Here is a 57,671-nt window from a genome sequence, read left to right on the forward strand (position 1 = left end):
TGTCTCGCGATGGGAAGCCAGCGAAGTTTGCGGACCTGAAACAGACCCGGCAGACGCTGGACTTGTGGGGCGGCACGCTGCGGAGCCGCTTCGAATTCGAAGGTCAGCCGATCAAAGTTGAGACCAGCGTGCATCCGCGACTCGATCTTCTTCTGGTTCGAATCGATGCGCCGACGATTGAGGGCTCGCGGCTCGGCATCGATCTCAAATTCCCTGGCGTTGCCGCGCAGCTCAATCCCAATCCGGCGGACTGGCAGCACCCGGAGCGGCACGTCACGCAGGTGCTCGCAAGGTCCACGCGGCAGCTGTCTCTCGAACGACGGCTCGATGACACTCGCTATTTCGTCGAAGCTGCCAGCGACGAGGATGTGACGTTCGATTCCATCGCGCCTCACACGATTCGTGTTCTGCCGAAAGACGGTGATGGCGCCTTCACGTTCAGTGTGCTGTTTTCGCCGGAGCGGCATCCGCAGGCGCTTCCATTAGCGGCCACTACGCGCACGGCCGTTGCTACTCAGTGGGACTCGCATTGGAACAATGGCGGCGTCATAGACTTCTCAGGCAGCACTGATCCGCGCGCGAAGGAGCTTGAGCGCCGGGTCGTGCTCTCCCAATATCTGATGGCGCTCAACGCCGCGGGGACGTTGCCGCCGCAGGAAGAAGGCTTGTTCTCCAATAGCTGGAACGGCAAGTTCCATCTGGAAATGCATCCGTGGCACGCGGCGCACTTCGCGTTGTGGGGTCGGACGGAGTTACTCGAACGCAGCATGCCTTGGTATCAGCAGCATCTCCCGCAGGCCAAGGCACGTGCCGCTTCACATGGAGTGACGGGTGCGTGGTGGCCGAAGATGGTCGGGCCCGACGGTCGGGAGAGTCCGAGTACGATTACGCCGTTTCTAATGTGGCAACAGCCGCATCCCATTTTTCTGGCCGAGCTGATTTATCGCGACCGACCGAATCCTGTCACGCTGGCGCAGTATCGAGAGCTGGTGTTCGAGACGGCTGAGCTGCTCGCATCCTTCGCTCATTACGATGAGAAGGGCGACAGGTACGTGCTGGGGCCGCCACTCATCCCGGCGCAGGAAGTGTTTCCGCCGCTGAGCACGTTCAATCCCACGTTCGAGCTCGAGTATTTTCGCTTCGGCCTTGCGACGGCGCAGGCGTGGCGCGAGCGGTTGAAGATGCCGCGTAAGACGGAGTGGGATCGGGTGTTACAAAAGCTCTCGCCGCTGCCGCAAAGAGAGGGTTTGTATCTCGCGGTCGAATCGTTTCCGCAGCAGTGGGAACAGGCGCGCAGTCCGGTGTGCTCGAATGGGAAGACGGCTGAGCAATGCTGGAATCGTGATCATCCGTCGTTCGTCGGCGCGCTCGGGCTGCTGCCGGGTGCGGGCGTCGATCGCGAGACCATGCGCCGAACGTTACGCGCCGTGGAATCGCACTGGGATATGCGCCAGACGTGGGGTTGGGATTTTCCTCTGCTCGCGATGACCGCGGCGCGACTGCACGAGCCGGATAAGGCCGTCGATTACTTGCTGCACGCGTCGAGGAATTTTCAGTTCGGCGTCAGCGGGATGACGCCGCGCGTGCATCTGAATGAGCACGCCGCGGATCTCGTGCCATCCAACGCCACAAATGGAAATGCCGATGCCGGGTATCGCCGCCTCGCCGAGACCTACTTCCCCTCCAACGGCGGCCTGCTGCTCGCCATCGGCCTGATGGCCGCAGGCTGGGATGGCGAGCTCGCGCACTTGCCGGGCTTTCCAAAGGAAGGCTGGAAAGTGCGCGCCGAAGGATTGCGACCATTGCCATAATGAAGCGAGCTCCGCGTTTCCGCAGAAACACGGAGATCTCGCCCAAGCAGACCGTCCTTCCTGCTCGGAAATGCACGGCTGAGTACAGCACGTTTCCGCGGAAACGTTTCGGCCGGCGCGAGCGAACCTTGCGGCTTAGCGAGCGTTTCTGTACGCAACGACGCCAGCTTCTTTTTGGATCCCGGCGTTTTCCATGACACGCTTGGCTTCGCTGGGCCAGCGGTTGCCCTTCACCACCTGATTTCCCTCCATGAGATTGTTGTTATAGGCATCCCACAGCCCGCCGACCTTGCCTTCGGTGTGCCAATTGCCGACGGCCTTGTTGTCCGTCGATGTGCGCAAGGGTTGATAGCTACCCACCGTGTTGATGTTCAACCAGGTGCCCGCGCCGTCGACCACGTTGTTACGCATGGTGATGTAACGCGACCCTTCGTCCAGATAGAGCGCGATCCGATCTGGGATTCCGTAGATGTAGTTCTCCGAGATGAACGTGTCCGGGCTGGCGGACAAGTTGTAGATCGCGCCCCCATCGTGGAATAGCGTCTTGATATCGTAGATCCGGTTGTAGGCCACAACCACGCGACGGTGCATCGTGGGCGTGTCGTAAGTGAGGTTCTCCGCGTGGTCGTAGTGCCCGCGCTCGGCGACCCGGTACACCGCGTTGCCGCCGACATCGTTGATGCCCCAGCCCCAACCGATGTCGATGCCGTCATACGGCGCGTCCGAAATGTCGTTGTGCAGGATCAGCGCGCTGTCGACATACGTGCTCAGGATGGCGCTGTTGTCCATGTACACCTGACTCACCGTCTTGATCCGGTTGTTGGTGATCACAATGTTCCGATTCGCCATGCGCGGAGTCGAAGGATGATGCGCGTCGCGGCTGATCCCGCCCGCCAGAATCGCGCCACCCGCCAGATCGTTGAACACACTGCGCTTCACTTCGACGCCACGAGCACCGAGACCGACGCCCGTGGCATGAGCGTTGTCATTGTTGCCTATTCCCAGACCAATCTGGCCGAGGTGCGCGAACACGACTTGATCGAACACGATGCGCTCGGCCGCCGAGACCTGCACGGCCGCCGGGATCTGCAACCAGTCGTTACGCCGCGTCTCGAACACGCGACAGCCCCAGACGCAGCTCTTGTATGCGTCCTTCGGGCGACCCGGCGTCACCCCGGTGAGATATGCGCCGCTTTGCTGATCGGCATAGCCTTCAGGCGAAGATGGCCCCATCCAACTGCTGTAAGAAAATCGAATGCCTTTGAACGTGAGGTCGCGAATGGGACGCTCATACGTGCCGCCGATCGAGACGAGATAAGGCAGGCGCGGCAGTTCGGCGCTCATCTGCTCCGGCTTCACACCCTCGGCCGGACGGTAATAGAGCTTGCCCGCGTCCGGATCGACATAGAACTGATTCGGCTGAGTCAGAAACGCCAGCGAATTATTCAGAAGCAAATGCGCCGATTCCGAGCCGACGGGCGCATTGAGCGTGTCATAGCCCCACGTGTTGTTGTCCCACGCGGGCTGCTGCATGAGCAGCTTGCGGCCAGAGATGCTCTTCACCGGTGACAGCCGATTGGTGAAGTAGCCCGTCGCCTGCACTTCGATGCGGTGTTGCGCGGGAAGCTTCGCTAGATAGTCGTACTGCGGATCATTGATCGTCATTCCCTCAGCGTCGAACTCGAGTACCGAGCGAGGAATCTCGATGGATGCGGGTTTGGCGAGCCGATTGTCGACCCACAGCTGCCGCGTATCCGTGCCGGCTGGCACCTCGGCAACGTAAATCTGTTTCGTGGCATCCGATACCTTCCATCCCGTGACAGGCACGGAGCCCGCCACGACCGGCGATGCGTTCGCCGCCGCCTGCCAGGTCACGTTGTTGCCGTCCTGCCCGCCGTCGGCGGCAGTGAAATGCAAAGGTTCAGCGAGGCGGTAGATGCCATCGGCGAGAACAACGACCACATTGGCGTTCGAGTTGACCGAACGCACTGCCTGCTGTGCGCGCGTCAGCGTCTTGAACGGACGACTCGCCGAGCCATCACCCGCGTCGTCGCCCTGCGGGGAGACATTGAAGGTGACAGTTTCGACATCGCGTTCGTTCTCCGGTATGAAGGCGCTAGAACCGATGGCAGGCCACAGAAGTACCGCGCATGCGATGCCCCGACTCAAAGTTGATGTCATCAAATCCCCCGTACTTCGGCGCCACCCGCAGCGTCGAGGCTGGAGCGGCAAACTGTTGAAGCGGCGATGCGCTCACCGCCGCTGAAACACCGGCGCGCGTTTCTCTTTGAACGCCGCGCGGCCTTCGGCGGCGTCGGCGGTGGCGAAACAAATGGTTTGCAGGTCGCGCTCATATTCCATCGCTTTTTCGAGCGGCATCGAACAGGCGGCGCGCAGGTTCAGCTTGGCGGTTTCGGCGGCAACGGGCGCGCGGCTGGCGATGGTTTCGGCGATGGCTCGCGCGCGCGGCATCAGCTCTTCCTGCTCGACCAGCTCGCTGATCAAGCCCCAAGCCAACGCCTTCTCCGCATCGATCGGATCGCCGGTCATCAGCATGAGCGCGGTGTTAGATAAGCCGATGCTCTTGGAAAGAAACGCCGCCATCCCGCCGCCGCCAATCCAACCCAATTTGATCTCCGGCGCCGCGAAGCGCGCATTCCGGGAGGCGATGCGGATATCGCAGGAAAGCGCTGTTTCCAGCCCACCGCCAAAGGCGTAACCGTTCACCGCCGCGATACTCGGCTTCAACAGCCGATGAATGGCGTCGCAGTAGTCGGCGCGATTGCGAAAATCCCACGGCGTGGCGTACGTATCCAACTCGGCGATATCGGATCCCGCGCAAAAGGATTTCGGGCCCGCGCCCGTCACGATCACGCAGCGGATCTGGTCGTTGCGATTACATTCCTCGGCCGCGGCTACAATGGCCTTGGACATCTCCGGCGTCGCGGCGTTGAGCTTCTCGGGGCGATTCAAGGTGATGGTGGCGACGTGACCCTGCACGTCGAACAGCACTTTGTCGGTCATGAATGAGCTCCAGCTCGCGAGAACGCATGCTGGATGTCATCCAACACGGCACGGTGCGGCCGGCCTTCGGCCAAACCATCGCGAATCAATTGTGAGCAGCGCGTCTGAAAAGCAATCGCGCCGTTGAATCTAGGCCGGACGTAAGCCTTCTCGAGCGTCTCGGCCGTCTGCTGATAGAAGCCGTTCCACTGCTCGTTGACCGCGCCGTTGTGCCACGACGAACGCCGGCTCGGCTGACCCTCGTGCGACGGGATGAAACAACTCTGCGCGCCCTCGGACATCAACCAGCGCAAGTGATTCAACAACTCGGGCGAGGGCTTGCAGCGGGTAGAAATCCCGATGCCCGTTCCACCGAGCGTCGATCCTGGTCGCCCACCAACCGTCTGCCTCGGCGCGTTGGCGAACGAAATCGCCGCCACCTCTGAATGAGCCGGCCGCGCATAGTTCACGTATCCGTAGATCAGCGGGCACAACGCCACGGTACGCGATCGCGCCATGTGCCCCAGCATCCCAATCGGATTCAGCGTCCACACGATCGACGGGCTGCGACTGGCAATGCGAGCCATCACGTCGAGCACGGCCGCGCCAGTGTCGTGCGATACAAACACCTGAGGATCGCCATGTGCAGGCGGCTCGCCAAACGCCGTCGCAATCGACTGGAACGTCAACGCAGCGTGCGGGCCAGCGAGGGACAACGCCACAGGCAAGCGCTTCGACAACGCAATTACCTCGTCCCAAGTGGACGGCGCTGCACCCTCGATGAGGTCCGCTCGATAGGCCATGACTTGCGTAGCCGCGTCCAAGGGCAGCGCCCAGTGCTGGCCGTCATATCGATAGCTGCTCAAACACGGCCCGATGGTGTCGCGCTCCAACGCCGCAATCTCGTCGGCACTGAACAGCCACTCCAACGGCTGCAAACATCCCGCCGCCACTGCCTCGCCGACATGCGGATGATCCAGCACGACCAGGTCGTAACGAGCGCACAGATCCGCAATGGGATGTGCTTCGAATCCTTCCAGCGGCTGCTTTTGCCACGACAGCGCAAACCCGTCGCGGCTTGGATCGAGCCGAGCCGCGGCGGCAGCGAGCGCGTTGTACCCGCGAGGATGATCCCAAGTCAGTCCAAGATACTGCATCACGAGCTCGCGTCAGTCCTGCTTCACCACGCCGCTGCCGATGAGGCTGTCGATCTTCTCCGGCGAAAGGCCGGCCTCCTGCAACACGGCTCGCGTGTGCTCGCCCGTTTGAGGAGCGCCACGATGGATGGTCGAAGGCGTCTTGCTGAAACGAATCGGGAAACCCGGCACCTTCACGCGGCCTTCGCTGGGATGGTCGTACTCGACGAATGTGCCGTTGTGCGCGATCTGCGGGTCCTTCACCACGTCCTCGTATCCGTACACCGGTCCCGCCCAGATGTCGTTCTTCAGGAACAGCTCGATCCATTCCTGAGATTTCCTGGTGTGGAGGCGCTCGCGAGTACGAGCAAAGATCTGGTCGCGATACGTCCAGCTGTCTTTCTCTTCGTCGACCATCTCGGCAAAGCTGGGCTCGCCGATCAACTCGCCGAGCTTCCGCAGATTGGCGAAAGCCATCACGATGTAACCATCTGCCGTCGGAAACACACCATAGGGCGCGCGAATGTAACTGTGAGCATGCGGCTCGGCCGAACGCACCTGGGGCTTCTTGCCCACGGTGAACACAGACAGTTCCTGCATCTGAATGGCGACGATCGCATCGAGCATATTCACCTGCACGAGCTGACCTTCTCCGGTGCGCTCGCGATGTAGCAGAGCAGCCAGCGCTCCCTCGAACGCGGTGTAAGCCGTGACAGCATCGGCAAGATACTGCCCCGCCGGTGTTGGCGGCTCGCCCGCGCGACCAGCGGACAACATCGCGCCGGACATGCCTTGCAGCAGCAGATCCTGTCCCGGCCGATCGACGTAGGGTCCGGTCTCGCCGTAGCCAGAAATCGATACGTAGACGAGACGCGGGTTGATCTTGCTCAGCGTCTCGTAGTCCACACCGAGGCGTTTGGCGACGCCGGGGCGATAGTTCTGGATGAACACGTCCGCCGTCTTCACCAACTCGAGCAGCACCTGCTTACCCTCGGCGGCTTTCAAGTCCACCGCGAGCGAGCGCTTGTTACGATTCAACGAAAGAAACGAAACATTGATGCGATTGCCCGTCGCGCCGCCGGCGGCGCGAAACCGCTGCCACTCGCCCGCGACCGGCTCGACCTTGATGACGTCGGCCCCGAGATCGCCCAGGCGTTGCGCCGCGAACGGCCCCGCCATGGCGATCGAACAATCCAGCACCCGATAACCTTTCAACACACTCATCTGAAGTTCCTTAATGCATCACCCAGCCGCCATCGACATTGAGCGTCTGGCCGGTGATGAAGCCCGCCTCGTCGGAGGCGAGGAAAGCCAATGCATTCGCGATGTCCAGCGGCGTACCGCGGCGTTTGACTGCCTGACGCTCCAGCACGAAACGCGTGTAGCCTTCCGGGTCCGGATGGATCTTTTCGGCGTCGGTCGGGAACGCTCCCGGCGCGATGGCATTCACAGTGATGCCGTGCTCGCCAAACTCACGCGCCCACGCGCGAGTCAAACCGACGAGCGCCGCCTTGGATGCGACGTAGGGAGAAAGCAATGCCCATCCGCCATAGAACGTCACACTGCTGACATTGACGATCCGACCCCATTGCTTGGCGCGCATGCCCGGAAGTGCGACCTGGACTGCGACGATGCCGGCGTCGACGTTCACACGTTGCACAGCCTGGTGCTCTTCGACGGTGAACTGCTCGAACGGCTTGGCGGGATAAATGGCCGCGTTGTTGATCACAACATCGTAACCGCCAACGCTCTTAGCCATCGCTTCGATGTCGGCGCGGAAGCGCGCGAGGTCATCGAGATTCGACTGCAACACTTTCAGGCGCGAGCGTGATGAAGGCGGCACCGCAGCTTCGAGCGCGGCGATCTTCTCTGGATTGTTGTCCACCGCGACCACGCGAGCGCCTCTTTCGAGAAAGGCCACCGTCGTCGCCAATCCAAGCCCGCCGGCCGCGCCGGTATAAAGAATGGTCTTGCCCGCGATGCTCACGCGACCTTCTCCTTCGAGCGGCCGCGAATGCGCGGGAAGTTTCCAGAGGGCTGCGGGAAATCGTCCTTCGGCTGCTCGGCGATGGCGCGAATCCGCTTTTCCACCGCGGCGATGTCGGATGCGCCATCGAGCACCTTGAACACCGTGTCATAGCGACGCTCATCGCCATGCTCCAGCCAGATCATTTCTTCGCGCTGGCGCGCGAACTGTTTGCCGAACACGTGGTGGGTCGAAGGCTCGATGCCCAGCGCATACTGCCCGGACTGCAGGTTCTGCCATTCATACTGGCAAGGGAACTGATCCTTGCGCGTCTCCACCAGGAATCCGAAACCGATGGCGTCGTTCACCAGCGCCACGGGAACTATGCCACCCGTATCAGCGCCCATTTCGTGCTGCCACACCTGCTCGTGAAATCCCAGCTGCGGCTTGGGCAATTCCCGATAGCCGACGCCCTGGATGCGATATTTCTCGGCTGCATGCGCAGCCCAGACGACGTCGCGAATGGGCGCGAGATAGCGCGAACCCTCGGCAAGCACCGGATGGCCGACATTGATGTGATAGCAGTACATGTGCGGCGTGCGATAGAAGCCGTGATTCACGACTCGATCGACCATGCGAATCTCGTCGGAGCCGACCTTGGCTTCAATGCGGCGGATCAAGTGCAAGTCTTCGCCGAACACAGCGGACTGTTGCACGACGCCCTCACACCACAGCGTGCACTCATCGCCCTCCCAACGCTCGCCATAGCCCGTGAGCCGAGCTGGAATGGTTCCGATGCGACCGTGCAGCGATGACTGAACCGATTTGCGTGGTCCATACACGTACTGACTCGCATCGTCGTCATCCATGAACAGGATGTGATCGAGACCGCACGTCACGACCAAGCCGGAGAAGGAGCGCAGCCAAGACAAGCCACCCTCGCCTTCATATTCGTGCAGACCGGGGTGACGAAAACCTGTCGGCGAATGCCAGCCAATGGCTCGTCCCTTGTGTTCGCACTCCGCGATATCGAGCGCGCGATCCACGAGCACCGTGAAGCGCAAACCAGTGCCGGTTCGAAACTCCAGCATGCGAATGCCGCGTTCGACGCCGTCCGACAGTTCCATCAGACGTACGCCGGCGAACTGCGAGAGCATGCCGGCGTGAGCGGACACGTCGCGCCGTGAATTCAATTGGCCGTAGAGCTTAGCCATGGCTGTTCCTCGCTACGGCCCGAGTCTCGAGGCCATAAATCCGAGCGGCGGTGTTGCCCCATATCCATTCGCGATCCGACGCGGACAGCTGGGCGGACCAACGCTCGACGATGTCCGCCGTTTCGGCATAGGAAGCGACGAGCAGACACACCGGCCAGTCGGAACCAAACATCAACCGGTCCGCACCGAACATCTCCAATGCGACATCGAGGTAGTCGCGCAGATGATTCGCGTCGAACTTGCCGCTGGCATCATTGGCTTCTGTGACGAGGCCGGAGAGCTTGCAAACGACGTGAGGCAACGCCGCGATCGGCGCGAGATCGCGACGCCATGACGCGATCTGGCGATTCCGAATGTCCGGCTTGCCCAGATGATCGAGCACCAGCCAGTGCGCATCGCTTTTGCGGCTGAACTCGGTCACCGTCGGCAGCTGATCGGCCGACACCAGCAACTCATAGATCATCGAACGGCTTTGAATCAGAGCAACGCCGCGCCGAAACGCGGCGCTGTCCACCAAAGTGCCGGCCTTGGGATCGTTTTGCAGGACGTGCCGAAAGCCGATGAGCTTGTCGCTGCCTGCCCAACGCTCGAGCCGCTGCGAGAGCTGCTCGTCACACAGATCGACCCAGCCAATGACGGCCGCGATCCAGGGATACTTCGCGGCGAGGTCCAGCAGGAAATCCGTTTCCTGCTCGCTCATGCGCGCTTGAACCGCCACGCAGCTGTCGATACCCGCTGCACTCAGCAGCGGGCGCACATCATCAGGCAGGCGATCGCGCTTGAGCACCTGCATGTCGGCGCTCATCCACCCATATTCCTGGGGATCGAAGCGCCAAAAATGGATGTGCGAATCGATGCGCATCAAGCGCCGTACCACTTATGGAGGTGCGAATCGATCCGCATCAAGCGCCGTACTCCTGATGAAGGTGCGAATCGATGCGCATCAGGCGCCGTACTCCTTGACGGTCTGGCGCTGCTCGCCGAGCTTGTCGATGCCAAGACGCACGACATTGCCAGGACGCAAATAAACAGGCGGCTTCTGCCCCAGGCCCACGCCCGCGGGGGTGCCGGTCGAAATCACATCGCCGGGCTGCAGGCTCATCATGCCGCTCAGATAGCTGATGAGAAACGGAATACGGAAAATCATGTTCGCGCTGCTGCCGTCCTGATAGCGCTTGCCATCGACTTCGAGCCACATGCGCAGTGCATGCGGGTCCGGCACTTCATCTTTGGTGACCAACCACGGACCCGTCGGACCGAACGTGTCGCAGCCTTTGCCCTTGTCCCACGTGCCACCACGCTCCAGCTGATACTCGCGCTCGGACACGTCGTTGATCACGCAGTAACCGGCGACGTGCGACAACGCATTCGCCTCGTCGATGTAGCGACCGGCTTTGCCGATGACCACGCCGAGCTCCACTTCCCAATCGGTCTTGCGCGAGCCGCGAGGAATCTCGATGGCGTCGTTCGGCCCGACCACCGCGCTGGTCCATTTGCCGAACACCACCGGCTCGGCGGGAATCGGCAGATTCGATTCCGCCGCGTGATCGGAGAAATTCAGACCGATGCAGATGAACTTGCCGATGCGGCCCACGCATGCGCCGAGGCGCACGCCGTCGGCGACCAGCGGCAGCTGGGATGTATCGATCGAGGCAAGCTTGTCGAGCCCGGCGGGCGTCAACGCGTCGCCGGCAATGTCAGGCACGACGCCGCTGAGATCGCGAATCTTTCCAGAGGCGTCCAGCAGTCCTGGCTTTTCCTGTCCCGGCGGGCCGAAGCGAAGTAGTTTCATGGGTTCTCTCGGTGGAAGTTGGAGGGTTGCAGACCTTCAAGGCTGCGCAGCCAAAGTATAGATGCACTCCATCTGCTGCCATTTGCCGGCGTTGACCCCCGGCTTCGCAAAAGGCAGGGCTTGCTGCAACGTATCCATGAGCTGACTCCACGCCTGCACGTCCGCATTGTTTGCATCGGCGCTCGCCTTGGCTTCCGCCGAATACCACGGCTCGACGTCCATGATCATGAACAGTCGGTTACCGATCAGGTAAATCTCCAGCACGGCGATGCCTGCGTCCCGAAGCGAGCGAGTCACCCCGGACGGCGGGCCGCCGGGCGCGTGCCAGCGTTTGTAACTGGCGATGGCTTCGGGATCGTCCCGAAGATCGACCGCGAAGCACATCCGCCGCGTCATGGTCACATCGTCCAGCCGCCGTCGATGGTGTGCGTCTGGCCGGTGACGAACTTCGAATCGTCGCTGGCCAGATACAACGCGAGCAGCGCGATTTCTTCCGCCGTGCCGAGACGTCCCATGGGCTGGCGAGCGATGAATGCTTTGCGAGCACCTTCGTAGTCGCCGGTCGCCGCCATGCGCTGATGCAACGACGGGGTATCGACCGTGCCCGGACAGATGGCGTTACAACGAATGCCGCGGCCGATGAAATCCATCGCCACCGATTTGGTGAGGCCGACGATGGCGGCCTTGGTCGCGCAGTAGGCGAACCGATTTGGCACCGCCTTGAAGCCTGCGATCGAGGACATATTGACGATCGAGCCGCCGCCGGCTTCGATCATCTTCGGCAGGAACGAGCGGATGATGCGAAACATCGGTGTCACATTCAGATCCACCGACGTGTTCCACGCGTTGTCATCGCACTCGAGAATGGTGCCGGCGTGAACGTACCCGGCGCAGTTGAAGATCACATCCACGGCGCCAAGGTCGGCCGCCAGCGCATTGATGGCCGCACCATCGCGCACGTCCAGCCGACGCGTTTCGCAGCCTTGCAGCTCGGACAGCTTGCCCGCATCGATATCAGTGGCAATGACGCGCGCACCTTCGCGAGCGAACAGCTCGGCGGTAGCACGACCGATGCCCTGCGCGGCAGCGGTCACCAATGCGGTTTTGTTGGCCAACCTCGACATGAAATTCTCCAAGGAGTCAGCAGCGCTCAGCGCACCGATTTGATAGGCAGCACGAAAAACGAGCCGGCAAACACGAACACCATCGCCGAGACGAACAGCCACTGATAGTCGTTGCCCGACAGGTTCAGCAGCCAGGCGCACCACACCGGGCTCAGGATCTGCGGCACGTTGACGGCGCTGGTGAGAATGCCCAGGTCTTTGCCGGTGGACTCGCTGCCCGCGCCGGTCAGCGACTTCGGCAGCACCTGGGTCATCAGCGCCATGTCCACGCTCATGAACGCGCCGTAGCCGATGCCCATCAACGCCGCGTACCAGAGCATGCCGGGCACGGTATCGAAGATCAGCGGCACCGTGAGCGCGATGCCCATGACGATGCTGGAAAGAAAAACCAGCGGCTTGCGACGGCCGATGGCGTCGGACAACAACCCGGAGCCCAATCCCGCGATCACCAGCGCGATGAACGTGACCGTCGACAAGGTCGCAATCATGCGATTCGCGTTGTCGAGGGACAGCCCGATGTAGTCCTGCAAGATATATAAGAGATAAGTGACGATGCCCTGGTAGCCCATGTAGATGGCGAACCGGCCACAGAAGGCCCAGGCGAAATCCGGGTGCTGGCGCGGGCTGATCCAGAAGCTCTTGAAGAACGCGCCGAGCTGCATCGGCCCCGGCGCTGCGCCGTTGAAGCGCGGCTCGGGATTGAGCATCACGAACGCAACGCAGACGACCGCGATTGCGACAGCAAACAACAGATACGCGATCGTGAGTGTCGAGGCCATGTAGCCCGCGACCACGATGCCGATCGTTCCGCCCGCAGTCATGCCCGCGCCGACAAAGCCTGAAACGGTGCCGCGCTCGTGCTCGGGAAAGCGATCGGCCACGATGGTGGTCAAGGCCGCCTGCATCGAATTCAACGCAACGGTGGCGCCGACCCAGAAGAACGTGATCGACCACAGATTGCGCATCTGTGAGGCCGCGAACAAACACAGGGCGCCGGTGACGGCGCCGATGGCGATCCACGGCGTGCGGCGTCCCCAGCGACTGCGCGTGCGATCGGAAAGCGCGCCGGCAATCGGCGTCGTCAGCGTGCTGAAGATCGAGGTGATCGCGAACACGATGGCGAGATCGCGCGCCTTGTTGGCGGGATCGATGGCCTGGATCTGATTCGGCAGCAGCACCGACAGCACCGCGCAATACAGCGCGAGCAGTACGAAGAACACCGTGGTGAGCGACCCCAGCAGCAACCAGCGGTGCGCTCCACTGACGTGCGCGCCCGTTGCCGTGACGGCATTGGCGTCCGCCGGTACGGAAGCATCGGGTCCTGACAACACGGAGCTCATCTTACGCAGTTACGACAAAAGGTTCAGTCCTCAACCCACCTGCTGCAAACGCTGTTGAGGTGGCACATGTCCCAGCTCGGCGCGGGTCAGCACCTCCGGCCGACGCCAGGTCCGCCGCGCCAACTCACTCAGCACCAGGCCGTGGCCCGGCTGTTCCGAGCCCCAGATGCGACCGTCACGAATCTCGTACGGTTGCTCGACCAGATGCTCGAAGTTCTGGAACGAATACTCCACCCACTCCACGCCCGGCAATGCCAACGCCATGTTCACGCCGAGCTCGAGGAACGTGTTGCCCATGGTGATGCGCGCACCCATGTCGGCCGCGAGCCAGCCGATGCGCATTACGTCCGTGACATGGCCATGCACGTTGAGCAGATCGGAGACTCGCGCCTCAAGCAGCTTGCGCTTGCCGGACACGTCGAGATATTCGCCGGCATTCACCAGCGTCGGCCCGCACTGATCCTGGATCAACTTCAGACCGGAGAAGTCATCGCGCAGGATCGGATCCTCGACCCAATAGATGTCATGACCGGCCTTCTGCATCAAGCTCAGATTGCGAATCGCCTGCTTCGGCGTCCACGCCTCGTTCGCGTCCACCATGATCAAGGCGTCACGACGCACCACCTTCTTGAGAATCGCCAGCCGATGCAGATCGCGCTCGATCTCGGAGTGACCGACTTTGATCTTGAACGCTTTGAAGCCTTGCGCATCCGCCTGCGCGAACAGCTGCTGGAACTCGTCATCGGACAAGTGAAAGTCGAGACCGCTGGCGTACGCCTGAACATCGCGTCGTTCCGCGCCGAGCAGTTCCCACAACGGCAGCTTCACCGACTTGGCAAACAAGTCCCACACCGCGTGCTGAAGCGCTTCCTCGAACGGCAGCGTCAACTTGCGAATGTTGCCGCCGCGCGGCCGGCGCACCGCGTGCGCCACCGCTTCGACTTTGCGTCCCTGCAGCTTCGGCCAGACTTCTTCGCGAAACACCCGCTCGATCTCGGCTTCGGCCGGCAGCGGATGAAACAGCGACTGCACGAAGCCGAGGCCGGTCTCACCGCGCTCGCCGATCAGCTCCAGCGTCGCCAGGTGCACGTCGTCGGCGCGCACCTGACTGTCGCCGATGACGCGATCGCGGGCGAACTGAAAGCGAGTGATACGGAAGTCGACAATGTTCATCAAAAGGTCCTATCTATGATCGAAAGCGGCCGAGGCCCTTCCGATGGCTCGTCAAAACGTCATGCGCACGCCCGCCACATAGCGACGGCCGGTGGTGCGGTATTCCTTGGTGCGATCCGGGCTGGTCGAGTAGATGAACTCTTTCTCGTCGCCCAGATTGATGCCTTCCAAAGACAGGGTGACGCTATCCGTGAGCTTGAAGCCGAAGCTGGCGTCGAGCTGACCGTAGTCGTCGAAATATTCCGGATCGCCGTTGCGACCGCTCGCCACCTGCAGGAAGTTCTCGCGGAAGGTGTAAGCGAGACGCGTCTGGATGCGATCCTTTTCGTAGAACGCGACCAGGTTATAAGAATTGCGCGACAGGCCCTGCAGACCGAACGACGCACCCGACACGGCGTTCGTGTACGAGGCATCGCTCTCCACATACGTGTAGTTCGCCTGCACGCCCAGGCCATCGAACGGCGCGGGCAGATTGTCGAACACCTGCTGATAGCCGAACTCGAGGCCCTTCACGGTCGCGCCTTCGCCGTTCTCCGGCTGCGTGATCTGGAACTCGACCTGATCCACCAGCTGCGGCGTGGTCGCATCGGCGACGAACGAGTCGATGTTCTTATAGAACGCCGCGCCCGACAGCACGCTCAGATCGGCGAAGTACCACTCCAGGCCGACTTCGACCTGCGAGGCGCGGAACGGCTCGAGGTCCGGGTTGCCGCGATTGATCGTTTCATTACCCGGGTTGCTGAGAATGGTCTGCGCAGGCGACAGATCCGACAGCGTCGGACGCGTCATCACGCGCGATGCCGAGAAGCGCGCGACCAGGTCGTCAGTCACGTCCAGCTTGACGTTCAACGAAGGCAGGATGTCGGTGTAGTCGCCGCTGAAGCTGATGGGCACCACCGGCGACAGCACGATGATGTTCTGACCCAGGCCGTTCGGCGCAGCGCTCACCACCGTTTGTGCCGCACCGGACGATGTGAACTTGGTGTTCTCGAAGCGAATGCCGGTGTTCACGGAGAATGGCATCGTGCCAACCTCGCCTTTGAACTCGACCATGAAGTACGCGAGGTTCACGTCTTCGGTCACGACGGAGCTCTGCGCCGGATCGAATGTTGGATCGACGTAGCCTACGCCGTTTGTCGGCGTATTGGCGCGCAGCACTTCGACGAACGCGCGCGGATCGTAGTCGACCCAGTCGCGGATGATGTTGCCGTTGTGCGAAGAGAAGAAATTCATGTTCGTCGGCCGGAACAGGCTCGACGGCATGGGCACGAACACGCTGCCGCCGCAGAACGCACACTGCGAAGAGAATGGCATGCTGATCGTATCGATGGTCTTCTCACGCTCGGCACGGCCGATACCGGCGAACAGCGCGATGCCGGTGCCTGCATCCCAAGAACCGTCCAGACGGAACTCACGCGTCTCGTCCTTGAAGTCCGAGCCGCCGTCGTTCTCGTAGTGCGCGCCGATGTTGTTCAGATCGGTCGCGGCGTTGGCGTAGTTCGGGCTGAAGAACGAGTAATCGTAGATCTGGCTGCCATTGCGGCGATCGAACTCCAGCGTCATGCCGGTGCGGCGGATGGTGGAGAAATAATTGTCCTCCTTGCCCTCGCGCGTCGCTTCGGAGGCCGAGGCGTCGAAGGCGAGGCGGAAGTCGCCCGGCGTCCATTCGACGTTGTAGCCGATGAGCTTGGTCTCGGTGAGACGCGGCGAGCGCGTCACGATCTGATCGACGAAGCCGTTCTCGATGCGCTGATACACGGCCGAGTTGCCTTCGACCACCTGCTCCACCAGCGTGCCGCCGCTGAAGTCATAGGCGAGGCCGGTGCTGTGATCGACCTGGTCGAGCTTGGAATAAAAACCTTCCAGGCTCATGGTCACTTCGTCAGCCGGCTTGTACTGAATCGTGAGATCCGCGGCGGTGCGCTCGCGCTCGCTCAGCACGAAGAACGGCGACAGATTCGACGGCATGTCGACGTTGCTGAAGTCCGCGACGTTCGGACCTGTGCGGTTATAGAAGTAATCGGTCGGAGCAACATTGCCGCGCTTCACGTGGCCAGCGCCGATGGTGAACTCGTCATCGCGCAGCTCGCGCTTCTGATAAGTGCCCACCAACGACACGCCGAAGTCGCCGGCATCGTTGCGGAAGCTCACCAGACCGGACGCGGATGGGCCATAGTCGTCGGCGAGATCGTTATAGATCGTACGCAGCTGACCGCTGGCCATGAACGGATCGCCTTCGAGCGGCTTGACGGTCTTGATGTCCACCGTCGCGCCAATGCTCGCGCCCATCAGATTCGCCTGCGGGCTCTTGTAAACATTCGCGCCCGAGATCAATTCCGAAGGCAGCACGTCGAAGCTGAACTCGCGGCCGACGTTCTCCGTCGCCAGCGTGCGGCCGTTCAACGTCACGACGTTGAATTGCGGACCGAGACCGCGCACCGAAATGAACTGACCGTCGCCGCGGTTACGCTCGATGGTCACACCGTTGATACGTTGCAGAGACTCGGCGACGTTCTGGTCCGGCAACTTGCCCAGGTCTTCGGTCGCGATGGCGTCGACCGCGCCGATCGACGAGCGCTTGATCTCGACCGCCTGCTGCAAGCTGCTGCGCAGACCGGTGACGACCACCTCTTCGAGACCACCTTCGGCGGCAGCGCCCGTGTTCTGCGCGGCGGGCTCCGGAGCGGGCGCGGCTTCTTGAGCCAACGCGCCCTGAGCCAGGACCAGCGAGGCCGCCGGCAATAGATAAGAGAAGTAAGGACCCAACCTTCTTTTGAGCGCGTATGTCATTGCCATCCCCCAGACTGCGATACGGTTGTCGCGTATTAATATCGAGAATCGACTGACTGATATATTACAACCGTTCTATAAGATTTCAATAGGTCGCTGTGGGATGATCACGAAAGGCGCATCAACGCCTGCAAGCCTCGGAGCGCACAGGGAATTTTTCACGCGGGGGCGCGACCGCCAGCGCACGCGAAAAGCTTCAGCTCACTGATATATCATGCAGCCCATGTCCAGCCGACGAACCCAGCAAGCGGAACTGCGCCAAGCTCCGACCTCTCCCGACGCGGAAGCCACCTCCGACGGTCGTCGTCTGAGCGATGTGGCCTATCAGGCCATTCTCGAAGGCCTGTTCACGCGCAAAGTGCCCACCGGGGCGTTTCTCTCACAGAGCGATCTGGTCCGAATGCTCGGCGTGCCGGTCCAGCCGTTGCGCGATGCCTTGCGCATTCTCGAGGCCGAAGGCGTGTTGACCATTCATCCTCGCGCCGGCATCGAGTTCCTCAAGCCCGACCTGGAGCTGGCGCGCAGTACTTATCAATTCCGCTCTATCATCGAGCGCGCGGCGGCACGCAGCTACGCGGAAACTGGCGACGCCGCAGCGATCGGGCAATTGATCCAGGATCATCAGGCGTTGATCGATGAGGTCGGCAGCAAAGGACTGCTGCCCGAACATCTCGCACCGCTACAGTCATTGGAAGATCGGCTGCACGGAGAGATGGTCGCCAGCCTGCGCAATCCGCTGATCGAGACCACGGCGCGGCGACTGAAGAACTATCTGATTCTGATCAAGCTGGATCGGCGCATCACCGCGCCGCTGGCGTTGCGCACGCTGCGCGAACACATGGAGATTCTCGAAGCCTGTCAGCGACGCAATGCCGATCAGGCCGAAGCGGCGCTGGGTCGCCACTTCCAGGCGGCGCTACAGCGGATTCTCGGGATGGTTTGAACGGCGGCCGCTGTTTAAGCTGTAACGGAACGATCGGCGCCGAGTCGAATCACCAGATCGGCGCGCCCCGGCATCTCGATCAAGATATGCCGCGTCAGCCGCTCGTAATGCTGGACGAAGCGCGCCAGCGCCGCATCCGTCATCACTCCTGAGCTCACACCGGCGGTCTGCGCGCGCAGCTCGTGTTCTTGTTGAGTGCGCCACTTGAGCACGACATCGAACGACGGCGCAGCGAGCAGCACGAGCATATCGATCTTCGCAAACAGGCGTTGATACTCGCCGCCCAGCGCATCGTTGACGTAGCGGCGCCAGCGCCCATCGACGTCCTCATTGGCTTCGAGCTGGTTGACAGGCTGATCCAGCGCTTCAAGTCCCTGCGGCCGAGCCCCGACACACCATCCTTCGAACAACACCAGCTGCGCCGGCCCCTGCAGCGAATCCCAATCTGCCTGCGGGCGACGATCGTCGATGGCTTTATCGAAGCGCGGCAGGAGCACTCGCCCGCTGTGAGCCAGAGCATTCAATGTGTGGACGCCGAGCTTCGTATCGTGCGTGCCCGGCACACCACGCGTACGAAGCAGTGGATGCACGTGCTGCGCGAGCGTGACTCGATCCGCGAGCGATAAATACAAATCGTCGAGAGAAAGATTCGCGACGGTGAGACCGGTCTGAGTGAAATGCGCCGTCAGCGTCTTACAGACCGTGCTCTTGCCGCTGCCCTGACTGCCGCAGATGCCGACAACCAGCGGCCGTCGGCCACGGCTCGGCAGGCGAGCCTGGATGGCGCGCTCGATCAACGTCGCGGCGGACAATGTTTCAGGCGACACGGTTTGGGGGCGTTCGGCCGGCGAAAAAGCTGTCCAGATTATCGGCCATTTGCATGCCCATGGCAGTACGCGCTTCCAGCGTTGCGCTCCCCAGGTGCGGCAGCAGGACTACGTTTTCGAGCTCCATCAGCGCGGGCGATACGGCGGGCTCGCGCTCGTACACGTCGAGGCCAGCCGCCGCAATCTGTCGGTGCGCGAGCGCATTCGCCAACGCCTCTTCGTCCACGACACTGCCGCGCGCCGTGTTGATGAGAATCGCCGACGATTTCATGCGGGACAGAGATTGCGCGTTGATCAAGTGACGCGTGGCCGCGCCACCTGGGCAATGTAACGACACGACATCGGATGCGGCCAACAAACTTTCCAGCGTCGGATGATGCTCGGCTGCCAGCGCGCTCTCTTCCTCCGCGCTGGCGCGGCTGCGTGAGTGATATGCGATGCGCATGCCGAGCGCGGCCCGCGCACGGCGCGCAGTTTCCTTGGCAATGCGGCCGAAACCGATCAGGCCCAAGGTCTTTCCTTTCACATCCATGCCGAGCAACTGCGTCGGCGCCCACCCCGTCCATTTGCCCATGCGTAACAGGCGCTCGCCCTCGCCCGCGCGCCGGCTCGCCATCAGTATCAATAGGATGGAGAGCTCCGCCGTGGCCTCCGTCAGCGCATCCGGCGTATTGGTCACAACCAAATTGGCGCTCTTGGCCGCGACGATATCGATGTGCTCGAAGCCCGCGCCGAAGTTGGCAATGATGCGGGTCTTCAATCCGGGGCTGGCCAACAGCCCCGCGTCCAGCTTGTCAGTGATGGTCGGAGACAAAGCGTCATAACTTCGCAGCGCCATCAACAACGCTTCCCGACCGAGCGGTCGATCGTCGGGATTCACGGTCACTTCATAGCTGGCGCGCAATCGCTCCAGCACCGCAGCGGGCAATCGACGTGTGATGAGCAGGCTTGGACGGGACATAGTTGTTCCTTGTCGACTGGGCCTTCGGCCCTGTCGACTTTATGAGCATTTAGGCGAGGATCGACCGATCGATCTCCCTCACGTTGCATACGCTGGTTAGCGCCATCGCCACGCGCATTTCCTTGGCAAAAATATCCAGCATCTGGCTGACGCCCGCGCCGCCGTTCGCGGCGAGCGCAAACGCCCAGGCACGACCCAACAACACGCCTTCGGCGCCGAGCGCCAGCAAACGTACCGCGTCGAGGCCGGATCTGACACCCGAGTCCGCGAGAATCGTGAGCTTGCCCTTCACTGCATCGGCAATCGCCGGCAACGCCCGCGCCGATGAGAGAACGCCGTCGAGCTGACGACCGCCGTGATTGGAAACAACGATGCCGTCTGCGCCGAGCTGCGCGGCCGATTTCGCGTCATCCGGATCGAGAATGCCTTTGATGATCAGCGGCCCATCCCACGCTTGTCGCAGCCAATCGAGATCTTCCCAGCGAATCGACGGATCGAAGTTCGCACCCAACCAGCCCATGTAGTCGCCCAAGCCGCTCTTTTTGCCGAGCACGGAGGCTAGATTGCCGAGCGAATGCGGCCGACCGTGCAAGCCCACGTCCCAAGACCAGCCTGGCTTGCCCATGGCCTGCAACACTCGGCGCACCGGCGCAAAGCGACCAGACATGCCGGAATGCGCATCACGATAGCGCGCGCCAGGAATGGGCATGTCGACCGTGAACACCAGGGCCTGCGCGCCAACCGCCTTGGCTCGCGCCAACATGTCACGCATGAAGCCGCGGTCGCGGATCACATACAACTGGAACCAGATCGGCGCTGGACAGCCTTTGGCCACTTCTTCGATCGAGCAGATCGAGACGGTCGATAGCGTGAAGGGAATGCCGGCGTTGCAAGCCGCCAACGCGGCCTGAGCCTCGCCTCGGCGCGCACACATGCCGGAAATGCCGATCGGCCCGAGCGCCACTGGCATGGACAGCTTGCGGCCGAACAGGGTCGTGCTCAGATCGATCTTGGAAACATCGCGCAGCACGCGCTGCTTGAGCGCGATCTCGGTGAGATCGCTGACGTTGTTGTGCATGGTGCGCTCGTCGTAAGCGCCGCCATCGATGTAGTCGAACAGAAAGCGCGGCAGACGACGCTGCGCGGCGCGGCGGAAATCCTTGGACGAAGCGAGAATCATGCAGTCACCGGCAGCGGAGCGTCGGGGCGAACCAGTCCTTGTGTACGCAACTCGGCCCAGAAGGCCGCGGGAATCGGCAGCGCCAACCACTCCTTCGCACCGCGCACCTCGTCTGGATTGCGCATGCCCGGAATCACCGAGACGACTTGCGGATGCGCCAGCGGGAACTGCAGCGCCGCCGCCGCGAGCGGCACGCCATGACGGTCGCAAACGGCTTCGATGGCCGTCACTCGCGCAACGATGTCCGGCGGCGCCGGCTGGTACTCATACATCAAAGGACCTTTCCTTCGCGTTCCATTCCGCCCGTCGTGGGCAAGAATTCCGGAATTGTACGGGCCTCCGATCACGATCGAGACCTTTCGTCGCTCGCACAGAGGCAAGAAGGTCTGGAGCGCACTCTGCTCCAGCAGAGTGTAACGGCCGGCGAGCAGCATCATGTCGAAGTCGCCATGAGCCAACGCTTCTTCGCACACCTGCCACTCGTTCACGCCGAGCCCGATGGCGCCGACCGCACCGCCATCACGCAGCTCGCGCAGGGCTCGATAGCCGCCGTCCATGAATTGCGCAAACAATTGCGGATGCCGATCGCCATGCGCGTAACGACCGATGTCGTGCACGTAGAGCACATCGATATCCCGGCGCAGGCGCGCGCGGCTCTGTTCATAGGAGCGCATGACCGCGTCGTAGCTGTAGTCGTAAACGCTTTCGAATGGTTCGGGGGATACGAAACCCTGCCGGACCTGAGTCAAATCCGCATCGGGGCGCGGATCCAAACGCCGGCCCACTTTGGTGGAGATGACCACTCTTCGTTGCGGATCCAGCTCTGCCAGCGCGGCGCCCAGGCGTTTTTCGCTGAGGCCGAAGCCGTAATGAGGAGCCGTATCTATATAGAGAACGCCCTCGGCCAGAGCGGCCTGCACCGTCGCGAAAGCCACGTCATCCGGGATGGCGCGATACAGGTTGCCGAGGGCGCCCCCGCCAAAGCCCATCGGGCTGATTCGGTCTTGAACGCGGGCCGCCATGAGGTTTTGTCAGTCGTATATCAGATCTTCTTTATAATATATCAGTTCTTTTGTCCCGAGCGAACCTGGATCATGAGCGCACCGACCTTGCTTCCCGACCTTCCCGCTGATTGGCGCACGGCGACCCTGGTCGGCCGTCTGCAACTGGCCGACGGCCCGACCCCTGTCGTGGTCGTCGGCGGACGAGTGCGCGATGTGTCCCGTCATGCTCCGACGGTGTCCGATCTGTTGAGCCAGTGGCAAGGTGTCGCTCCATCCGGCGAGGACCTTGGGCCGTTGGATGAGCTTCCTCTCGTCCGTGCCTACGAGTCTCCGTCGGCGATTCGGTTGCTCGCGCCTTTCGATCTGCAATGTATCAAAGCGTGCGGCGTGACCTTCGCCATCTCGGCGGTCGAGCGAGTGATCGAGGAGCGCGCGCGAGGGAGCGCCGAGCAGGCTCACTCGATCCGTTCTGCGTTGAGCGAGCGCGTGGGCACGGATATTCGCTCAGTGCAGCCCGGCACCGATGCCGCGGCCCGACTCAAGGCGGCGCTCATCGCCGACGGCTTGTGGTCCCAATATCTGGAAGTCGCGATCGGACCGGATGCCGAGGTGTTCACCAAGTCGCCGGTGCTGTCGTCGATGGGCTGGGGCGACTGGATCGGCATTCGACCGGACTCGCATTGGAACAATCCGGAGCCGGAAATCGTGCTCGCCTGCGACCGACACGGCCGAACACTCGGCGCCTCACTCGGGAACGACGTGAATCTGCGAGATATCGAAGGGCGTAGCGCGCTGCTGCTCGGCAAGGCCAAGGACAATAGCGGGTCGTGTGCTGTCGGGCCGTTCATTCGGATGTTCGACGATACGTTCGGTATCGAGGATGTGCGCAACGCGGTCGTCACGTTGCAGGTGGTTGGTGAGGATGGGTTCGAGTTGCAGGGCGCGAGCTCGATGGCGCTGATCAGTCGCGATCCGCTCGAGTTGGTGAGGCAGACGCTCAGCTATCACGACTACCCGGATGGCTTCGCCCTATTCCTCGGCACGATGTTCGCGCCTACGCAGGATCGCGGTGCTGCTGGGCGAGGGTTTACGCACAAAGCTGGTGATGTGGTGCGGGTGACGTCGCAGAAGCTTGGAACGCTCGTTAATAAGGTGACGACGTGCGATAGGGTGCCTGCTTGGACGTTCGGTGTGACAGATTTGATGCGCAGTCTCGCTGGACGCGGCTTGTTGGTTAGCTGAAGAAGACCTGTACCCACGCGTCCTCTCCCCTTTCTGCGGAGTTTTCGGAGTGGCACTCGGCCGGGGTCCTGGCTCTGCGCGGTCGGGGTGGGCGGGCGGACATGGGGCGGCCGCGCTTCAATGATTTCGAGCTGAAGACATCTCGAAATCATTGGCGAGCCTTGCGCGCCGGAGGACTCGGCGTCACGGGTGTCAGTTGAGCCTTCCTACCTCACCAGCCGCCGAGTCGCAAACCGGCGCGCGGCGGCGGCCGCCAAATGTCCGCCCACCCACCCCGACCGCGCAGAGCCAGGACCGTGGTAACTTGAAACGATCAGGATTTCAGAAGGGATCCGCCAGCCACCGACGTTTTTTCTCTGAAAGCCGCTCGCTGAGGCCGATGAAACACGGCGCGCCGTCGGGGCCGATCAGTATCTCCACAGCACGCCGGCGGAGGGCACGATCGGTAGCCAGGAGTCTACGTCGCGAACGTAGCTGATCGAGCCGTCCTCGTTTTCGCGGACTTCGTATTCGACGCAGCACGGATTCTCACGCGACGTCGCGTTGCTGAGTTCGACGAAGACGTCGAGGGCGCCGCGGGGCAGGATGAAGGTGCGCGTCAGTCGCAGGTCCAGAGAATTGAAGTCGCCGAAGCGGCTGCGATTGCGCGCGGAGCTCTCGATGCTCGGCGTGCCGGTTTGTGGATCGAAGGTGAGCGAGGTGGTGGGCCAGCCGCTGTGATAGCTGTTGACGAGGGTTGCGGTCCAAGGGCCGCTGGCCCAGGTCACGCCGAGGTTGACTGCGTGTCGCTGATCCCAACTGCGGGGTACGTCGGTGTTGCCGACACGGTCCGTCACCTGCGACCAGGTGTAGCTGAGCCAGCCGCTCCACGGCCCTTTGGGGCGCATCTGCATCAGCACCTCGACGCCCTCGGCGCGAGCGCTGCGGGCATCGACCATCACGCGATCGAACTCTGCTTCAGGAAACAACACCAGCGGATCGAGGATGTTTTCGAAGCGGGGATGAATGCGTCGATAGTATTTGCGGTAGGCCTCGACGCGAACGTCGAAGCCGTCGAAGGCGTGCTCGACACTCATGATCGCGTGATCCGCGTGCTGCGCCGGATAGAACTGCGAGATGCCGTCCTCGACTTGCAGCTCGTTGATGCCCTGGGACTGATAGAAACGTCCCCATCCCGCGCGCAGCTTGGTCGCTGGCGACAGCATGTAGAGCACGCTGGTGCGCGGGCTCCATTGTTCGCCGTCGTCGCTGCCGTCATACGTCTGTACGTCGACGCGCATGCCGGCCTCGAGCGTCAGCTTGTTCCAGAATGTAGTCCGCATATCCCAGTAGGCGGAGTTCTCGAAACCCTCCGGCGAGGGCGACGCGCTTCGCGTGGTCACCGAGCCCGGAGAGCCGGGAAAGGGGAATCCGGGTGAGACGGTGAGATCGAGCGCATAGTCGTAATCGCCCCAGAGTTGTCGCACTTCGCCGCCGAAGCGATGACTCACGCCGCCGAAGTCCAGGTCGTTCTCCAATCGCAGCCCGGCGATATGAAACGTTCTGAGATCCCGGACTCGTCCGCTGCGCTGGCCTGGCTCTGCCACGGAGCCGTGGCGCTCGTTCACCAGATCGGTGAACGATCCGATGACCCGACTCGACGCGTCCGGCGACCACTCGTGATCCAGCGTGAGCCAGCCGTACGCGTTGCGATACCTGGCGCGCGCCAACTGAGTGTTCCGGTCACGATGAGCGACGATCTGATCGCCGGAGGCAAGCGCGTCGAAGGACACGCGAGTGGCGTCGGTCAACGCATATTCCGCGCGCGCAAAGCCGTCGGCGTAGTCCGGCTTGCCGAAATCCTGCTCGGCGAATTGCGCCAGGTCGCCGAGATTGCCACGCCTTGCCGAGATCAGCGCCTGGCCGCGCTCATCGTCGAACGTGGTTGCCGCCAGTGCGTTCACGTGAAACAGGCTGACGCCGACTTCGTAATAACGCTGGCCGGGATTGATGGTGTGGGCGTTGATGATGGCGCTCATGCGATCGCCATACGGAGCCGGAAAGCCGCCGGAATAAAACTCGATGCTGTCGATCAGGCGCGAATCGAGCAGGCTGATCGGGCTGTAGAAGTTCTTCAGGTGAAACGGCTCGTACAGCCGCAGGCCGTTCAGAATGATGGCGGTTTCATTCGGCTCGCCGCCGCGGATGGAGCTGATGCTCGACACGCCATTGGTCGCCGCGCCCGGCAGCCGCTGCACTGCTCGCAATGTTTCGTCCGCGAGACGCGGCATGGCCTGCACTTCGTCCTGAGTCAGGAAATTTTTGGGCGCGATGTTCTCCGCGGCCAGCGTGTAGCGACTGGTCTGAACGACGACCTCTTCCAACTCGTCCGGCTCCGCCTTCGGTGCAGCCGGAGCTCGGCGCGGAGGCGGGCCGTTCGAATTGCGAACGACCGCGAACACACGTGGGGCGGCTTCATGCAACGCCAGGCCATGCGCGGCCAGGATTTCTTCGGCGAGCGCCACCCCGTGATGCGCACTCGGTTCGGTCTCGACCCGCAGGCTCGCCGGGACGATCTGGTCGTTGTAGATGAAGATCAGACCTTCGGCCCGCAATCCATTGAGCACGTCGCCGACGCTACGGTCCTGCAGCTGCGCCAGCGCGGCATGGCAGATCAGCATTCCCGTCGACAGACAGACGAGGCGCCGGAGCGCTGGCTTCATTGCATTCCCATCGAGTTGCGGGCTTCCACAGGCGGGCCTGGAAAACAAAAGTGTACAGCGACAGCGAGACCGTCCATACGATCATCGCGCTCCACACGTCGTGCGAGACGAAGTGGGCGCCCCGCGCCTGCTGAGCGATGCCGAACATCAGACCCATTCCAAGGCCCGCTGCCAGGCCGAGGCGCGCGGCCCGACGACTGCGTTCGCGCAGCACGAAGTATAAAGCCAGCAGCGCATAACCGGAGCTGGCGTGTGCGGCAGGAAAGCAACGTGCGTGCCGCAAAACTTCGGGGCGATGTTCGAACAGATGAATGAACGGGAACGGGCCGCCGAACTCCGTCAGGTCGCGCGGACAGTCCACGTTGGTCAGTGTTTTCAGCAACCCGACCAGGCCCACCGACAGCGCGATCGAGACAAAGAAAAACAGCGCCGGTCTGCGCCAGTCCTGCAGTTGCGGTTGCTGCCAGGACACCGCCCAAAGCAGCAGCGACAGCACGGCGATACCACGCATCAGCCAGGCGCCGTCGCGATGAATCAGCTCATTGGCCCACCAGCTGCCCGCGCCGACCCAGCGAGCGCTGGCTTCATCGAAGAACAGTGCGTGCGCGACAGTGAGATCGTAGGTCGTGCTGGCAAGCAGGGCAGCGATGAGAATAAAGACCGTCAATGGCGTCCGCAGATGACGCCAGTAAAACATTGCGTTCGACATGCTTCAGAAAGATTTGCGGGTTTCGATCAGCAGTTGCAGGGAATCCACGTCGGCGGTGCGATCCAGCGGCATGGCCAGATCAATGTGCAAGACATTGCCCAGGCCGGAGCGGGCGCTGCCCAGCCGCAGGCCCAAGCCGACATCTTTGAGCCAACCTTCCGGAGCGGCGGCATGCTCGTCCTGACCCCACGCCCGGCCGGCGTCGAAGAACACCGCCGCGCCGACGTTGAACAGGTGCAGCGGCTGCCATGAGCTGTAGAAACGTTCTTCGAGCGTGAGCAGCGCGTTGGCGTCGCCGGCTTGATATCTCAGCGGATATCCACGCAGCCCGTTGTCGCCGCCGAGTAGCAGCTGTTTTTCGGGATCGAGCTGCGATGTGAGCGACGCGGTCACGGATGCGAAGAACACGCTGCGTTCGGACTGACGCAAATAGAATCGACTGTTCGCGTCCAGCACGGCGTCGGTCAGCTCGCCATCTTCGAGGCGGCCGCGCCATCCCAACGAATGGATGAGATAGCGTTCGCGATCCAGATCGGCGCCGGCCTGCAGCGAACCGTTGAGAATGAATGCGTCGCGGGTCGAGCCGAAGGCGGTGCTGGCGAAGCCGGCTTCGAGCCGGGCGCTGCGGCCGAGATAAAGATCCTCGGTCCGGCCGATCTGATCCAGGTTGCGCGTGCTCAGGTAGTTGTCTTCGATGAACTCGATGCCCACCCACGGATAGGCGAGCGTGCGGTCGTCCGGAATGCTCACCTCGAGCTCGTCCTGTCGAGTCGCGAACGAACGCGCGTCATAGCGGAAGCCGGCGAGATAGCGCACCGTCCAGCCATCGTGCAGCCCGGAGGAAAGGCCGCCACCGACATCGAACTGCCGCTCGTGCATGTCGAATCGCTCGATTCGCTTGCCGAGCGAATAACGCGAGATCGCGCTGTCTTCGTCCGACGCGCCCAGGTTCGCGCTCCAGTGCGAATCCAGCGCGTAGAACGGCCGCGACAATGCGAGCGCCTGCTCCGATCCATCGCTCATCGAAGAGTAGGCCGTCGATAGTGTCCACCAGCTACCAAACAAATGTGGATCGACGTATGCAAGTTGCCATGCCGTGCGATCCACGTCGCCGGTGCGCGCCAGCGAGATTTGTTTGCCGAGGCCGAGGAAGTTGGTGTCCTCGAACTTCATGCGCGTGCTGTTCTCGCCGCCCTTGCGGCCGAATGAGAAACCCGGGCTCAACGTCCAAACATCGTGCACGCGCACCAGCACGTCGACGGTGTTGTCGTCGTTGTAACTGACCGGAGTCACAGACGCTTCGTTGAGATAACGACGGCCGCGCAGCAGCCGTTCTGTTTCATCGAGCACGCGCCGATGAAACGGCTCGCCGCTACGAAACAATAGTTGCTGGCGTACGGTTTCATCGTGCGTCGAAATATGCAGTCCATTGACGACGCGATACGGTCCAGACAACGAGAGTGTGTCCTCGAATACTTCATCGACCCGGATGTCGATGCGACCGATGCGCGCGCCACGTTGCTCTAGCTCCGCATCCGTCGGCACCTGCGCTTGCTCGACAGTGATTCTTCCGGGCGCCAGCGCAAGCATCGTGTCGGCGCTGCGCGCGAGAGGAGGGATGATCAGTATCGAGGCAGCTGTAGTCGCAGCAGCAATTCGAGCGAAGCATGTCATCGAACCCCCCTCGCCGCCGGACCGGGCGGCGATGATTCGCTTGCCAGCTGGCGCTCAGCGAGTTGGACGCGATGGGGTGCTCGAATCAATCGGCGCGAGCTCGATGCCGATCTCGGTCGCGTCTGTTCGATAGCGACGGAATTGCGTTGTTGACAGCACGGCGGCGAGAGCCGCGTCCGCGTCGAGACCCTGGATGGAACCGCGCAATTTGACGCTGGCTGCCGCAGCTTCGGCATCCGGTGTGGCGTATACGAGATGGCGGCCGGTCTCTCGCGCGATCCATTGCAGGAAGGCGGCGAGCGGTTGATTGTCGATGTCGAAAGTGGGCGCGGCCTGCAAGGTCCACTGCCAGTACGGATCGGTGGCCGCCAGTATGCTACGGGTGAGTTGCCCATCCGTATTCAAGCGCAACACCTGTCCGGCTTCGCCTGTGTCGGAGCTCGTTGGGCTCGTGACCAGCACGCGGCCTTCGCGAACGCTGACGAGCATGGCGTCATTTTGAGTCCGCACTTCATATTGAGTGCCGACGTGCTGCACCGAGCCCGCGTGCGTGTTCACGGTGAGCGCGTCGCTTCCCTTGGCGCCGTCCGAAGGTGCGTCGATATAAACAGCGCCGGAAGCGAGAGTGATGCGATCGGCCGCGTCGACCGTCACGCGAGTATCGCGATCGAGCCGCAACGACAGCCCATCAGGAAACGAAACGGCAGCGCGTGACTGCGCATCGGTTTGCACGATGTCGCCGACACGAATGAATTCCCCGATCGCGCGAACGGTCGGATCGGTGTTGTCGGTGCTTGCCATCAAACGTCCGTTAGCGACGCTGGCAACCTGCGCCGCCTCCGGCGTCAAGTATCGATACGAGAAAGTGGACACCAATACGGCGAGCGCCACACCGGCAGCATAGCGCCAGGCAACGACGCGCTGCTGACGACGGCGCTGTTGCACGATATCGCGCCACTCGGCGTGAACTGCGGACATGACGTCGCGCGTCGCCTCGGACGAAGGCTCGTCGCGCGCGCCGACGGCGCGCAGCAGCTCTTCGATGCTGGCGTCGTGAGACTCGGGTTCGTTACGTACCGTCGTCATGGCGCTACTGTCTCATACCGGCGAGCACATCGCTCGCAGTCGATCCGAATACTGTCTCAACAGCTTCGCGAAACGCCGTCCGCGCGCGCGCCAGCAGCGATTGCGCCGCCGTGTGCCCGACCCCGAGCAGGGCGCCGATCTCCTCGACGCTCCGTCCTTCGATATATTTCCATTCCAGCACGTCGCCATAGCGCGCGGGCAGGCGGTCGAGCACGGTCTGCACCAGCCGGCGGGTCTCCGCCGTGCCGTAGCCTTGCATGGGCTCGTCGGCGGCGGGCCCGGCAATGGCTTCCAGCGCTTCCCGAAGTCCCGGAGTGTCGTCGATCAGCACTACATTCTGATGATGCCGCTGGTGGGCGCGCAGATAATCCACGATCTGCCGGCGACAGATCTGGCACAACCAGCTGAAAAGCGCCGACTCGCCGCGAAATCCGGCCAGGCCGCGCATCGCCTTGATCAGCGTCGCTTGCACCACTTCCTTACAGGCCTCCGCGTCGTTGCTCAGCCGGGGCAGGGCAAAACGGTAGACGCGCGGGAAGTAGGTCTCGAAAAAGCGGCGAAAAGCGGCCTCGTCGCCCTTCAACATGGCGGCGATCAGGGCGCTGTCGGTGCTTTGCTCGGGAGTCACTTGCCAGGTAAGACGTCGGACGTCGACAAATCAATCGCGGCTTACTCATGACTGCCGCCATGTCGACAGCCGGCCGTCAGATCCAGGCCGCGATCATAAACCTGGTTGCGCACTTCGGCTGCCCCCAGCACGGTGTGGTAGAAAAAATCGTGGCTGATCGGCAGCTTGGCCGCGGCGCCCAGGCAATCGGGCTGGACCTGCGAGCGCCGCAAGTAGCCTTCGGAGGTCCACATCATCATTGGCACATCTTTCTGCACGGCTGGGGCAAAGGCGTACGGCATGCCGTGTAGGAAGATGCCGTTTTCGCCCAGCGACTCGCCATGATCGGAGACATAAATCAGCAAGCTGTCGAGCCTGAAGGCCTGGTCGCGAAGCAGGCCGATCTGCCGGGCCAGCACATGATCGGTGTAGGCGATGGTGTTGTCATAAGCATTGGCGATTTCCTGCTGGCTGCAATGCTGGAGCTGGTTCGAGCGGCACGCCGGCTTGAACCGCTCACGATCCGCCGGGTAGCGCTCCGAATACGCCGGGCCGTGGCTGCCTTTCTGATGAAACACGAATACCGTGTCGCGCTGGATGCGGCTCAGGACCTCCGGCAGATCCGCCAGCATCACTTCGTCGTAACAGTTCGAGCCCTGGCAATACCGAGGGTCGCGCGACTGGTTGTAATCGATGCTGGTTACCCTGGCGCAAACGCCTTTGCAGCCAGAGTTGTTATCGCGCCATTGCACGTCGAAGCCCGCTCGCACCAGCGAGTCGAGCAGATTGGTGTAGCGCTCCGCCTCGTCCACTTTGAAATCGGCACGGGGCAGGTGAGAAAAGAGGCAGGGTACGGAGATCGCCGTCGAGGTGCCGCAAGAGGTGACGTTCGAAAAGTAGGTCAGACCGGAGATTTTGGAAAGCTCGGGATTCGTTTCGCGCGCGTAGCCGCCCAGTTGAAAGTTGGCGGCGCGGGCCGTCTCGCCGATGACGAGGAACAACACCAGCGGTTTCGCCGCGGGAGCCGCTGTGCGTTCTACCTTGCCAGCCGGATCTGCTAACGGTTGATCCGCACGGCTGTCCCGACTGTCAGCGACCATACCGATCATGCTGACCACCTGCGCGACCGGATTGAGCGTGTATCTGATCGGCTTGTGAGCGCGAAAGAATGTGGCGTAGTCGGCCGAGTTGGCGAACATTCCGGCCACCGCCAGCGCCAATGCGACGACGATCGCCAGCGCGCGCCGGCCAAGCTGAGCGCGCCAGGTCGTTCGCGGCAGCTGGACGCGCCACACGAGGATCGCGGGAACGCATCCCAGCAACACGAGATGTAGCCACAGGTCGGGGCTCATCAGGGCCGTGACCTCGGCTCGATCGGTCTGTAGCACGTTGCGCATCATCTCCTGATTCATGATGGCGCCATACTCGCTGCAGAAATACGCACCGAGCGCTGCGATCACGAACAGCAGGCTGGCGCCAGCGCGTATCAGCCACCGGCCCGGCAGGAGGAGTAACAACAACGCCAGCACGGTCCAGGCCACTACGAACAACGAGACCATGAACAGGAACGAACCGACGCCGGCATGCCACATCGCGTCCGCCGACAGTTCCCAGAAACGGACGTTGTAGAGGAGCAGCCAGATGAACGAGACGCCGAATGCGAACGTGACGTCCGACGAGCAGACAATTCCGGTGGCCCAGCGCTCGCGCAAGCGTGCGTACAGTGGCAGCGCCGGAGCAAAAACATGTTGTGTGTGCATCGCCCGGTTGGACGGCTCCGGTCGTCGCCAGCAATCGAATGAAATTTTGCGCGAGGCGCGATTGATTTATGGACGCGTGTCGTCTCACAGCAATTCAGGGGCGATTTCGCGGCTGTCAGGCATAATCGCCGCATCGACGAGGCAAGACGAATGACGCAGGCGAGTTGGACGCAAAGGTTGTTTCGTAGCGGCAGTCATAGTGCGCACGATTTGCGACTCGATCTGTTCTGGTTGTTGGGCCTGGCGCTGGTGCTCATTGCCACTGGCATCGGCTTGCGCGATCCCTGGCCGGCCGACGAACCGCGCTTCGCGCTGATCGTCCGTGACATGGTTGCTTCCGGCGAGTGGCTGCTGCCGCGAGTGGGCGGCGACGTGTATGGCGACAAGCCACCGTTGTTCTTCTGGATGATGGGCTTGTCGCTGCTCGTGACCGGCTCGCTGCGGATCGCCTTCCTGTTGCCGTCCTTGTTGAGCGGCCTCGCTTGTCTGCTGTTGATCTACGACCTCGGCCGGCGCTTGTGGAATCGCGAGACCGGGCTCGCGGCCGCGCTCGGATTGTTACTGACTGTGCAATTCGTCTGGCAAGCGCGGCAGGCGCAGATCGATGCGACGCTGCTGTTCTGGGTCGTGCTCAGCTTGTATGGCCTGGTTCGTCACTTATTACTTGGACCGGCCTGGGGTTGGTACGCGGTGGGTTGGGCGGCCGCGGGCTTCGGTGTGATCACCAAAGGCGTGGGCTTCCTGCCTCTGTTGATCCTCATTCCTTTTGTCGTGTTGCGCGGGTCGAACTGGTCGCCACGGATGCAGGCGGCGAGCGCCGGCGGTTGGCTCATCGGTCCCGTGGCCTTTCTGCTGGCGGTGAGCACGTGGCTCGTGCCCATGCTGTTAGCGGCGAACGCAGATCCGACCCTGGCTGCCTATCGCGACGAGATCCTGTTTCGACAGACCGTCGGCCGATACACCGATGCGTGGCATCACCGCGAGCCGTTCTGGTATTTCATCGTCGAAGTCATTCCGGTCTTGTGGTTACCCCTCACATTGCTGCTGCCGTGGCTGGTGCCTCATTGGCGCAAGGCCTGGCAGGCGCGTGATCTGCGCATTGGATTGTTGCTGTCGTGGGTCGTGCTGGTCGTGTTGTTCTTCAGTTTCAGCAGCGGCAAGCGCGGCGTGTATGTTTTGCCCGCGCTGCCGGCGCTGGCGCTCGCGAGCGGACCTTATTTGCTCGAGTTGATGCAACGTCGTTCGGTGCAGCGGGCCATGTTCATCCTCGCCGCGCTGGTGGCGACGATTTGTTTGCTCGCCGCAGTATTTGTTTTGATCCAGCCCGAGCAGCGAGTGAAGCTGCTGACCAACTACGAGATCGACGTGCTCGGTCCCCTGTTGCTCATCGGGGGCGTGGGCGCGCTGATCTGCGCGATCGCCAGGCCGGGGCGCGGACCTGTCGCGTATGCTGGATTGCTCGTGACTGCTTTGCTCACTGTGAGTTACTGGGTGAACCCGGCGATGAACTCGGCTCGTTCGGGGGCTGCGTTCATCGCTCGCGTCGAGCAGATCGACGATCCAGGCGCCGAGCTCGGCTTCGTCGGCTTCAAGGAACAATATCTACTGAACGTGCATCGGCCCATCGTGCACTTCGGGCATGCGCGCTGGCGAGAGGTGGATCAGGAAGCAGCCGACGCTGCGCTATGGCTGAGCGGCTCGGACAATCGTCAGCTGGTGGTCAACGAGGAGATGCGGCAACGCTGCTTCGCCGGCACCACGAGTAAATCAGTGGGCATGGCGAATCGCTTTCAGTGGTACATCGTGCGTGGCAAGCCCAGCCCGGACTGTGTGGCGCGCGGCAAGGAGGCGGCGGTGTATCACTACGGGCCGCCGGGCTCCGTGAGCGCGCGGCCCGCCCGGGCCAGCTGATTTCGATCAATTCGTTTGAACCGCCACCACGCCGCAGGCGATGCGGTCGCCTGAGTCGCCCGAGGGTTGCGTCTTGTAATCGTCGGGCTTGGCGTGCAGTACCAGCGCCTTGCCGAGAATGTCGTTGGGCTGTCCGGTCTGCAGCGACACGTCGGCGTTGTCGATACTCACCTCAGCCACGCCCTGTGCATCCGACTTCACATTCAGCATGTCGCCGGCGTGATGCGGCTGAGCTTGCGGATTGCCGTGCTGCTGATTGCCCGGATTGAAGTGCGCGCCCGCGCTGGTCGCGTCCGGCGCGCTGCAATCGCCCTTCTCGTGGAAATGAAAACCGAATTCGCTGTCCGGGGTCAGGCCCTGAACCATTCCGGAAATTTTTACGCCCGTGCCCGCTGCATCGATCTTCAGGCCGCCATTCGCCTTGTGTCCCTGAGTCGGCGAGAGCTGCACGGCGGCTCCAGCAGTCGCTTCGGCGCTGGATGTGGTCTCCGGCTCGGTGGTCGTTGCAACTGTTGGGCTGTCACCGGCCGGCGGTGGCGTGTCGGCGGTCGGCATGGCGTCCTCCTTTCGACCACAGGCAGCCACCAACACAGCAATTGCTACAAGGCTGACATATTTCATGAGCGACCTCCGTGGAGCGACGGCTGCTAAATCCACGACCGGTTGCCTGCGTTCCGGATTGTCACGCGCGAGTCACTTGGCTGTCATCGAGTCTTAATGCGCTCCAACGAGCATGCCGGCCCGTTATTCCGCAGCCCAAAAATCGCCAGAGCTCGCCCTCTTGCGACCAATAAACAGGACGCCACGGTTCGCCTATGTCTCAGCTTCGTCACGCCATTCGTTATCGGCTCGCTCTCGCGTTGCCGCTGTTCTTCGCCGGTTTCGCGCACGCCCAGGATTCGGCTGCGCCCGAGACCGATATCGAGGAGATCGTCGTCACCGGCCGCGCCGGCGTCGAAGAAATCCGCAAAGTGGAAGTGAGCTATGCCGTCACCACCATCGGCGGCGAGTCGCTGCGCATGGATTCGCCGCTCGGCGTCGCCGATGCGCTGGGTTCGGTGCCGGGCTTCTGGGTCGAGTCTTCGGGTGGCGAAGCGAGTGCGAACATTCGCGCGCGCGGCATTCCGGAAGAAGGTTTCTCCGCCGTCGGCATGGAAGAAGATGGCCTGCCCGTGCAGCACGATCCGGGCCTCGGCTGGTTGAACGCCGATCAATCGTTCCGCATGGACGACACCATCGATCGCATCGAAGTGGTGCGCGGCGGTCCGGCCTCGATGTTTTCATCGAACGCGCCGGGCGGCGTCGTCAACTTCATCACTCGCAAGCCGAGCGACACCGCGGGCGGCGACATCAAGGTTCAGAGCAGCGACTACGGCCTGCGTCGCGTCGACGGCTGGTACAACTTGCCGGTGGGCGAGTGGCGCCTCGGCTTCGGCGGTTTCTATCGCGAAGACGATGGCATCCGCGACGCTGGCTACACCGCCAACAAGGGTGGCCAGCTCCGCTTCGCGCTCGGGCGCTCCTTCGAGGGCGGCTCGGTGGATTTCAACGTCAAGCGCATCGACGACCAGGTCATTTTCTACACGGGCTTGCCGCTGACCTACGATAGCGATGGTGACATCGTCGGCGTGCCGGGCGTGGACGAGCACGATGGCACGTTGTCCGGTCCGGACACCCGTCGCGTGACTTTGCGAAACGCGAATGGCACGTTCCCGCTCGATGTCGATCACGGCACGGACGTCGAGCTGACCCAATACACGTTGAAGTTCGAATACGAGCTGCCGGGCGAATGGCAGCTGCGCAACGGCACGCGCTATCGCGAGTCGGATATCTCTCGTCAAGGTTTGTTCCCGAACACTCCGATCACCGCCGCGGCGCGAATCGCGGCTGCGCGCGCCAGCCTCTCCTCGATTCCGGGCGCGACCGACGTGCAGCTTCGCTATGTGAATTCGCCGAACGAAGTGTTCAACGTCGCGAATCAGAACGGCAACGGCCTGACCAGTGACGGCTCGCTGCGTCAGGTGAGCGTGCCGCTGGAAGAACTGCTCAACGACCTGCGTGTGATGCGCAAGTTCGAGATCGGCGGTCAGCAGCACGATTTCGCGCTCGGCCTGTATCTGGCCCAGGTGGACGAAGAATTCGATCGCTACTCGGCGAATTCGATCATCGACGTGCGCGACAATGCGCGTCTGCTCAATCTCGTGGCGGTCGACGCGGCGGGCAATCCGCTGGCGACGCTGACCGACAACGGCATTATCCGTTATGGCTCGGAATTCGCGAACGGCGAGGGTGAGTCGTTCACCAAGGCGCTCTACTTCTCCGATGAATGGAGTATCAACGACCAGTGGCGCATCGACCTGGGCGGACGTTACGAGCAGGTGGACGTCGAGGGCAGCGTCGAGAAATCCGCGGAGCGCAATCTCGGTGTGCTGCCGAATGCCGCCGACGACCGAGTGCTGACGGGCACCGGTGTGTACGACCGCTTCGATACCGACTACGACGATTTCGGGTGGACGGCCGGCGTGAACTGGCAGTTCCTCGACAACATGGGCGTATTCGCGCGCTACACCTCGACGTTCCGTTTGCCGAGCGTCGGCGACTACATCACTAATGCCTTCGCGATCCCGGTGAGCCGAGAGATGGATTTCATCGAGGCCGGCTACAAGTATCAGTCGGATCGCTGGTCGTTGTACGCAACGCTGTTCCAGACCAACTACGACAGCTATCGCTTCGGCGATCGTCGTTACAACCAGACGACCGGCAACTATGACGAGTTCAACGTCATCACCGATACGGAGACGACGGGCGTCGAGCTGGAAGGCGCGGTGAATGCGACGGAGTGGCTGGACATTGGCTTCAGTGCGACCTGGCAGAATGCCGAGTTCGGCGACTTCGTACAGAGCCAGGTGGTCAACGGCAATCTGGTGACGTTCGACTTCACGGGCAACCGGCTGCTGCGCATTCCGGAAGTGAGCTTCCGAGTGACGCCGGCGATCAAACTGCACGACGCAGTGAGGCTCGAGCTGGATTACCAGTACTTCGGCGATCGCTATGCCGACGTGGCCAATCTGTTCGAGCTGCCGTCGTACGACGTGGTCAGCGCGAATCTGCGCTGGACGCCGATGGAGCGCATGACCGTTTACGTGCGTGGCGAGAACCTGCTGAACGAAGTCGGCCTCACTGAGGGTAACCCGCGCGCAGGTACGTTCATCAGCGGCGAAGCGAACTCGCCGTTCTTCATCGCCCGGCCGATCTACGGCAGGAACTTCACGTTCTCGCTGCAGTGGGACTTCTAATACTGTCGCAAGCAGATGGTGAGGGCGGCGCTTGCGCGCCGCCTTTCTCATTTCAGGGGCCAACGTTGAGGCGCTCATGAGATTCGGATTGCTTCCTGCATTGCTTCTTCTCTGCGCCGGCGTCGCGGCGCATACATATGCGGCCGAGCGAGCGCCGGATGTGATCCTTCGCGACGCCATCCCGGACACGGCGTTCCGCACTTATCGTCTGCTTCCTTTCGACGTGCCCGAGGGCGTCAAAGCGATAGAGGTCCGCTTCGACTACACCGGCCGCGAGGCGCGGACGACGATCGACGTCGGTCTGCTCGGTCCTGGTGAAACTTTCGATGCGGAGTTCCGTGGTTGGAGCGGTGGAAACAAGCGGTCGTTCATCTTGTCCAGCAGCGACGCCACGCCGTCCTATCTGGCGAGCCCGGTGACGCCGGGACGCTGGCAGCTGCTGCTCGGCGTGCCGAACATCCGCAAGGGCCAGACTTCAGAGTTCACTGCCCAAGTTTATTTCCAACGCGACGACGCCAATGGAATGCCGACGCCAGAAGCGCCCTTGCGAGCGGAGGCGGGCTGGTATCGCGGTGACCTGCACATGCACAGCGCCCACAGCGATGGCAGTTGTTCGAGCAAGAGCGGCGAGAAGCGTGTGCCGTGTCCGTTGTTTCTAACGCTGGATGCCGCCGCCGACCGTGGTCTCGACTTCGTGGCCGTGACCGAGCACAACACGAGCTCGCATGTAAAAGAACTGACCGCGCTGCAGCCGTACTTCGACAAGACGCTGTTGATCCCCGGAATGGAGATGACCACCTTCCAGGGACACGCCAACGCATTCAACTTACGCGAGCCCGTCGATTTCCGCGTCAGCAGCACGCAAGTGCCCGACTGGAACTCGCTGCTGCGGCAGGCCCAGGCGAAGGGCGCGCTGGTGTCGATCAATCATCCACGCGTGCCCACCGGTGAAGCCTGCATGGGCTGTGGATGGTCGCCGAATCCCGCAGCGGACATGTCGCTCTTGCAGGCGGTGGAAGTCGTCAACGGCTATGACGTGGAAAGCCAGACAGCAGGCATTCCGTTCTGGCACGAGCAACTGCAGAAGGGGCATCGCCTGACCGCCATCGGCGGTAGCGACACACACGACATCACCTCCAAGAATGTCTTTCCGCCGCCGGGGCGAATGGGCGTGCCGACTACCGTGGTCTACGCACGCGAGCTGAGCATCGATGGCATCGTCGAAGGCATTCGCTCCGGCAACGTGTTCGTCGACACTGCGGGAACGCGAGATCGTAAGCTCAATCTGACAGCGACCCACAAACAGGTAACTGTGAGCATGGGTGGCGAGCTGTCGTTTCCAGCGAAGCAGACCGCGACCTTCACGGTGCGCGTCGAGCAGCTGATCAACGGCACGATCGAAGTCATTCGCGACGGTGCAGTCACTCAACGCACGGACGTGCCGGCCGCGACGCACTCGTGGTCATTCAAAGAAACATCCGACGGCAAGCGTCACTGGATCCGCATCGACGTGCGCGACGGCGAGGGCAAGCTGGCGCTCATCGGCAACCCGATTTACGTCAAGTGACTGTGGCTTTCGCTTAGTCGCGGCGGATATGTGATTGATTCCCTGACGAATCGCGGCTGCTGTTCGATTGAAGCGCAGGAACGATTCGCGTTTCTGCGACGTTGGCATTTTCAGGAGATGCGACACACGAAACGAAGATGTTGATCCTGGTAGTCGAGGACGAACCGATTTGCGCGCTGAGCACGGTAGCCGAGCTGGAGCACGCGGGACACAAAACCTTGGGGCCGGCCGCGACGCTCGAAGAAGGATTGGAGCTCGCCCGCACGGGCCACCCGACGCTCGCTTTGATCGATATCGACTTGATGCACGCCGGTGACGGCGTCGAGCTCGCCAAACGCTTGCGCGAGTTGCATGTCCCGACCGTGTTCGTGAGCGCCCAGCATCCTTCTGCTTTCGATCATAGCGATCTTGCGATGGGGCTCATCGGCAAACCGTACAACCCGGCCGATCTGCCGCCGAGCATCGAAGTGATCTCGGCGATCCTCGACGGCAAACCGGTTCCTGCATCGTCGCTGCCGCGCGCGCTGCAGTTATTCCATTAAAATCTTCCCAGCCCCGCCGCCGCAGGCGGCGGGGCATATCCAGGTGACGAAAAAATGGATCAAGCATGGAAAGGTCAGTCCCTCGACACCTGCGACACCTTGGCCTTCGGCGTCGGCACGGGCGCGTCGCTCTCATTCACATAGCGATAGCGGACCACGCCATATAGCATCTCGTCCCAGGTCTGCTGACCCCACGGCACGACGCGGCTCGGATCGGGGTTCGCCTTGTTCTGAGTCGAGTTGTCCCAAGTGGTGCTGTGAGTCACCTTGGTGCCCGCCGGCAGCAGTTTCGGCGTCTTCAACTCATAGGTGGTCTGCCAGTTGAAGTCGTAGTTCGGCACCGACAGCAGCACTTCCTGGCGGCCGTCCGGATAAGTCGCCACGAAGTTCGACGCCTTGCCGCGGAAGTGCGAATGCGGCAGCAAGTTGTACACGATGACATCGTGCTCGAAAGTTTTCGACGCGGACTCGGTGTGCGCCTTGGTGTTCGCCGGGATCTTCAGCTTCGGATTGAGCAGCACGGCGCTGCGCATCTGGTACTGCGGAGCGTCCTTGCGGAAGTACAGTCCCATGCGGCTCACGTCGCGAGCGGGTTTGCCGCTCACGGTGTAGTGCATCTGGAAGAAGAACTTCGCGTCCTTGTTGATCAGCACGCCGGTGTTGTCCGGCATCACCATGGGGCCCGCGCCTGGCACATAGCCGCCGAGGCTGCCGCCGTCGCGAACGCTTTCGGCGGTCGTGCCCATGGTCGCGATGATGTGATGGAGCACGGTGCGGTCACCGGGTTGGAAGTCCACGGCGCGAACCCAAACATCGTGATCCAGCGGGTTATCGACCATCGGCATTTGATACGGAATCACACCCGTCGCCGGCACGTCGAAGGCAGGAATCTCGACGATCAGATCGGGTTCGCCCAGCGCCCACTCCGGCCATTGTTTCTTGAGCGTCGCGAGCGGATCGCTGCCAGCGCCGCGCGGCGAGCCGGCCTCGATCCAATGCACCAATGTCTTGATCTCGTCCTTGCTCAGCGAGCGATCGTTCGAGAACACGTTGTAGTGCGGATCCGCATGCCATGGCGGCATGCGTTCGGTACGCACCACTTCGCGAATCATCGGGCTGAAGCCCTTGATCATGTCGTAGCTGGTCATCTGCCAGGGGCCGATGCCGCCCTGACGATGGCAGGTGACGCAGTTGTCGATGAGCATGGGCGCGATGGTCTTCTCGTAGGAGATCTTCGCGTGCGCCTGCTTGCGATCGAGCTCGGGGAACTTCAGATCGCAGCCTTTGGCTTTCGGTGCGTCGACCTGCGCCGTCTTCACGGGCGTCGCGTTGATCACAGAGTCGAGCGCGTTGGCGGCGTGCGGCGTACCGCCGGCGGAGAGCGGGCCGCGATATGCAACTTTCCAGCCCTTGGTGTTGATGACCAGCAGCTCGCCGTTCCGCTTCAGGCCGAGCGACTCGCCGATGATCTGAGTTTCATCGAGCAGGATGGGCAGGTCGATGTTCTGCGCCTTCGCTTCCTTTTCGATGGCGGGGCGCGAGTCCGCGAGGTTGGAGTTGATCATCAACAGCTCCACGCCCTGAGCGCGATATTTGTCACGCAGCGCCTGGAGCTCGGGAACCGATTTGCGGACCGCTTCGCAACCGTTGCCCTGAGCCATCAGGACCACGGCTTTCATGTCCGAGAGGTAATACAACTCGCGCGAGGCGCCCGTATGGTCGAGCAGGCGGAAGTTATCGACCGTGTCGCCAGGGCTCAGCGCCAATACCTGACTGGATGTGAGCGCCAGGGCAGTGGCGATACCGAGCAGCTTGGATCCGTGCTTCATGCTCATTCTTTCACCCCCAAATGACCAGTTCCCTAGTCTCCATCCGGGCCGGGCTCAAAAGCCACTAACGAACGTTAAGAATCTTTGCACTCGTGTAACGAATCTCGGTCATGCCATCAGGCGGAACTACTCGTGTGGCGCCGCCAACGTTTCGCGCTTGATGACGGCGCCGCGCAGGACGATCCGGTCGATGCTGGTCCAGGCGCGCATCGTTTCCAACGGGTTTTCGGTGAGCAGCAACAGGTTCGCGATCTTGCCGGCTTCGACCGTGCCGTAATCTTTGTCCAAGCCGAACTGGCGTGCGTTGTTGATGGTGGCGGCCTGGAAGATCGCGGGCAGAGGAATGCCGGACTGCGCCATCATGCGCATCTCACGATACGTGTCATAGCCTGGCTGATTGCCGAAGGTCGGCGCGGACGGCGTGTCACTACCCAGCAGCAGCGGGTGGCCGAGGTCGTGCAAATATTTTGCCGCGCGCATGCCACGCGAACCCACCACCATGAAGTTGTGCATGGCCTTCATGTCCGGCGGGTTGCCCATGTCTTTGCGCATCTGCTCTTTGAACCATTGTCCCGCCGGCGTTGCATACCATTTGAGCAACGACGCCGGCACGACCTTGGCGTACGCGGGATCTCTCAGAGTGTCTTCACGAAACAGATCGGCGAGCGCGGGCAACACTCGCATGGTCGGTTGATAGCCTATTTTCTTCGCATGGATGTCGCGCAGGTGCGTGGCAATCGCGGGCGGCACGCCCTGTTCCTTGTCGTATTCGTTCCAGTTCCACAAGCCGTGCGCGATCACATCGACCTGAGCTTCGGCAGCGATGCGCTGCATGTCGAGAGCGTTCGCGTGCGCAACGAGGATCAAGCCACGTTTGCGAGTGGCAGCCCGCACGCGCTGCAGGGTCTCCTTGCTCATGATGGGCCAGCCGGTGGCGTCGCCGAACCCGTTCTCGATGAAAATCTTCACGCAAGGAGCGCCGCTGGCCACGATCTGATCGACGACGACTTCGGGCGTGTGTTGAGCGGCGTTCGCGCCTTTGGGCAGGGGATGCGTCGCGGCGTTCGCAGGCTCGTAGATGTAATTCGGGATGATTTGATGACGAACGGCGGCATCGATGAACACGGCGGGGTAGCCGTCGAGCACGACCGCTGTTCCACAGCTGAGCAAATCCGGGTGCTGAGGCTGCGCCTCGAAAGCAGCGGCTTGCTCGGGCGCGCTGGCGAGGTTCAGCACCTGAGTGACACCGTAATAGAGGTAGCTGCGCGGCTGCTGGCGCGTGTACGCCTCGACCATCGCGCTCAACGCGGGGTCGTTCGAGTCCATCGGTAAACCCGGCACATCGCCGACATGGACATGCGAGTCCATGAGGCCGGGCGTCAAAAACTTGCCGCGACCGTCGATGCGGACGGCGCCCGTCGCGGCGCTGACCGCCTTGGGACCGACGCTGACGATCCGCCCGTCGCGGACCAGCACATTCTGTTTGAGTTGAGGTTTGGCGTGCTGGGGCGATACGACCGTCACTTGCTCGATGACCAGCTCGGCCGCGGGGGCAGGGGCTAACCACAGCAGCGCGACCGAGAGGGACGCGGCGACCGACCTTCGACTTCCTTTCACTTGGGACTCCGTGACGGGTTAACGGCGAGCCGCCGAGGCGACAAATTGTGCGTGATCCGGCGGGCGAAATGCAGCGGACCGGGCAAGCTGGCGACCTGTGCGATCCCTCCGGCCGATGCGGCAAATTCAGGCTTGTCGCCCGGGGCAATTGATGACATTTTGTCTGAGTATTAGACTAGTGCCTCCCCATGTCGCCGGCTGGAGTTTCGTGACACAAAAGCAGCTAGTTTCGCCTGGTCGCGCCCGCGCGGCAGGCAGGGTCTCGCCCCCGAGTGGATATCCTTCCCGGGGCGGAGGAATGGTAAGTCGATGGCTGTTGGGGGTCTTCGTGCTCAATGGTGTTGTTGGTGCGGCCGGCGCGGTGGATGCCCGGCGTGGAGAGTTCGGAACGCTGGCCGATGGCCGCAAAGTCGAGTCGGCGGAGCTGACCAACTCGCGCGGTATGTCCGTGCGCATCCTGGCGCTCGGCGGCGTCATCCAGCAGCTGATGGCGTCGGATCGCAATGGCAAGGTGGCCGACGTGGTGCTGGGTTACGCCACGGCTCAGCAGTATCTGGATCAGCCGCAGTATTTCGGTGCGACGGTCGGGCGTTATGCCAATCGCATCGCCGCCGGCAAGTTCAAGCTGGACGGCAAGCAGTATCAGCTCGAGACCAATGACGGCCCCAATCACTTGCATGGGGGCACGCGCGGTTTTGACAAAGTGCTGTGGAAAATCGACTCGGTGAGCTCCGGCTCGCCGGCCAAGGCGGTGCTCTCTTATGTAAGCGCCGACGGCGAGGGCGGTTACCCGGGCAAGCTCGAGGTGACCGCGACCTACACGCTCAACGACAAGAACGAGCTGGCGATCGAATATCGCGCCACCACCGACAAGCCGACCATCGTCAACATCACCAACCACAGCTACTTCAATCTGGCGGGTGAAGACACGCCCGTCGACGTGTTCGGCCATCGCATGACTTTGTTCGCAAGCCAGTACACGCCGGTCAACCAGACGCTGATTCCGACGGGCGAACGTCGTTCGGTTGCGGGGACCGCGTTCGATTTCCGGCAACCGCAGACGATTGGCGCGCGCATTCGCCAGGGCAGCGACGACCAATTGCACATCGGCCGCGGCTACGATCACAACTACATCGTCGATGGCGAGCCGGGCCAGTTGCGCCCCGCCGCTCGTGTCGAGGATCCGCAGTCCGGCCGCGTGCTGGAGCTGCTCGCCAGCGCGCCGGGCGTGCAGTTCTATTCCGGCAATTTCCTGGACGCCACCAGCGTTGGCAAGAGCCGGCGCGTGTACCGGCAGGGCGACGGTTTCTGTCTGGAGCCGCAAGTGTTTCCGGACTCGCCCAACCGCAGTGACTTTCCCAACGCGCGCCTGAACCCCGGGCAGACGTACGTCAACACCATGGTGCTGCGTTTCTCCACCGCCCCTCAAGCTTCCTGACCTCCAAGTCGAACCATGACCTCATCCAATTCGAATCCGTCCGCCTCTCGCCGACTGCGCTCGCGCGCCTGGTTCGACGATCCCGCCAATGCGGACATGACGGCGCTCTATCTGGAGCGCTACATGAACTTCGGCCTGTCGCTGCAGGAGCTGCAGTCGGGCAAGCCCATCATTGGCATCGCGCAGACCGGCAGCGACCTGTCGCCGTGCAATCGTCATCACATGGTGCTGGCGGAGCGCGTGCGCGAAGGCATTCGCGAGGCAGGCGGCATCGTGCTGGAATTTCCCGTGCATCCGATTCAAGAGACGGGCAAGCGGCCGACCGCCGGCCTGGATCGCAACCTGGCGTATCTCGGCCTGGTCGAAGTGCTGTTCGGTTATCCGCTGGATGGCGTGGTGTTGACCATCGGCTGTGACAAAACCACGCCGGCGTGTTTGATGGCGGCGGCGACGGTGAACATGCCGGCCATCGCGTTGTCGGTCGGCCCCATGCTCAACGGCTGGTACAAGGGTGTGCGCACCGGGTCGGGCACCATCGTGTGGCGTGCGCGCGAACTGCTGGCTGCGGGTGAGATCGACTATCAAGGTTTCATCAAACTGGTCGCCTCCTCGGCGCCGTCGACGGGTTACTGCAACACCATGGGCACGGCGACCACCATGAACAGCCTCACCGAAGCGCTCGGCATGTCGCTGCCCGGCTCGGCGGCCATTCCCGCGCCGCTGCGCGATCGCCAGGAGTGCGCCTATCTCACGGGCAAGCAGATCGTCGAAATGGTGTGGGCGGATCGCAAGCCCTCCGACATTCTCACGCGCGAAGCGTTCATCAACGCCATTCGCGTGAATTCAGCCATCGGCGGTTCCACCAACGCGCCCATTCATTTGAATGCGCTCGCGCGGCACATCGGTGTGGAGCTGAGCGTCGATGACTGGCAGCAGTACGGGTTGGATATTCCTTTGCTCGTGAACCTGCAGCCGGCCGGCGAATACCTCGGTGAAGACTACTATCGAGCGGGCGGCGTGCCGGCGGTCGTGGCCGAGCTGATGAAGCAGAAGTTGATCAACGAGTCGGCGCTCACCGTGAACGGTCGCAGCCTCGGCGAGAACTGCAGCGGCGCGAGCATTCTGGATACGAATGTGATCAAGCCGTTCGATCAGCCGATGAAGAAGCGCGCTGGATTCTCGGTGCTGCGAGGAAATCTGTTCGACTCGGCCATCATGAAGACGAGCGTGATCTCCGAGGAATTCCGCGCCCGATATCTTTCCAATCCGAAGGATCCGGAGGCGTTCGAGGGCAAAGCCGTGGTGTTCGACGGTCCCGAGGACTATCACGCCCGCATCGACGATCCGTCGCTGCAGATCGACGCGAATACTTTGCTGTTCATGCGGGGCGCGGGGCCGATCGGTTATCCCGGCGCGGCGGAAGTGGTGAACATGCGGCCGCCGGTGAATCTGATCAAGGCAGGCGTGCACAACTTGCCTTGCATCGGCGATGGCCGGCAGTCGGGAACCTCGGGATCGCCTTCGATTTTGAATGCTTCGCCCGAGGCCGCGGTCGGCGGTGGCCTGGCGCTGCTCAAGACGGGCGATCGCGTGCGCATCGATTTGCGCAAGGGCGAAGCAAACATTCTCATCAGCGATGAGGAGCTGAATCGCCGTCGCGAGGCTCTGAAGGAGGCGGGCGGTTATCCGGTGCCCGCGAGCCAGACGCCGTGGCAGGAAATGCAGCGCGCGGACGTTGGGCAGGCGGATACCGGCGCGGTGCTCGAGTCGGCGGTCAAGTATCAGCGCCTCGCCCAGACCAAGGGCGTGCCGCGTCACAATCACTGATTCTCAGTACACACACTCCCGCGCGAGACTGGCTCGCGCGGGAGCTGTCTATTTCTAACGAGGTTTGCTATGACCGAACCATGGCGAGTGATCGCTCGCGAAGAGCGAGACGAGCTGGGCGAAGGTCCGCTCTGGTCCGCCCGGCACAACGCCATCTTCTGGGTCGATATCCTTTCGCACTTCGTCTATCGCTACTCGCTCGCTGACGGAAGCGTGCAGCGCTGGTCCTTTTCCGAGCGGATTGGCTGGTTGGTGGAACGTCGTAACAAGCCAGGCTTTATCGCGGGCTTGCAGAGCGGCTTCCACGAGCTGGACCTGGAGCCGTTCGCGCTTCGCCTGATCGTCGATCCCGAGCCAGAGTTTCCCGGCAACCGACTCAACGATGCGAAGGTGGATCAGCAAGGACGCATCTGGGCAGGCACCATGGATGCCGCGCTGAAGGAAACGACCGGCTCGTTCTATTGCATGCACCCGGACTTCAGCCTGCGTCGCGTCGACGAAGGCTACAACATTACCAACGGCCCGACGTTCAGCCCCAAGCAGGACATCATGTATCACACCGATACTGGCCTCAAGACGATCTACCGCTTCGACCTGTCGCGGGAAGGCGAGCTCAGCAACAAACGAGTGTGGCTGAAGTTCACCGACGAAATGGGAGCGCCGGACGGCATGACGACCGACGCCGACGGCTTCATCTGGATCGCCCACTGGGGCGGCTCGCGAATCAGCCGCTGGTCGCCGGATGCGAAACTCGATCGTGAGATTCGGTTGCCTGCGCCGCAGATTACTAGCATCACCTTCGCGGGGCCGAACTTGGACCGGATGTTTGTTACTTCGGCGGCGAAGCTGCTGGATCGGAGTAAAGAGAAGTTTGCTGGGGCGCTGTTTGAGGTCGATGCTGGCGGGGTTCGCGGTCTACCGCCGGGGTTGTTTGCTGGTTAAGGAGTCAGACATGCCTCGGTGGGTTGCAGCGCCAGGGCGGGGTATCTCCTCCCCGGCACCGCTGCACCCGCCTCGACACGCTAGCGCGTGTCGCCTGCTTGTACGTCCCTGTAGCGCTATTGGGCCGACATCCCTGTCGGTCCCAATTGCCGGGGAGGAGATACCCCACCCTGACGCTGCCGAGACGTCCGCGGCCGATTGAGCGGTGAAGAGCGGTTTGTTCGTAGCTCGCCCTCCAAAGACGAACTGACCTCGCGAAAGATCATGCGGCGGTTTTATACCGCCGCCGCAGAATATTATTTCTTTCGCTTTGTTCGCTTGGCCTGTCGGCCAGCGAACCTGATTCCCGATCACTGCGGGGGCTTATATCGCCGTCGCAAATGCCTTTCTCCTCCGAGCCAGCGAAGCTAACGGACAAAAAAAGCGCGGCGGCGTTATGCGCCTGCTGCCAAGCCTCCTTCTCCTTGCTCGCTCGGGTCCGTGGCAGCGAAGCTAATCACAAAGGAACTGCGGCGGCGTCAACCCACCGCCGCAACTCTTCTCTGTTTGTTTCAAGTTGCCACGCACGCGTCGGCAGCGCTGGGGTGGGGTATCTCCTCCCCGGCAATTGGGACCGACAGGGATGTCGGCCCAATAGCGCTACAGGGACGTACAAGCAGCCGACACGCGATAGCGTGGCGAGGCGGGTGCAGCGGTGCCGGGGAGGAGATACCCCACCCCGGCGCTGCGAACCACTGAGCCTCTTATTCCACCGCGACCACAACCACCGACTTCGGCGGCAGCTCAACCCGCAACTCATTTCCTTTCTTACCAGCCTTGAACGGCGCCGGCTTAACCGCTTCCGGCTTATCGAAAGTGTTGCGAGCGTCGAGCGCAGATGCGGTGAGAATCCGCCCGGACGCCGACTTCACATTCACGCCGTTGATCTTGGTCGAAACCGAAGCAGCCCGGTTCGGGTCGACGTTGGTGAAGGCGATGTGCAACTTGCCAGCCGCGTCACGCGCAGCGGATACAGATACCTGAGGCAACGACCACTCGCCACGCTGATACGTCGGGGCCTGCACATCCGCGGGCAAGGACGTCGCGCCCTGGAACGGGATGTACATCTCGAACACGTGATACGTCGGCGTGAGCGTCATCTTCTCTTTGTCGGTGAGGATCATCGCCTGCAGCACGTTCACCATCTGCGCGATGTTCGCCATCTTCACGCGGTCCGCGTGGCGATGAAAAATGTCGAGCGTCAGTGAAGCGACCAGAGCGTCACGCAGAGTGTTCTGCTGGTACAGGAAGCCAGGATTGCGGCCCGGCTCTGGGTCATACCAGGTGCCCCACTCGTCGACGTACAGGCCGACCTTCTTGTCCGGGTCGTACTTGTCCATGATGGCCGAGTGCTTGGTCACCAGCTCTTCCATGCGCAGGGCATGGTTCAAAGTCGACGCCCACTGATCTTCAGTGAAGCCGATCGACGGACCCTTGTTTTCCCAGCGGCCGGGGAACGTGTAGTAGTGCAGCGAGTAAGCATCCATGTGCTTGACCGCCTGCGACATCATCACTTCGGTCCAGTGATAGTCAGCCACATTGGCGCCGCTGGCGATCTTCAGCGGCTGGTTATCCCGTGGCGCTTTGATGAAGGTCTGGAACTGCTTGTACAGGTCGGCGAAATATTCCGGCCGCATGTTGCCGCCGCAGCCCCAGGTCTCATTGCCCACGCCGAAGTACGGCAGCTTCCACGGCTTCTCGCGACCGTTCTTACGACGCAGCTCGGCGAGCGTCGACTTCGTATCGGAGGTGATGTACTCGACCCACTCCGCCATTTCCTGCGGGCTGCCCGAGCCGACGTTGCCGGAAACATAAGCGTCCGCGCCGATCAGCTCGGCGAAGTCGAGGAACTCGTGCGTGCCGAAGCTGTTCGGCTCCTCGACAGCGCCCCAGTGAGTATTCACTTTGGTTGGTCGCTGATCACGCGGGCCGATACCTTCACGCCAGTGATATTCGTCGGCGAAGCAGCCGCCGGGCCAGCGCACCACCGGCACTTTCAACTTCTTCAGCGCCGCTACCACGTCGTTGCGATAGCCGCGCGTGTTGGGAATGGAGGAGTCTTCGCCGACCCAGATTCCCTCGTAAATGCCATGGCCGAGGTGCTCGGCGAACTGGCCGTAAATGTTTCTATCGATGGTGGCGCCAGGCTTGTCGGCCTGGATGGTCACGGAAACCGCGACCGATTCGGCCGCGCCGGCCGAAAAAGGAACGAAACCGGCCGTCGCCAGACCGAGCGCGGCGGTCAGGCGCAGAGCCCCCTGCTTGATCGACATCTTTGTTTGTCCTCTATTCGATGAAAGGATCCACGATGGAACGTCGGCCGCACATGAAGGCGTCGGCGACCAGACGGAATGCGGCGAGATCGACGTCCATGCGACGCTCGCGAACCAGCGGTGCAAAGCGCGCGTACAGATTGGCGTACTCGCGATCCGGAGCCTGGACGGTCGGCTTGCCGTCGACGAACATTTCCGAGCCGCCCTTGGCGAGCCGCAGATGACCGTCGTCGGTTTCGATGTCGATGTCCCAGCTCTGCGGGCCGGTCTGGCGGAAATCGAACTCCGCGTTCACCGGCAAGCCGCGCGCGCCTTGCAGGCTCAGCTGCGCGGCAATCGGCGTTTCACAATTGGAAGGGAAGAACAGCTCCGCGTCCTTGAGCACCAGAGGTTGCGGCAGGATGCGCGTGATAATGGAAAGCGCGTTGATGCCGGGATCGAACACACCCAGCCCGCCGGCCTTCCAGATCCAGGCTTGCCCTGGATGCCACACGCGCACATCTTCTTTCCAGGTGACCTGCACCTTGCGAATCTTGCGTCCGACGAGCCAGTCGCGCGCCGGTTCGACCGCCGCGGCTTCGCGCGAGTGCCAGGTTGCAAACAAAGCGAGCTGACGTTGCTGCGCGAGGTCCACCAGTGCCGCGACTTCATTCAATGTCGCGCCCGGCGGTTTTTCGAGCATCACGTGCCGGTTTTGTTCCAACGCGTATCGGGCGATGTCATAACGAACCTGAGGCGTCGTGCACAGCGAAACCGCTTCGACGCCCGGCTGCTCACGCAGCAGGGTTTCGAGGTTGGGATAGCTGGGCACGCCATCGAGTTTGTTGTTGGGGCTGGCGACAGCCACCAGCTGATAGTTTGGATTCGCCGCCAGCGACGGCAGGTGCTGATCTCGCGCGATCTTGCCCAAGCCGACGATGGCCAGTTTGATCGGGCTCATGAGTTACAGCGCCTTGACACCGACGGTGGGCGATTCGCTGCGCTTCAGCGGATTGCGCAATGGCAAGCTGAACGGCGGCGCTTCGATCTCGAACACATCGCCTTCGCGAGTTTGAATACCTTCGGAGAAGGACAACGTGGCCGTGCCGTAGAAATGCACGTGCACGTCGCCGGGCCGACGGAACAATCCATATTTGAAATGATGATGTTCGAGGTTGGCGATGGTGTGCGACATGTTGGATTCGCCGGTGAGGAACGGCTTTTCCCACAGCGTCTTGCCATCGCGAATGACGCGGCTCATGCCTCGCACGTCGGCCGGCAGATCGCCGACCAGCAACTCCGCGCCCAGCGCTGCGTGACGCAGCTTCGAATGCGCGAGCCACAGATAATTGCCACGCTCGGTGATGTGATCCGAGAACTCGTTGGCCAGACAGAAACCGAGACGCCGCGGATTGCCCGCGGCGTCGATGAGATAAATGCCGGCGATCTCCGGCTCCTCGCTACCGTCGAGGGCGAAGTCAGGCGAGGGCAGAGCCTCGCCGGTGCCGACCACTGAAGAGCCGTCGCCCTTGTAGAACCATTCGGGCTGCACGCCGACCTGACCCGCGGCGGGTTTGCCGCCTTCCAGGCCCATGTTGAACATGCGCATGGAGTCAGTGAGCGTGCCGCCGGCCGCGGCCTTGTGCATCTTGTCCCGGCCTTCGGCCGAGCCAAGATGCGTGAGGCCGGTGCCCGTCAGATACAGGTGTGCCGGATCCGAATGATCGATCGGAGCGAGCAGGCGCTTCGACGCCTGCAGTTCCTGCAGATCGAGACGTTCGTCGGCAATGTTTGCTGCGACAGTGGCGGCGAGCGTGGCGCCGCTCTTCAGTGCGGCCTGCGCCAGCGCGTACGTGCTGGAGAAGCCTTTCACCTTACGGGCGACACCATCGTCACCGACAGCCGCAACGGTGCGCTGCCCGTCAGCAGCGCGCACCTGTATCAAACGCAAACTCATCTTTAAGCTCCGGTCTTGTAGACGCCGTCGAGTCGATGCGGCAAGGAAGATTGATTGCCTCGCCGTAACACATGCGGCAGCAGCGCGTCAGGAATGTCCTGGTAGCACACCGGACGCAGGAAACGTTCGATGGCGAGCGTGCCCACCGACGTGGTGCGGCCATCCGAAGTCGAGGGATACGGACCGCCGTGGACCATGGCATGACACACCTCGACGCCGGTCGGCCAGCCGTTCGCGAGAATGCGTCCGACCTTGCGCTCCAGCGTGGGAATGATGCTCAGGGCCAACGCGTAGTCTTCTTCGGTGACATGCAGCGTCGCGGTGAGCTGACCTTCGATCTTTTCCAGCACGTCGATCATCTCCGCCTCGTTGGCGCAGCGAACGATGACGGAAGAGGCGCCGAACACTTCTTCCATGACTTCCGGAGCGGCCTGCAGCGCGCTGGCCGTAATGGAGAACAGAGCGCCACGGCCGCAGTTCTTGCCTTGGGTGTCAGCACCCCGCGCAATCGTCTTCACCGACTTGTTGGCAGCGAGACGGTCCACGCCTTTTTGATAAGCATCGTAAATGCCCGCAGTCAGCATGACTTGCGGCGGCGAGCCACCGAGCGCGGCGCTGGCGGAGGCGATGAACGTATCCACGTGCGGGCCTTCGAGCGCGAACACCAGGCCGGGGTTGGTGCAGAACTGTCCTGCGCCCATGGTGAGCGACGCGACGAATTCCTTGCCGAGCGCTTCGGCGCGAGCGGCCAGCGCACCGGGCATCAACAGCACCGGATTGATGCTGCTCATTTCGGCGTACACCGGAATCGGCTCGGGCCGGGACTGAGCGATCTTCATCAGCGCCGTACCACCGCCGCGCGAGCCAGTGAAGCCAACGGCTTTGACGCGCGGATCGGCCACCAACGCCGAGCCGAGCTCACGGCCGTTGCCGTTCAACAGCGAGAACACACCCGGATGCAGACCGCACTGAGCGACCGCTTCGGTGATGGCGAATGCGACCAACTCGCTCGTGCCCGGATGCGCCGAGTGACCTTTGACGATGACGGGGCAGCCGGCCGCGAGCGCGGAGGCAGTGTCTCCACCGGCGACCGAGAACGCGAGCGGGAAGTTGCTGGCGCCGAACACGACGACGGGGCCGAGCGGAATCTTGCGTTGACGCAGATCCGCGCGCGGCATCGGCTTGCGATCAGGCATCGCGGGGTCGATGCGCACGCCTTGCCAGCCGCCCTTGCGCAGCTCATCGGCGAACAGTCGCAGTTGGCCGACGGTGCGGCCGCGCTCGTTGGTGAGGCGTGCGATCGGCAGGCCGGACTCCGCATGGCCGCGCTCGAGCAATTCGTCGCCCAGCGCCATGATGCGATCGGCGATAGTCTCGAGGAATTTGGCGCGCGTTTCGCTGTCCAGAGCGCGGTACTGGTCGAAAGCCTCACTGGCCAGTTGGCAGGCGCGCTCTACTTCGGCCGCGCCGGCGGAGCTGAACTCCGGCTCCAGGTAAGCGGCCGAGGTGGGGTTGTATGCGCGAAAGCTTTGGGGGGTCGCGACGCGTTCGCGACCGATGAATAGCTGACCGGTCAGGGGCATGGGAGATTCTCCGCGTAAACTTTGTGCCGTTGATATACTCAGACAATATCCCAGTTCCGCCGTGGCGGGCAATCACCGCAGCTCGCTGGGACCGTCGAGAGTTTAAGGTAGCGTTACCATTGAAGCTTCCCCGGTTGCGGCCTTGCAGTCGCGGGCGGGGAAAAATGACCATGGTTGCCGTTGCGGGCGTGGCAGGGGGTCACGTCGCGACGGCATTAACTCACTCGCGCCAACACTGAACAAGGCCGCTCAACAAAAGCTGGGGGTGCATCGGTGCAAAATTCATATCTGACAGGCTTCGACTGGGTCGTCATCGGGCTGTATTTCGTCGTCATCGGCGTAGTGGCGTGGTGGTATGGCCGACATCAGCGCGACAGCGTGGACTACTTCCTCGCTGGCCGTAACGCCGGGTTCATTACCATCGGGGCGTCCATCTTCACTTCCAATATAGGCTCCGAGCACATCGTCGGGCTGGCCGGGCAGGGCGCCTCTACCGGCATGGCCATGGCGCATTGGGAGCTGCACGCCTGGGTGCTGATCCTGCTCGCCGGTTTTTTCGTGCCGTTCTATTACAAGTCGGGCGTGCAGACGATTCCGGAATTTCTGGAGCGCCGCTTCAACGCGCGGGCGCGCACCATTCTTTCGGTCGTCTCACTGGTTGCGTATGTGTTCACCAAGGTGAGCGTCACGGTGTTCGCCGGCGCGATCGTGTTCCAGGCGTTGTTGCCCGACACGTTCGGCTCGCGCGACAACGCCTTCTGGGTGGGCGCGTTCACGACGGTGATTCTCACGGGCATTTACACCGTGTTCGGCGGCATGCGCGCCATCATGGCGACGGCGACGCCGCAGGCCGTGATCATTTTGTTCGGCTCGTTCGTCATCACCTGGGTGGGATTGACCAAGCTGGGTGACGGCAACGGCGTCGGCGCGGGCTGGAGCGAGCTGATCGCGACCGCCAGCAGCAACGCCACGAATTTCGCCTTGTGGCGGCCGCTAAGCGATCCCAATTTTCCCTGGCTGGGCGTGATCATCGCCTCGCCCATCATCGGCATCTGGTACTGGTGTACCGATCAATACATCGTGCAGCGTGCGCTGTCGGCGAAAGATCTGCCGTCGGCGCGTCGTGGCGCGCTGTTCGGCGGTCTTTTGAAGGTATGGCCGGTGTTGATCTTCCTGATCCCCGGCATGATCGGCTGGGCTCTGCATCAGAAGGGTCTGCTCGCGCTGCCGATGAAGGTCGTCGACGGCGTGTCCGTCATCGATGGCGACACGGTGTTTCCGACGCTCGTGACGGCGTTGCTGCCGTCGGGCGTGCGCGGGCTGATCGTCGCCTGCTTGCTCGCGGCGCTGATGAGCTCGCTGGCATCGCTGTTCAACTCCAGCGCCTCGCTGTTTACCGTCGATATCTATGAAAAGTTGCGGCCCGGACAATCGGAGCAGCATCTGTTGACGGTCGGCCGTATCGCCACCACCGTGGTGGTGGGTCTCGGCCTGCTGTGGATTCCGGTGATGAAGGTCATCTCCGGCGGCGGGCTGTATCAATACCTGCAAAGCGTGCAGGGTTATCTGGCGCCGCCTATCACCGCCGTGTTCCTGCTCGGATTGTTCTGGAAGCGGCTCAATGGCCGGGGTGCAGTGTGGGCATTGGCGGGCGGTTTCGTGCTGGGCATGTTCAAACTGACTTGCCAGGCGTTTTTTGGCGCGAACAAGATCGCGGACCCGGCGTGGCTCGCCGCCATCGGGGATTTCAACTTCCTGTACGCCACCGGCATCCTGTTCGTGCTCAGCGCCATCCTGATGATCGTCGGCTCGCTGACCAGCCCGCCGCCGCCAGCGGCCCAGATCGAAGGCCTGACTTACTCGTCCATCCGCGCCCTGCACGGCGAAGAAATCAGCCGCAGCTGGGACACCGGCAACAAGGTGCTGGCCATCGTCATCGTCACGCTGGTGGTCGGGTTGTACGTCTACTTCAGCTTCTGGCTGAGTTAGCGGTCTTGGTCTTGGGCTTGCGCGAGTTGGTGGTGTCCATTTGCGCAAGCTCGACCAGGTTCAACATGGCGGCGTGCGCGGCCTTGGGGTCGGAGGCTTTGACCGCTTCGAACACCTTCTGGTGGTCGGGGATCGGGTCTCGGCGCAGTGGGTTCTGACGTTGTTTGTAAATCGTGGTCCACGACACCGCGGCGCCGACGCCGCTGGTCAATGACACGATGAAAGCGTTGCCGCTCGCGCGCAGCATGGCCGAGTGAAACTCCTGGTCGGCGAGGCGACCCGCCTCGCTGGCCAGGGTATGCGTGGCCATGCCTTCGAGCGCCTTTTCCATGGCATCGAGCTCTTCGTCGGACCGGCGCATCGCCGCCAGCGCCGCCGCCTCGGGCTCGACGATCTTGCGCAACTCGAACAGGTTGGACAGCAGCGTGTCGTCCGGCTCGAACTCGAAGATCCACGACAGCACATCCGGATCGAGCATGTGCCAGCGGGCCTGCGGGCTCACTCGCGTGCCCACTTTGGGCCGCGATTCCACCAGGCCTTTGGCGGCGAGGATGCGCACCGCCTCGCGATAGGCCGTGCGCGACACCTGCAAGCGATCGCTCGCGTCGATTTCCCCATTGAGGATGTCGCCCGGCTTGTAGCGCCCCGAGACGATCAGCACCCCCAAATCGCGCGCGATGGTTCCATGCAGGCGCAGCGACTTCCGTCGCGCCTTGGCATTGGCCTTCGCGGCCATGGACTTCTTGTTCGACATCGATGATTCCCTCGAAACGCTGGTCACGGACAGACCCGTCGCCCGGCGTTCACGCCAGTAGTTTACGCACGCCGCCCGCGGATGCGCAGGGGCCGTGCGGATTTGCGTTCCGATTGCCGCGCCGGCTCGCCCCTGCCCAAAATGCCTCCAAGCCATTTGCCTGACAAATCGAAAGTCGGTTACCATGAAATTGTCTGAGTTATATCGCTCGAATTAAGAGCGAATAGCGGAGGTAGGGGGATGAAAACCAGCGGCCGCGCGCATGCCTGGGATTGAGTTGAGTTATGTGACATTGCTGGTGTACCCGCTGTTTGCCGGGTTCTGGCTCAGTTTGCACAAGGCCGATCTGTTCGGCGGTCGGCGCTTCGTGGGCCTCGAGAATTTTTCTCGTCTGTTCGACGACCAGGTGTTTCTCGGCGCGGGGCGTTGAACCGTCAGACGCGTACGGCGGCGATTCTGCGCGGCGTGTTCTTTTCCTCGTCGGTGCTCTCCGTCACCATCGTGACGCTGTTGTGGAAAGTGGTGTTCGCGCCCGACGGCGGCTTCCTCGCGAATCTGCTCGAAGCTTTCGGACGTGCGCCGATCCGTTCCTCAGCAATGCCGATCTCGCACTGCCGGCCATTGCGATCACGACCATCTGGTGGTGCATCGGGTTGCCGATGATGTTGTTTCTGGCGGCGTTACAACAGGTGCCGCCTCCGACGCGCCTGGATCTGGCGTGGGGATCTACCGAAACCAACGAGTTCGGCACCAACGAATTCATCACCTGGTGCCGCACGGCGAATGTCAAACCGATGTTTGCTGTGAATCTTGGCACGCGCGGCCCCGATGAAGCGCGTCATCTGCTCGAGTACTGCAATTATCCCGGTGGCACCTATTACTCGGATCTGCGCCGCGAGCACGGTTATGAGAAACCTCACGGGATCAAATTCTGGTGCCTGGGCAACGAGATGGACGGGCCCTGGCAGATCTGTCGCAAGACCGCGGAGGAGTACGGCCGCGTTGCGCAGGAGACCGCCAAGGTCATGCGCTGGGCCGATAGCGATCTGCAACTTGCCGCATGCGGTTCTTCACAGCGCGCCATGCCTACCTATGGCGCCTGGGAATACGAAGTTCTCGATCATTGCTTCAACGAGGTCGACTACATCTCGTTGCACGCGTACTTCCGCAACGACAAGGACGACATCAAGGAATTCTTCACCGTCATCGAGGATCTCGATTATTTCATCAAGGAAGTCGCCGCCATCGGCGACGCGGTGGCCGCGAAGCGCCGGTCGCCGAAGCGCATCATGCTGTCGCTGGACGAGTGGAACGTCTGGTACAAGGCACACAGCCCAGCCGACCTGCGCAAGCCGGGCTGGCCGAAGGCGCCGCCGCTGATCGAAGAAATCTACAACTTCGAAGATGCGCTCATCGTGGGCGGCGCGTTGAACTGCGCGGACTGGGCGACGGGCGCAAGGTTTCGCTGGCCAGCGAGCTGCATCATGCGGATCTCAAAGCAATCAACAGCAAGAGCGCGCCGAATGCAGTGTCGCCAAGGGAGCGCACGGATGTTTCCATCGCCAAGGGAGTGGTCAGCGCGCGCCTGAAGCCGTTGTCCTGGAACGTCATCGTCACGATGCCGGCGTAAGGAGGACTGCAGCCCAAAGGCGAGCTGTACGGTGGCTGGGAGTCGCAAGGCATCGCCGGCCACACGCTCGGTCACTATCTGACCGCCGCTGGCGGGCGGAATTATCGACCTTCGGCCCGGGTTGCGGTATTACTGGCCGCGCCATGTGGCTGATCCGCACGAAACTCGAACCACCCGCGCCAACGGATCGGCTCATACCCAGGCACCGCCTGCGCAAGCGGCTGCCCGCGTTGCTCAAGTCGCGGCTTACGCTGGTGCACGCTCCTGCGGGATTCGGCAAGACCAGCCTGCTAGCCGAATGGGCGCGCTGCTTGCGGAGTCAGAACGTTCGCGTTGCGTGGCTGTCGGTCGACGAGGACGACGCCGAGCCACTGCAATTCTTTGCCTACCTCACAGCAGCGCTGGAGGCGAGCGGCATCGAAGTCGGGCATCTCGGTCCCGCCGCCGCGCGCGG

At 62.3% G+C, this 57,671-nt stretch carries 43 protein-coding genes and 1 pseudogene (2 of these 44 cut by a window edge); 13 read left to right on the forward strand and 31 right to left on the reverse strand.

Translation table 11 applies throughout. The features are described 5' to 3' along the window. Positions 1–1,811 carry the end of a glycoside hydrolase 43 family protein gene (locus VGD45_RS30730; RefSeq protein WP_331159233.1) on the forward strand. The gene continues 1,963 nt to the left of window position 1, outside the view, so only the last 1,811 of its 3,774 coding nucleotides appear in the window; its start codon lies off the left edge, out of view; the stop codon is at positions 1,809–1,811. Positions 1,812–1,946: 135 nt separating this feature from the next. Here the strand turns inward: VGD45_RS30730 and VGD45_RS30735 are convergent, their stop codons facing one another. The 13 genes from VGD45_RS30735 to VGD45_RS30795 form a co-directional block, all read right to left on the reverse strand. Then, positions 1,947–3,992: a right-handed parallel beta-helix repeat-containing protein gene (locus VGD45_RS30735; RefSeq protein ID WP_331159234.1), complete on the reverse strand. Its 2,046-nt coding sequence runs from the start codon at positions 3,990–3,992 to the stop codon at positions 1,947–1,949. A gap of 72 nt (positions 3,993–4,064) precedes the next feature. Beyond that, positions 4,065–4,835: an enoyl-CoA hydratase/isomerase family protein gene (locus VGD45_RS30740; RefSeq protein ID WP_331159235.1), complete on the reverse strand. Its 771-nt coding sequence runs from the start codon at positions 4,833–4,835 to the stop codon at positions 4,065–4,067. Then, a complete protein-coding gene (locus tag VGD45_RS30745) occupies positions 4,832–5,971 on the reverse strand; it encodes an ABC transporter substrate-binding protein (RefSeq protein WP_331159236.1) in 1,140 nt (379 codons plus the stop codon). The genes VGD45_RS30740 and VGD45_RS30745 overlap by 4 nt, the downstream gene beginning before the upstream one ends. A gap of 12 nt (positions 5,972–5,983) precedes the next feature. Further along, positions 5,984–7,174: a CaiB/BaiF CoA-transferase family protein gene (locus VGD45_RS30750; RefSeq protein WP_331159237.1), complete on the reverse strand. Its 1,191-nt coding sequence runs from the start codon at positions 7,172–7,174 to the stop codon at positions 5,984–5,986. 10 nt (positions 7,175–7,184) lie between these two features. Next, positions 7,185–7,937, reverse strand: a complete 753-nt coding sequence (locus tag VGD45_RS30755) for an SDR family NAD(P)-dependent oxidoreductase (RefSeq protein WP_331159238.1) — start codon at positions 7,935–7,937, stop codon at positions 7,185–7,187. Continuing rightward, on the reverse strand, positions 7,934–9,130 hold the full coding sequence (locus VGD45_RS30760; RefSeq protein WP_331159239.1) for an aldose 1-epimerase family protein: 1,197 nt from the start codon (positions 9,128–9,130) through the stop codon (positions 7,934–7,936). Before VGD45_RS30760 ends, VGD45_RS30755 begins: the two co-directional genes overlap by 4 nt. After that, positions 9,123–9,992, reverse strand: a complete 870-nt coding sequence (locus VGD45_RS30765) for an amidohydrolase family protein (protein WP_331159240.1) — start codon at positions 9,990–9,992, stop codon at positions 9,123–9,125. Before VGD45_RS30765 ends, VGD45_RS30760 begins: the two co-directional genes overlap by 8 nt. 81 nt (positions 9,993–10,073) lie before the next feature. Further along, positions 10,074–10,922 carry a fumarylacetoacetate hydrolase family protein gene (locus VGD45_RS30770; protein WP_331159241.1) on the reverse strand — a complete coding sequence of 283 codons (849 nt, stop codon included), beginning with the start codon at positions 10,920–10,922 and terminating at the stop codon, positions 10,074–10,076. A gap of 36 nt (positions 10,923–10,958) precedes the next feature. Next, a complete protein-coding gene (locus VGD45_RS30775; protein ID WP_331159242.1) occupies positions 10,959–11,318 on the reverse strand; it encodes an L-rhamnose mutarotase in 360 nt (119 codons plus the stop codon). Between the two features lie 2 nt (positions 11,319–11,320). After that, positions 11,321–12,046, reverse strand: a complete 726-nt coding sequence (locus VGD45_RS30780; RefSeq protein WP_331159243.1) for an SDR family oxidoreductase — start codon at positions 12,044–12,046, stop codon at positions 11,321–11,323. A 26-nt stretch (positions 12,047–12,072) separates the two neighbouring features. Continuing rightward, positions 12,073–13,377 carry an MFS transporter gene (locus tag VGD45_RS30785; protein WP_331159244.1) on the reverse strand — a complete coding sequence of 435 codons (1,305 nt, stop codon included), beginning with the start codon at positions 13,375–13,377 and terminating at the stop codon, positions 12,073–12,075. 39 nt (positions 13,378–13,416) lie between these two features. After that, the gene (locus VGD45_RS30790; protein WP_331159245.1) at positions 13,417–14,559 is read right to left on the reverse strand and encodes a mandelate racemase/muconate lactonizing enzyme family protein; all 1,143 of its coding nucleotides are present in this window, start codon (positions 14,557–14,559) and stop codon (positions 13,417–13,419) included. A gap of 51 nt (positions 14,560–14,610) precedes the next feature. Further along, positions 14,611–17,349, reverse strand: a complete 2,739-nt coding sequence (locus VGD45_RS30795; protein WP_331159246.1) for a TonB-dependent receptor — start codon at positions 17,347–17,349, stop codon at positions 14,611–14,613. 223 nt (positions 17,350–17,572) lie between these two features. On the opposite strand from VGD45_RS30795, the gene VGD45_RS30800 reads away from it, so the two are divergent. After that, a complete protein-coding gene (locus VGD45_RS30800; protein WP_331159247.1) occupies positions 17,573–18,292 on the forward strand; it encodes a GntR family transcriptional regulator in 720 nt (239 codons plus the stop codon). A 14-nt stretch (positions 18,293–18,306) separates the two neighbouring features. On the opposite strand, the gene VGD45_RS30805 is transcribed toward VGD45_RS30800, so the two are convergent. The 4 genes from VGD45_RS30805 to VGD45_RS30820 are packed head-to-tail and all read right to left on the reverse strand — an operon-like array spanning position 18,307 to position 22,282. Next, positions 18,307–19,119: a hypothetical protein gene (locus VGD45_RS30805; RefSeq protein WP_331159248.1), complete on the reverse strand. Its 813-nt coding sequence runs from the start codon at positions 19,117–19,119 to the stop codon at positions 18,307–18,309. Continuing rightward, the gene (locus VGD45_RS30810; RefSeq protein WP_331159249.1) at positions 19,109–20,080 is read right to left on the reverse strand and encodes a D-glycerate dehydrogenase; all 972 of its coding nucleotides are present in this window, start codon (positions 20,078–20,080) and stop codon (positions 19,109–19,111) included. Before VGD45_RS30810 ends, VGD45_RS30805 begins: the two co-directional genes overlap by 11 nt. A gap of 49 nt (positions 20,081–20,129) precedes the next feature. Continuing rightward, entirely contained in the window at positions 20,130–21,260 is a 1,131-nt protein-coding gene (lldD, locus tag VGD45_RS30815; RefSeq protein ID WP_331159250.1) for an FMN-dependent L-lactate dehydrogenase LldD, read from the reverse strand. Then, positions 21,257–22,282, reverse strand: coding sequence for an aldo/keto reductase (locus tag VGD45_RS30820; protein WP_331159251.1), 1,026 nt, complete (start codon positions 22,280–22,282; stop codon positions 21,257–21,259). The genes lldD and VGD45_RS30820 overlap by 4 nt, the downstream gene beginning before the upstream one ends. Before the next feature lie 72 nt (positions 22,283–22,354). On the opposite strand from VGD45_RS30820, the gene VGD45_RS30825 reads away from it, so the two are divergent. Then, positions 22,355–23,506, forward strand: coding sequence for a fumarylacetoacetate hydrolase family protein (locus tag VGD45_RS30825; protein ID WP_331159252.1), 1,152 nt, complete (start codon positions 22,355–22,357; stop codon positions 23,504–23,506). Positions 23,507–23,913: 407 nt separating this feature from the next. Here the strand turns inward: VGD45_RS30825 and VGD45_RS30830 are convergent, their stop codons facing one another. From VGD45_RS30830 to VGD45_RS30855, 6 genes are all read right to left on the reverse strand, one after another. Then, on the reverse strand, positions 23,914–26,208 hold the full coding sequence (locus VGD45_RS30830; protein WP_331159253.1) for a TonB-dependent receptor plug domain-containing protein: 2,295 nt from the start codon (positions 26,206–26,208) through the stop codon (positions 23,914–23,916). Next, positions 26,123–26,917, reverse strand: a complete 795-nt coding sequence (locus VGD45_RS30835) for a phosphatase PAP2 family protein (protein WP_331159254.1) — start codon at positions 26,915–26,917, stop codon at positions 26,123–26,125. Before VGD45_RS30835 ends, VGD45_RS30830 begins: the two co-directional genes overlap by 86 nt. A 3-nt stretch (positions 26,918–26,920) precedes the next feature. After that, on the reverse strand, positions 26,921–28,591 hold the full coding sequence (locus VGD45_RS30840; RefSeq protein WP_331159255.1) for a hypothetical protein: 1,671 nt from the start codon (positions 28,589–28,591) through the stop codon (positions 26,921–26,923). A gap of 54 nt (positions 28,592–28,645) precedes the next feature. Next, a complete protein-coding gene (locus VGD45_RS30845; protein WP_331159256.1) occupies positions 28,646–29,677 on the reverse strand; it encodes a FecR family protein in 1,032 nt (343 codons plus the stop codon). Positions 29,678–29,681: 4 nt separating this feature from the next. Beyond that, positions 29,682–30,263, reverse strand: a complete 582-nt coding sequence (locus tag VGD45_RS30850) for an RNA polymerase sigma factor (RefSeq protein ID WP_331159257.1) — start codon at positions 30,261–30,263, stop codon at positions 29,682–29,684. Between the two features lie 83 nt (positions 30,264–30,346). Then, on the reverse strand, positions 30,347–32,044 hold the full coding sequence (locus tag VGD45_RS30855) for a phosphoethanolamine--lipid A transferase (RefSeq protein WP_331159258.1): 1,698 nt from the start codon (positions 32,042–32,044) through the stop codon (positions 30,347–30,349). A 150-nt stretch (positions 32,045–32,194) separates the two neighbouring features. Here VGD45_RS30855 and VGD45_RS30860 point away from each other — a divergent pair, with 150 nt between their 5' ends. Further along, positions 32,195–33,955, forward strand: a complete 1,761-nt coding sequence (locus tag VGD45_RS30860) for an ArnT family glycosyltransferase (RefSeq protein ID WP_331159259.1) — start codon at positions 32,195–32,197, stop codon at positions 33,953–33,955. A gap of 6 nt (positions 33,956–33,961) precedes the next feature. Here VGD45_RS30860 and VGD45_RS30865 read toward each other — a convergent pair whose 3' ends face one another. Next, the gene (locus tag VGD45_RS30865; protein WP_331159260.1) at positions 33,962–34,510 is read right to left on the reverse strand and encodes a superoxide dismutase family protein; all 549 of its coding nucleotides are present in this window, start codon (positions 34,508–34,510) and stop codon (positions 33,962–33,964) included. 260 nt (positions 34,511–34,770) lie between these two features. On the opposite strand from VGD45_RS30865, the gene VGD45_RS30870 reads away from it, so the two are divergent. The 3 genes from VGD45_RS30870 to VGD45_RS30880 all read left to right on the forward strand — a co-directional run bounded on the left by VGD45_RS30870 (position 34,771) and on the right by VGD45_RS30880 (position 39,360). Further along, the gene (locus tag VGD45_RS30870; protein WP_331159261.1) at positions 34,771–37,251 is read left to right on the forward strand and encodes a TonB-dependent receptor; all 2,481 of its coding nucleotides are present in this window, start codon (positions 34,771–34,773) and stop codon (positions 37,249–37,251) included. A gap of 76 nt (positions 37,252–37,327) precedes the next feature. Beyond that, positions 37,328–38,818, forward strand: a complete 1,491-nt coding sequence (locus VGD45_RS30875) for a CehA/McbA family metallohydrolase (protein WP_331159262.1) — start codon at positions 37,328–37,330, stop codon at positions 38,816–38,818. 137 nt (positions 38,819–38,955) lie between these two features. Further along, positions 38,956–39,360 (forward strand): response regulator, encoded by a 405-nt coding sequence (locus tag VGD45_RS30880; RefSeq protein WP_331159263.1) that lies wholly within the window; start codon positions 38,956–38,958, stop codon positions 39,358–39,360. 74 nt (positions 39,361–39,434) lie between these two features. On the opposite strand, the gene VGD45_RS30885 is transcribed toward VGD45_RS30880, so the two are convergent. Both VGD45_RS30885 and VGD45_RS30890 read right to left on the reverse strand, forming a co-directional pair. Continuing rightward, complete coding sequence (locus VGD45_RS30885; protein WP_331159264.1) at positions 39,435–41,195, reverse strand: redoxin domain-containing protein; 1,761 nt, start codon at positions 41,193–41,195, stop codon at positions 39,435–39,437. A 120-nt stretch (positions 41,196–41,315) separates the two neighbouring features. Beyond that, entirely contained in the window at positions 41,316–42,806 is a 1,491-nt protein-coding gene (locus VGD45_RS30890) for an amidohydrolase family protein (RefSeq protein ID WP_331159265.1), read from the reverse strand. 298 nt (positions 42,807–43,104) lie between these two features. Here VGD45_RS30890 and VGD45_RS30895 point away from each other — a divergent pair, with 298 nt between their 5' ends. The 3 genes from VGD45_RS30895 to VGD45_RS30905 all read left to right on the forward strand — a co-directional run bounded on the left by VGD45_RS30895 (position 43,105) and on the right by VGD45_RS30905 (position 47,013). Next, positions 43,105–44,244, forward strand: a complete 1,140-nt coding sequence (locus tag VGD45_RS30895; RefSeq protein ID WP_331159266.1) for an aldose epimerase family protein — start codon at positions 43,105–43,107, stop codon at positions 44,242–44,244. 15 nt (positions 44,245–44,259) lie between these two features. Further along, complete coding sequence (locus VGD45_RS30900) at positions 44,260–46,071, forward strand: IlvD/Edd family dehydratase (protein WP_331159267.1); 1,812 nt, start codon at positions 44,260–44,262, stop codon at positions 46,069–46,071. Between the two features lie 69 nt (positions 46,072–46,140). Next, positions 46,141–47,013 (forward strand): SMP-30/gluconolactonase/LRE family protein, encoded by an 873-nt coding sequence (locus VGD45_RS30905; RefSeq protein ID WP_331159268.1) that lies wholly within the window; start codon positions 46,141–46,143, stop codon positions 47,011–47,013. A 743-nt stretch (positions 47,014–47,756) separates the two neighbouring features. Here VGD45_RS30905 and VGD45_RS30910 read toward each other — a convergent pair. From VGD45_RS30910 to VGD45_RS30925, 4 genes are read right to left on the reverse strand one after another with little or no spacing between them, the layout of a single operon-like run. After that, a complete protein-coding gene (locus tag VGD45_RS30910; protein ID WP_331159269.1) occupies positions 47,757–49,325 on the reverse strand; it encodes an alpha-N-arabinofuranosidase in 1,569 nt (522 codons plus the stop codon). Positions 49,326–49,338: 13 nt separating this feature from the next. Further along, positions 49,339–50,265 (reverse strand): Gfo/Idh/MocA family oxidoreductase, encoded by a 927-nt coding sequence (locus tag VGD45_RS30915; protein ID WP_331159270.1) that lies wholly within the window; start codon positions 50,263–50,265, stop codon positions 49,339–49,341. A 3-nt stretch (positions 50,266–50,268) separates the two neighbouring features. Continuing rightward, the gene (gene araD1 / locus VGD45_RS30920) at positions 50,269–51,261 is read right to left on the reverse strand and encodes an AraD1 family protein (RefSeq protein ID WP_331159271.1); all 993 of its coding nucleotides are present in this window, start codon (positions 51,259–51,261) and stop codon (positions 50,269–50,271) included. A 2-nt stretch (positions 51,262–51,263) separates the two neighbouring features. Further along, a complete protein-coding gene (locus tag VGD45_RS30925; RefSeq protein ID WP_331159272.1) occupies positions 51,264–52,844 on the reverse strand; it encodes an aldehyde dehydrogenase (NADP(+)) in 1,581 nt (526 codons plus the stop codon). Between the two features lie 273 nt (positions 52,845–53,117). On the opposite strand from VGD45_RS30925, the gene VGD45_RS30930 reads away from it, so the two are divergent. After that, positions 53,118–54,833, forward strand: coding sequence for a sodium:solute symporter (locus tag VGD45_RS30930; RefSeq protein ID WP_331159273.1), 1,716 nt, complete (start codon positions 53,118–53,120; stop codon positions 54,831–54,833). Here VGD45_RS30930 and VGD45_RS30935 read toward each other — a convergent pair. Then, entirely contained in the window at positions 54,814–55,587 is a 774-nt protein-coding gene (locus tag VGD45_RS30935; protein WP_331159274.1) for a FadR/GntR family transcriptional regulator, read from the reverse strand. The two genes, VGD45_RS30930 and VGD45_RS30935, sit on opposite strands and share 20 nt — an antisense overlap. 262 nt (positions 55,588–55,849) lie before the next feature. On the opposite strand from VGD45_RS30935, the pseudogene VGD45_RS34465 reads away from it, so the two are divergent. After that, positions 55,850–56,282: pseudogene (locus VGD45_RS34465) on the forward strand (carbohydrate ABC transporter permease); the annotation flags it as partial. Positions 56,283–57,471: 1,189 nt separating this feature from the next. Next, positions 57,472–57,671: the 5' portion of a helix-turn-helix transcriptional regulator gene (locus VGD45_RS30955; protein ID WP_331159278.1), read on the forward strand. It continues 2,347 nt past the right edge of the window; the window shows 200 of its 2,547 coding nt (coding positions 1–200); it begins with the start codon at positions 57,472–57,474; its stop codon lies beyond the right edge, outside the window.

Origin of the sequence: Steroidobacter sp. (assembly GCF_036402275.1) — a bacterium.
Classification (GTDB): Bacteria; Pseudomonadota; Gammaproteobacteria; order Steroidobacterales; family Steroidobacteraceae; genus Steroidobacter.

Excerpts from the sequence above, each read along its gene's own strand:
- VGD45_RS30735 (WP_331159234.1), bottom strand. The coding sequence starts at position 3,992 with ATGACATCAACTTTGAGTCGGGGCATCGCATGCGCGGTACTTCTGTGG.
- VGD45_RS30740 (WP_331159235.1), bottom strand. The coding sequence starts at position 4,835 with ATGACCGACAAAGTGCTGTTCGACGTGCAGGGTCACGTCGCCACCATC.
- VGD45_RS30745 (WP_331159236.1), bottom strand. The coding sequence starts at position 5,971 with ATGCAGTATCTTGGACTGACTTGGGATCATCCTCGCGGGTACAACGCG.
- VGD45_RS30750 (WP_331159237.1), bottom strand. The coding sequence starts at position 7,174 with ATGAGTGTGTTGAAAGGTTATCGGGTGCTGGATTGTTCGATCGCCATG.
- VGD45_RS30760 (WP_331159239.1), bottom strand. The coding sequence starts at position 9,130 with ATGGCTAAGCTCTACGGCCAATTGAATTCACGGCGCGACGTGTCCGCT.
- VGD45_RS30765 (WP_331159240.1), bottom strand. The coding sequence starts at position 9,992 with ATGCGCATCGATTCGCACATCCATTTTTGGCGCTTCGATCCCCAGGAA.
- VGD45_RS30770 (WP_331159241.1), bottom strand. The coding sequence starts at position 10,922 with ATGAAACTACTTCGCTTCGGCCCGCCGGGACAGGAAAAGCCAGGACTG.
- VGD45_RS30775 (WP_331159242.1), bottom strand. The coding sequence starts at position 11,318 with ATGACGCGGCGGATGTGCTTCGCGGTCGATCTTCGGGACGATCCCGAA.
- VGD45_RS30780 (WP_331159243.1), bottom strand. The coding sequence starts at position 12,046 with ATGTCGAGGTTGGCCAACAAAACCGCATTGGTGACCGCTGCCGCGCAG.
- VGD45_RS30790 (WP_331159245.1), bottom strand. The coding sequence starts at position 14,559 with ATGAACATTGTCGACTTCCGTATCACTCGCTTTCAGTTCGCCCGCGAT.
- VGD45_RS30795 (WP_331159246.1), bottom strand. The coding sequence starts at position 17,349 with ATGACATACGCGCTCAAAAGAAGGTTGGGTCCTTACTTCTCTTATCTA.
- VGD45_RS30800 (WP_331159247.1), top strand. The coding sequence starts at position 17,573 with ATGTCCAGCCGACGAACCCAGCAAGCGGAACTGCGCCAAGCTCCGACC.
- VGD45_RS30810 (WP_331159249.1), bottom strand. The coding sequence starts at position 20,080 with ATGTCCCGTCCAAGCCTGCTCATCACACGTCGATTGCCCGCTGCGGTG.
- lldD (WP_331159250.1), bottom strand. The coding sequence starts at position 21,260 with ATGATTCTCGCTTCGTCCAAGGATTTCCGCCGCGCCGCGCAGCGTCGT.
- VGD45_RS30820 (WP_331159251.1), bottom strand. The coding sequence starts at position 22,282 with ATGGCGGCCCGCGTTCAAGACCGAATCAGCCCGATGGGCTTTGGCGGG.
- VGD45_RS30825 (WP_331159252.1), top strand. The coding sequence starts at position 22,355 with ATGAGCGCACCGACCTTGCTTCCCGACCTTCCCGCTGATTGGCGCACG.
- VGD45_RS30830 (WP_331159253.1), bottom strand. The coding sequence starts at position 26,208 with ATGAAGCCAGCGCTCCGGCGCCTCGTCTGTCTGTCGACGGGAATGCTG.
- VGD45_RS30835 (WP_331159254.1), bottom strand. The coding sequence starts at position 26,917 with ATGTCGAACGCAATGTTTTACTGGCGTCATCTGCGGACGCCATTGACG.
- VGD45_RS30840 (WP_331159255.1), bottom strand. The coding sequence starts at position 28,591 with ATGACATGCTTCGCTCGAATTGCTGCTGCGACTACAGCTGCCTCGATA.
- VGD45_RS30845 (WP_331159256.1), bottom strand. The coding sequence starts at position 29,677 with ATGACGACGGTACGTAACGAACCCGAGTCTCACGACGCCAGCATCGAA.
- VGD45_RS30850 (WP_331159257.1), bottom strand. The coding sequence starts at position 30,263 with ATGTTGAAGGGCGACGAGGCCGCTTTTCGCCGCTTTTTCGAGACCTAC.
- VGD45_RS30855 (WP_331159258.1), bottom strand. The coding sequence starts at position 32,044 with ATGCACACACAACATGTTTTTGCTCCGGCGCTGCCACTGTACGCACGC.
- VGD45_RS30860 (WP_331159259.1), top strand. The coding sequence starts at position 32,195 with ATGACGCAGGCGAGTTGGACGCAAAGGTTGTTTCGTAGCGGCAGTCAT.
- VGD45_RS30865 (WP_331159260.1), bottom strand. The coding sequence starts at position 34,510 with ATGCCGACCGCCGACACGCCACCGCCGGCCGGTGACAGCCCAACAGTT.
- VGD45_RS30870 (WP_331159261.1), top strand. The coding sequence starts at position 34,771 with ATGTCTCAGCTTCGTCACGCCATTCGTTATCGGCTCGCTCTCGCGTTG.
- VGD45_RS30875 (WP_331159262.1), top strand. The coding sequence starts at position 37,328 with ATGAGATTCGGATTGCTTCCTGCATTGCTTCTTCTCTGCGCCGGCGTC.
- VGD45_RS30880 (WP_331159263.1), top strand. The coding sequence starts at position 38,956 with ATGTTGATCCTGGTAGTCGAGGACGAACCGATTTGCGCGCTGAGCACG.
- VGD45_RS30885 (WP_331159264.1), bottom strand. The coding sequence starts at position 41,195 with ATGAGCATGAAGCACGGATCCAAGCTGCTCGGTATCGCCACTGCCCTG.
- VGD45_RS30895 (WP_331159266.1), top strand. The coding sequence starts at position 43,105 with ATGGTAAGTCGATGGCTGTTGGGGGTCTTCGTGCTCAATGGTGTTGTT.
- VGD45_RS30900 (WP_331159267.1), top strand. The coding sequence starts at position 44,260 with ATGACCTCATCCAATTCGAATCCGTCCGCCTCTCGCCGACTGCGCTCG.
- VGD45_RS30905 (WP_331159268.1), top strand. The coding sequence starts at position 46,141 with ATGACCGAACCATGGCGAGTGATCGCTCGCGAAGAGCGAGACGAGCTG.
- VGD45_RS30910 (WP_331159269.1), bottom strand. The coding sequence starts at position 49,325 with ATGTCGATCAAGCAGGGGGCTCTGCGCCTGACCGCCGCGCTCGGTCTG.
- VGD45_RS30915 (WP_331159270.1), bottom strand. The coding sequence starts at position 50,265 with ATGAGCCCGATCAAACTGGCCATCGTCGGCTTGGGCAAGATCGCGCGA.
- araD1 (WP_331159271.1), bottom strand. The coding sequence starts at position 51,261 with ATGAGTTTGCGTTTGATACAGGTGCGCGCTGCTGACGGGCAGCGCACC.
- VGD45_RS30925 (WP_331159272.1), bottom strand. The coding sequence starts at position 52,844 with ATGCCCCTGACCGGTCAGCTATTCATCGGTCGCGAACGCGTCGCGACC.
- VGD45_RS30935 (WP_331159274.1), bottom strand. The coding sequence starts at position 55,587 with ATGTCGAACAAGAAGTCCATGGCCGCGAAGGCCAATGCCAAGGCGCGA.